We start from the raw sequence: 57671 nt of genomic DNA on the forward strand, positions 1-57671 counted from the left end.
GACTACCTGCCGAAGTTCCGCAAGACGACCAAGGACGCCACGCGGCACCCGGTCGACGTCGAGCAGCCGCTGCTGTACGCTCTGCGCTTCCTGCTGGTTCGGTACCAGCAGATCCGGCAGCGAAGTAACGCACCCGTGCTGCTGGCCCGAATGCGACTCTCGTGGCTGGTTCGGCGGATCAGCAACGACGCGGCGTTGGAATCGCTGATGACAGACCTCAGTTCGCGCGTGCAGCAGCACCACGGATATGCCGTGACGAACGGTCGCCATCTTCTGAAGATGCCGTCGGAGCGCTGATGGAGATCGCCGTGCTCAGCCGTGGGCGCGACCAGGGACATGACTACGCGTGGCGGTCGCCCCGGGGCGAGATCCAGCCCCCTCGCGCGTTCGGCACTCTGAGAGTGGCACGGTTCCTCAGCCTCGACATCGACCCCTTCGTTCTTCTCGGTCGCCAGGGGCTTGACGTGGCGCTGTGCGTTTCCGGTGTGAGCACGGTCGACAAGAGGCGCGACTTCGTCAACACACGGATTCGGGACACCGTTCTCATGTGCGGCAGGGCCGATCAGGTGCTCGCGGTCACAGCGGGGCTGCTCACCGAGTTCGACCGAGGCCGGGACAAGATGCATCGCGCCGTGTCGTTCCACCGGGGCACCGGATTCGAGTGCGGGCGGCTCAGCGACTGGGCTGGTCGAATGACTCGGCTCGCACCGGTCGCTGACCGATCCGCGGTTCCTGTCCCCGCTGCCGCGATGGCCTACGGCGATCTGGAACTCAAGGCGATTGCCCGTGATCTGATGGCGGGTCCGCCTCCTGGCGACGGGGTGCTCGTCGCCGCAATGGCGGCCGCACCGCCCGCCGACTGGCCGTCTCGTCGCGTATGGCGGCTCGCCACAACGGCTGAGAACACTGATCAGCCCTCTGGACAGCCGGCGAGGATCGTCCAGTGGATCCACCGCAATCTTCCCGGCTGGAGGGCCTCATGACAGGGTGGACTCTGCGAGTGGGCGCGGTGCCACGGCTGCTAACCAAGGACATTTACTGGCGGGAGAAGATTCGCGACGAGATGCACGCGGAGTTCCGCAGCCTACTGCGGGTGCTCCTGGAAAAGAGCACGACGACGCAGTTGCATGTGCATACGCATGAAGGCGACGGCAGGGTCACCTTCCAGTACGAGGTGACGGGAGCCGCTGAGAGCGTCCTCGCGAACGCCGAGGCCGCCCAGCACTACCTGCCCTGGCGTATCACCAGCGGCATCGAGCCGTGCCCACTCTCCGACGAGGACACCATAACCCTGGTGCGAACGGTGGCGCTGGTACCGGTGGGCCGCATCGCGGAGCGGCCGCTGCGCTCGGTCCCCCTGCTGCGACCCGGCGACCCACGGCACATCACGTTCTCGGAGACGGCCGGCACGCCGTATCGGATGGTGGATGCCCTCCTCACTCCCGTACTCGAGATCATCCGCGCGGAGATGGCCAACCTGCTCCCCAAGCAGGTGCATCGGGTCCCACTGCCTGTGCGTGGCGAGTTCCGCACCTTCGCGACCGGTTGGCGTGATCTGGCCCAGGCCCTGGCGGTGTGCGGCGGCTGCGTGACGATCGAATTGAAGCGCCACGAGTTGACGAGCGATGACATCGACTATGCGGGCCTTTGCTGGCAGTACTTCATGGCCACGGCGAACCAGCAATCAGCACGCGAAGCCCATGAGCAGAGCTCCGTACTTCGGGCCCTCTACTCCGCGGAGCGTGTCGTGCTCGGGGAGGTCCGCATCAGCGGCCCCGATCCAGTGGCCCTCCACGATGCGTTTCTGCGCGACGTGTCAACACAAGGCTTCGAGCCTGTTCTCACCAGTTCGCTCGAGGATGCACTCATCGACATGATCGTCGAGATGCGTGACAGGCGAGGCCGCGAAGAAGCCGACCAGGCCGTTGAGGTGGTCCGCCGTATCTGTCGCTACTTCACCGTGGCTGAGGCTGTGGAGTTGCTGTGTCCTCCGTTCTCGGTGGACCACTCGCTCGCCGGCGTATCCCATGTACACCCGCACCCATTCGCGCGGCCAGAGCGATCACCGTCCAAACCGGTTCCAGGAGTCGACATCGGCTGCATCGGTTCGAGGACCATCCACATCGCCTACGACGATTTGTGTCGACACGTCTTCGTTACGGGATCTCCTGGGTCTGGAAAGACATCGACCATGGCTGGCCTTGCTTATCGGCTGCGACACGAGCGTCCGGACCTGCCGATGCTGATCATCGACCCGGCGAAGCGGGACTTCGAGCCGCTCATGGATAAGCTGGCCCGTGAGGGGCTGGCCGACTCCCGTTCCGTGATTGACTTCCGTCGCCAGAGTCTGAGGTTCAACCCGTTCCTGCCGGCTGACCATGTTCGGATATATGACCACGCGGTGGTGCTGGCTCGCAGCCTGGCGATGCTGTCGCCCGCCAACGCGGTTGCCTATGACCTGCTGTTGTCGATCATCCGGCGGTTGTACTGGTTCAAGCTACAGGGCGAGATCCGTGAGCCGACTCTGGAGGAGGTGGCCGACTTCCAGAACGTCTTCGGCGTTACTCTGCGTCAGCACCCGTGGATGTGCCCCACCTTCGACGACTTTCTCGCGCACTGGCAACCGATTCTCGAGAGCCATTTGCACAGCCAGGACGGGTCACGCTTCGCCGCCGAGGCAGTGGAGCACTTCGCCCGCCGTGTGGACGCATTGAAGCAGAGCAGGCTGCGCGTGATGCTCACGCCGGCGCACGACGTCGTCGGACTCGATCCCGTCTTCGACGACATCTGTTTGCTCCAGTTCGGCGACTGGTACGACGAAGACGAGACCAACGCAGCCTTTGCTCTGGTGTTCGCGATGCTGTACGAGCGGCGCCAGAGCGATCATCGAACCGGACTTCGAAGTCCAGGCCTGCGCCACCTGGCCGTCATCGACGAGGCACACCGTCTCGTCCCCGCACAGGCCAAGGGGGGCAGCAGCGAGCTCCTGTCGTCCCGCGAGGAGGTGGCCCAGTTGTTCGGACACATGATCGCCGAGTGCCGCAGCCTCGGCCAGGGCCTGGTCCTGGGCGAGCAAAGCGCCAGCGCGATCCACCCCAGCGTGCTCGTCAACACGGCCACGAAGATCATCCACCGGGTCTCCTACGGGCGAGACAAGGCGGTGCTCGCCGAGGCACTCGACCTGTCTCCAGCCGAGGCACAGAGTATGTCCAACCTGGTTCGCCCCGAGGCCCTGGCGTATCTCGCCGACGGCAGCCACGCGATTCACATGAGTTCGCCGTATTTCGACGTGAACGGAGGTTGACCATGTCCGACCAGCACGGACACAAGGGCATCACACGGGCCGTCGCAGAGCGGCTCTTCGAGGGTCGGTCCGAGATCAACGGGCTGCACAAGGAAGCCTTCGCGCTCCTGCTGAACCGGGGTCAGGAACTGCAGGACGCCAGCCCCGCCACTGTCCTACCGTACTGGATGGTCCCGGGCGCCCAAGCTGCCCACGCACTGGCGGATCCCGATCTTAGCCCGCAGGCCAATGTGCAGCGCATCGCCGCGTTCGTCACCACCGAACTCCAGCAGGCAGCCGTTGAGCACGCCGCCAGCAACGCCAAGAACGAGATCTACCACCTGGGGTGCGCCCTGCACGCCCTGCAGGACAGCTACAGCCAGGGCCATGTGTGGCGCGGCCCCGAAGCCTCTGCAGGCAATCCGCACGCTCCGATCGAATCCATCAACGTGTATACACCGGTCACGCCCTTGGTCACGGGCCTGGCCACCGAAGCGCTGCTGAGCGCCGGCCTCCCGTCCGACCAGTTGCCGCCGGAGCTTGACGTCGCGAGGGTAGGCACGGTAATGGGCACCCACGACACCGCCTTCGACGCCCATCATCTGGACGAACACGGACACCCAGTGCTGAACAACAGCGACCTCGCTGCCGTAGAAGGCGGGGTCGAGCTCCTGAACAACTACCTGACCTTGCGTGAATCCGCCGACCACGGCGCCATCGGCGCATTCGACCGAATTGTCGAGCCATACTTCCGGACCGTGCCGGACGTGCAGGTCAATAAGAGCATCACCCCCGACTGGCTGGTCGACCACGACCAGCGCCTGTCAGGACCTGGGACGCAGGAGGTCAACATGACCCCGCCCCGGGCCGACCAGTCCGCAGACGGGCCGCTGCTGATCTCCACCAACCAACCCGAGCCCAACTCACCCGTCGTCTCCTCGGATTTCCACGATCCGAGTCAGGTTCCGGCGAGCTTCACCCCACCGCAGGTTGCGAGTCATGAGCCCGATGCACAAGCGGCACCTGCCGCGTACTCGCCGATGGTGAGCCTTGCGCCGACCGATCCGAGCACGCCCCCCGCCTGCTTCGTCGACCCGCCGACGAACCCCAACGTCTCCAGCGAATCGAGCGCTTCCGTGTCGCTGAGCACCACGGACAGCCCGCAGACGTCCGCGTCCAGCGGGATGGACACCAGGACGCAGGGTCAGCCCTCGGAGTCAGCCGAAAGTATGGTTCACACGCCCGCTCCTACGGCGCCTGCGACTTCTGCGGAGCCGGGAATTGCAGGTAGCGGCCTGAATCCGTGAGCAGCAGGGCGCCAATGCTTTCCGCTGGAACCCCCGGAGCCAGGGCTTCGGCGCAGTGGACTGACAGTTTGTGACGGTCTATTGGGGTGGTCGCCCGGGAGTCAGGAAGGGCGCGGCCTCCAAGATCATGGACTTCTTGTGCCCTGTGACCTACCTCGAAGACCGTGCCTGCCGAGCCTGCCGACGCCTCAACCCCGATCCCACGCTCCCTTGACCAGCTCCACAAGCAGCTCGCGCCCGTGCCCGGGAGGAGCCCTGCTGCTCCATCGTTATCTGAGATTGATACGGAAACGTTCACCCATGAGGGCATCGACGGCGGCGATCCACTCGCGCTGAGCAGGGCGAGCTCGGCGGTGAAGACGGGCATGCTGGTGCGTAGGAGGCGGCCACACCGCTGGACTGGGGCACGGACTGGCGGCCGTGGCCCAGCCAGCCGCCGGGCGCTGCGTAGGGCCTTGATGGCCTCGATCGGGCGGGTCTCCCTGAACCAGCCGCGGTCGTAGACCTCGTGCAGCATCCCGCCCTCGCCGAAGCCGAGAAGGCGAAACGGTTGTGGCGGGGGAAGAACCAGTAGGGGCCGATGTTGGAAATGTGCCCATCCAAATCGACCTTGTTCAGCATGAAGGTGGTGGCCTCGCGCGGCATCTTCTGGTCCGCGGCGGTCACGTTGGGCAACCCAAGCGACAGCAGGTGCTTTTCGCGGAAGAGTTGTCGGTGATCGAGAGGGCGTGACATCGCTCGATCAGCTGAACCGTGGCGTGCCGAGGTCGCCCGCGGTGCTCTCGACGGATCACGAGACGGCAAAATCCTGCGGCTCGGTTGAGACACCATCCACCGCTGCGGCCGGACGGTGGCGGCCCGGACAGCAGGTCGTTGACTGAGACAAGAGGTCCCTGAGACATGCGAACTGTTACTAAGGGCGGCGGGTGCGGGGTGGGCGAGGACCCGGCGGCGGCCGCGCTGCGCGAACTGCTGGAGGAGGCCGGCATCCTTGCTGCCCTCATCGAGCCGCTGACGACGATGTGGCGGATGCCCGCCGGCGCGCGAACCCGCGAACACCTCTACCTCGCCACGGGCCTGAGCGTCGGCGAGCATCAACGGGAGGCCAGCGAAGCCAACATGGAACTGCGCTGGGTCCCGCTGGAGGAAGCGGTGGCGATGTGCGCCGACGGTCGGATCACCGAGGCCGGAACCCTCGTGGCCGTCCTCCTCGCTGCGCAGCGCACCACCAGTCTGCTGCCACGCCAGACCACCGACCAGGCTCTGACGCCCCTCGCACTCGGGACGACCGACAACGCCCCAGAAACGGAGCCCCACTGACCGTCCGTCACCGAAGGCCCCTGTCCCCGTCGCGCCGCCCCGGCACGCCGGCAGCAGCACTGAGCCCGCGCCGACCGCACCGTGCACCGCCCGGCCGACCCGAGTGCCGCCTCAACTGCAGGGAAACACCACCACCGCCCCCAGGAGGACCGCCCCATGCCGCACCCTGACCTGCCCGATCCCACCGCCGACACGGCGGTGCGCACCGGCGGCTGCCTGTGCGGGGCGCTCCGGTTCATCGTGGCAGGCGAACCGGATGACCCCCACATCTGCGGATGCGCCCACTGTGCCCGCCGTTCCGGCAGCCCGTTCCAGTGGTGGACGTCGTTCCCGCTGACGGGCCTGTCCTGGACCGGCGAGCACGGCGAGCCCGCCTGGTACGACACCCACCCCGGCAAGACCCGGCGTGGCTCCTGCTCCATCTGTTACAGCCACGTCGCCGCCCTGGACTACGGCGACCCGGAGGCGATCGGCATCCTCGTCACCGCCCTCGACGACCACCGCAACGACCCGGCACTCCTCCCCCTCAACCCGAACCGCTTGAACGAGGCCGCGCCCTGGCTCGCGCCCGCGCCGACCCGCCACCAGGAGCCCGTTGACGTCCACCTGCTCCTGCGCCGCGACGGCGCCGACGGCCCCGACGTCCTGCTGTCGCGAAGGGCCGGAGCCGTCTACGCCACGGGCCTCCACCACCTCCCGTCCGGACATATCGACGGGCCCCACGAGGACGCCGTGCGGGCCCTGATCCGCGAGGGGTACGAGGAGACTGGCATCGTCATCGACCCGGACGACGTTCGGCACTCCGTCACCGTCCACCACCGAGCGCCCGGTGGCGCAGCGCGGATCGGCCTGGTGTTCGAGGTTCGGTGCTGGAGCGGCGAGCCCCGGATCATGGAGCCGGCCGTGTGCGACGCGATGGGCTGGTACCCGCTCAGCTCCCTGCCGTCACCGATGGTGGCGTACTGCCGGGCCGCATTGGACGCCTACCAGGCGGGCCTACCGTTCGCCGTCCACTTCCAGGAGCCCGGCGACCCGGTCTCCTACGCCCCCGAGGTGGGCCGTCTCCACCCGCTGCTCCCCGCCGGCGCAGGCGCAGGCGCCCCCGAGCAGCGGGTGCGGGAGTTCACCGAGCAGGCGGTCGGGCGCATCGGAGCCTGGACGGACACCTCCTGGCCGCGAGAGGGCAGCCGCGTCTGGCGGGCCAGCGGCACCGACGGCGGCCAGTGGTTCGTCAAGCTCCACCAAGGCGACAAGTTCCACGACCGCGAGGTGACCGCCTACCGGACCTGGGTACCGGCCCTGGGCGCGGCCGCGCCCCGCCTGGTGGCCACCGACCCGGCACTTCGGGCCGTCATCCTCACTGCGGTGCCAGGCCGATCGCTCCACGGCGCCGTCCACCCGCCCGAGGAGCAGCGGCTCATCTTCCACCGCATCGGCCAGCTCGCGGCCGCGATCCACCAGAGCGCTCCGGCGAGACCGGGCGGCGGGGCTCCGGCCGCGCTGGGGAAGCTGGAGCGGCACCTGGCCGGCGCCCGCGAGCTGCTGGCGCCCGGCGACGAGGACTACATCCGCGCCGTCGCCAAGAGCGCCGAACAGCTCCCCCCGTTCGATGCGGTGCCCACCCACGGCGACTTCCAGCTCCGCAACCTCCGCTGGGATACGGACAGCGGCTCACTGTATGTGATCGACTTCGAGCGCGCCGAATGGGGCCCGGCCATCCGGGACTTCGTGCGCCTGTCGGACGCCTGGACCGGCCGCCCGGACCTTCACGAGGCCGTGATGGCCGGCTACGGCAGGCCCCTCACGGCGGCCGAGGAGCAGCACCTGGCCGTCCACGCCGTGCTGGACGCCGTCTCCGGGATCCAGTACGGCACCACCCACGACGACCCCGAGCTGGTAGAACGCGGGCTGCGCACCCTGGCCCGGCTCCGCGCCGCCCACCGCCCCTGAGCCCCGAACCGAACCCACCCCCTGAGGAGCAGCACGTGCGAACCGTCCCGCCCGAGCAGTGGGAGCAGCACTACAGCAACGGAGTGACGTTCAGTTCGCTCGGCGACAACGAACGGGCGCTGCTCGCCGAACACGCCCCCGCGCCGGAAGGCGGTCGGGCCCTGGAGGTCGGCTGCGGCGCGGGCGAACTGGCCGCTCACCTCGCGGAGATCGGCTACCAGGTGGACGCCGTCGATCTCGCCGACGCCGGACTCCTGCGCGCCCGCGCCAGCCACCCCGGGGCCAAGGTGCGGTGGCTGCGCCTGGACATCGAGCACGACGACCCCGCCCCGCTCGGCGACGCCCCCTACGACCTCGTCGTCTTCCGCCTGTCCGTCGCGTTCGTCCACGACCGCACCCGCGTCCTGCACACCCTCGGCCGCCGGCTTGGCGTCCGCGGCACCCTGCTGGTCATCACCCCGGTGGCCGCCCACACGCCAGCCGAGCGGCGGCACATCGCCCTCGACGAGGAGGAGATCACCGCGCTCACCTGCGGCTGGCAGTCCGTGCAGCGCCTGGCGGCGGGTGATCTGGCCGTGCTGGTGCTGCGCGACCCGCGCGCGGATACCGTCGAGGTGGAGCGGCAGCTCCCGCCGACCGGGCCGGCGGCGATCGGTGCCGTCGCGGTCGTCACCGACCGGTCGGGCCGGGTCCTGCTCGGCTACTCCCGCGACGGCATGTGGGAACTCCCGGGCGGCAAGACGGCGGGCGGCGAGTCGTTCGAGGCAGCCGCGGTGCGGGAGCTGGACGAAGAAACAGGCCTGCACGCCGCGGAGGCAGACGCCACCGTCCTGACCGTGCTCACTGACGACTCCCACGGGGTCCCCCGCCTGACCGCCGTCGTGCGCATCGCCCGGTGGAGCGGCAAGCTCGCCAACCCCGAGGCGGACAAGTTCGTGCGATGGGAGTGGCACGACCTCAACGGGCTCAGCCGGCTCGGCCCGCTGTTCACTCCGGCCGCGCAGGCCCTTCACGCCGTCTGGCCCGGCATCGTCCCCCACCAGGCCGCGGTCTGCGTCTACCCGCACGACGCCGAACAGCCGGCCGTTCCCGGTGAGAGCGCCGAAGCCACACGTCGGCGCGAGGCGATGGCCCAGGCCGTCATCGACGCCGACTGGGCACCGTCCGCCGAGGTCCGCGCCGCGCTGCGCGTAGTACCCCGCCATCGCTTCGCTCCGGAGGCAAGCCTGGCCGACGCCTACCACCACGACCTGGCCCTCATCACCCGCCGCGACGGACTCTCCCGGGGCACGAGCTCAGTCTCCGCCGTCTGGCTTCAGGCCGACATGCTCGAGAACGCCCGGCTGCGCCCGGGCGCGGCGGTGTTGGAGGTCGGCTCGGGCGGGTACAACGCCGCACTGATCGCCCACGTCGTCGGCCCTACGGGCCGTGTCGTCACCGTCGACCTCGACCCCTTCGTGGTGGAACGCACCTGCCGTTTCACAGCCGAGGCCGGCAGCCGCAACGTCATTGCGGTCCAGGGCGACGGCGCGCTCGGAGCGCCCGCCACTGCGGTGCCGCGCGGCGGATTCGACGCGATCATCGTCACCTACAACGCCTGGGACATCGCTCCGGCCTGGCGCGAGCAGCTCGCCGAAGGCGGGCACCTGGTCGTGCCCCTCGAGGTGCACGGGTACACCCGCGCGATCACGCTCCAGCGGCGGGGAGAGGAACTCGTCGCCCGCGGCTGGACGTACTGCGGGTTCATCCGCGACTCCGGCGCCCTTGGCCGCACCACCCCGGAGACCGTGCTTGCCGGCGGCGAGCTCCGGCTGCGGTTCGAGGACGGCCCGGTCGGTGAGGCGGCCGGTCTCGAGGAGGCGCTGCGCGGAGAGCGGCACGAGGTGCGCACCGGCGTGACGGTCGCCCGCAGTGAGTCTTTCGAGACGCTCCAGCTCTACCTCGCCACCGTCCTGCATCAGCAGGGCTTCTGTCGCCTCGCCAAGGGCCGGAAGATGGATACCGGCATCGCCGACATCCCGCCCGGTGCCGATGCCGCGGCGCTCCTCGGCAAGGCCTCACTCGCGTACCTCACCTACACCCCCGCTGCGCCCGCTGCGCCGGACGGAACGGTCGAGTTCGCCGTCCACGCCTACGGCCAGGCCGGTCCTACCCTCGCCGAACGCCTGATGGATGCCGTACGAGACTGGGACGACCAGGCCCGCGCCCACGGCTACCCAGAGCTGACGATCCACCCCGCCAGCACTCCCGACACGGCTCTTCCGGGCGGCCACCGCATCGACAAGCCCGGATCCCGCCTCGCCTTCCACTGGCACCCACTGGCTCCAGACCCAGGCCCGGCAGCCTCGCCCCCCGGGACCTTCTCACTGCGGATCACAACGTGACCTTCATGGTCGGCGCACGCCGGCCAGCTAGCCGGGGCCGGTTGCCCGAATCGTGCCCTCAGCACGGCATTCGGGTCGCCGACAGCATCATGTCGACGAGAGGGCGGACCTGGGGCGGCACTGGCGGGTCGACACGGGCAATCCCCGACCCGGTCCAGCGGATCACGGTTCCAGGACGGAGGGTGACGCCACCGTCGTGGTCGTCAGGGTCGGTGACGATGGGCCGAACCCGTACGTGCCCCGGCCGGGCCTGCGCCGCGGAGAGCTCCACACACCAGCCGTGCGGCCACAGCCATGCCTCGAGAACGGCAACGTCGTCCGGGATGGCTGACAGCCTGAAGCTGTCTGAAGGCTCATCAGTCTGCGGCTGCGTCATGGCTTGAGCCTATGCGCCCCGCACCACCTCGGGAGCAGGCGTCGGGTACCGAGCTGATTACCGCTGTGCGACGACTGCTGCGCCCAGCCACCCGACGAAGGGCGGCTGGGCGCAGCTGGTTGCACGGCACGTGCTGGTCAGCGTTGGTCCCGGAACCAGGCGAGGAAGCTGATGGCCCGGGGCTGGTCCAGGACCGCCGTGAGGGTGCCGTCGTCGTCGAGCTCGCGGTGAAGGCCGTCGGAGGCGGGCCAGGTTGCCAGGAGCGTGAGCAGCTGCCCGGCGGCGGGGCCGGTGGCGGTAAGGGTCATGCGCAGCGCGAGTGCCTCGGAGTCGAGGTCGGTCTCGATCCGGCAGTCCGGGACGGTGGTGCGCAGACGGGCGGTGAGGTCGGACCAGTCGGGGATGGCTTCGGTGAACGCGTCGGCGGCCTTGTGGACCTCGGCGAGGCGCGTGAAGTAGTCGTCGATCATCGCCTGTGCTGTGGCGCGCAGATGGTTGTCGGTGATCTCGTCCAGGGAGTGGATGGTGTCTGGTACGGGGACCTGCCCCATGTGGTAGCCGTGCTGGCGCGCGGTGCCGGTGTCGTCGGTCAGGGTGAGCGTGAGCAGGTTCAGGACGGGCTTGATCCGGATTGTCCACTGGCCGGGCAGGGGGTGGGTGGCGGTCATCTGGTCCTCGGTTTCGGGTTGGGGGGTGGGTTAGAGGGCGGCGTGCAGGCTCAGGAGGAGGGCCTGGCGGAGTGCGGTGCGCTGGTCGTCGGTGATGTGGGAGGCGAAGGAGAGGTGGATGGACACGGCGGGCTGGTTGTTCTGCCGCCGGGTGAGCTGTTCGGGGTCGGGGGTGAGGTGGTCGGCGGCCATGTCGATCGCCCAGCGGGACAGGTCGGGGGCGGTGTCGATGAGTTCGTACATGGCGCGGTAGGCGACGCTGGCGTGCTCGCCGAGGGTGCTCCAGGTGCGCTCGGTGGCGGTGCCGGCGGTGCTGGGGATGGTGTGGTCGCCGATGCCTTCCCCAACTCCGCTGTCGGTGTCGAGGCTGTAGAGGACCATCTGGTAGGCCGTGGCTGCGCCATGGCGCAGATCGTCCTGCGTGTACGGGGTGCCGGCCGGGAGGGCAGCGGGGGTGGCGTCCTTGGCGGGGTCGACTGTCTCCTCTGTCGCGGAGGCTCGGTCGACGCAGTTTCCGCACCGGCCGTCCCATTCCTCGCCGTCGTTGGTCGACTCCTCACAGTTCTCCGTCGCGCAGAAGGTGTCCTTGTAGACCCTTTGCGGGATGAACCGGATGGAGGCGTTGCCGCTGGTCAGCGTGACGATGCCGTTCGGGGAGGGGGCGAGTTCGGCGTGGTAGGCGCGCATGCCGCGCCGCACGGCGTGGAGGACGTCGACCCCGGTGAGGTGCGCGTGCTCGGCGTCGGCGGGTCGGCTCCAGCCCGACCCGTCGTCCATCTGCACGATGTAGGTGTGCTCGGGGTCGATCGCGCTGCGAAGGTCGGCGAAGGCGGGGGCTGCGGCGGGCATGACGGCATGGCCTCTCTGCGGCGGAGTGTGAGTTCAGGGATGTTGCTGGTGCGGGCTGGCCGGGGATGGGCGGCGTGGCGGGGCCCGGACGGTCGTGGATTGCGGTCGGGGCGGGGTACGCGGTGCTGTGCCCGCGGGGCCGGGCTCGCCGGCTGGCCGGAGGGGTGGTTGGCTCCGACCGGAGCACGGCCGCCTGCGGCTTTCCGGTGGCTGGGTCAGAGTTTCTCGACGCGGTCGCCGTTGTCGGTCAGGTCGAGCATCTCGTGGTGCCGCTGGTGCGGGAAGTCCCAGGAGACGTCGAGCTGACGGACGAGGGGGTGAGGGTTCCAGTGCCTCACCGTACCGGTGGCTCCGGGGGTCAGGGTGCTGCGCGTGTTGGCGCGGCGGGCGAGGCAGACGCGGTCGCCGGGCTTGAACTCGGTTTCCACTGAGGCTCCTTCATGGGAGAGAACTGCGGTGGTCGGTGGCTGCCTGGCCGGGTCAGCGAAGCTTGAGGTGGGTGGTGTAGTAGCGGCCGACGTGGCCACGGGTGAAGCGGGCTCCGCAGCGCCAGGCGTCGGTGAGCAGGCTGTTGAGGGTGCGCTTGTCGTCGTCGGCGTGCGGGCCGAAGTGCGGTCGGGCGGCTCGCTTGGGCAGGCGCGTGAGGGGCCACCTGCCGATGCGGTGGGTCGGGTAGAGCAGGCGACCGGCGCGGTGCGGCCCGGGGTGCCGGTGGCCGTCGGCGGTGAAGGCCTCGCCGATGTTCGCCTCGCCCTGGTGGACGTGGACGGTGACGTACGTAGCCTCCGGGTATAGCGCCGCGAGTACGGCCGCGACGGCGTTCCTGAGCTGCTCCGCGCCGGGGATGAGTGCGGCGCGGGCGGCGTCGAGTGCGGTGACAGCGTCGGTGGGGGCGGTGGTCACGGAACTCCTTGGCTGCCGGGGACGGGCCGGGCAGTGGTGGCTGAACGGACGGTCGGTGGGACGTGAACCGCACCCCGGCGCATCCCGCACACTACATGTACACATAGAGGTAGGCAATGCCCAATTGATGGGGGAGGGCTAGCGGTATTCGGTCTCGCCCCGGTTGTCGACTTCGACGAGGAGCAGGCGGGGGCGGTCGGCCCGCTGCTCGATGTGGACGTATGGCACGAGTGGCTGGCCCTTCCAGTCCTCGCGCAGACGGATCAGGACGCTGACGCCGAGGGCGGTCAGCTCATAGGTCTCGCTCGGAAGACCCTCGACGGGGGCCGCCTTGGCGACGGTGACGCGGGCGCGGTGGGCGCCGGTTCGGCGGCGGGGCGACCGCCAGCCCGCAAGGACCGCGAGCGCTCCCGTGGCGGCGAGGAGGTCGGCCAGCATGGCGGGTGTGGGACCGAGAGGACTGTACAGAATGAAGATCGCAAGGATAGACGCGGCCGCGACGAGCCAGCGGACCTGCGGGCGCAGTGCGGGACCCGGCGAGTGGGCGGTAACGCGGGGCATGGATCTCTCCTGAGGGTGTTCAGCGGCCGGCGAGCTGCGCGATGACCTGGTCGGCGTGGGCGCGGAGGTGGAGGAAAGCGGCTTCGGGGTTCGAATGCTGCTCGGCCAGTCCGCGCAGCCGCGCGCCGTAGTGGGCCAGGAAGCCCACGTACTCGGCGAAGCCCAGCTCCACGGCCTTCTCCAGGTCCTGCTCGATGGTGGTGTGGTCGGTGGCGTAAGGGTCGGCGGGCATGGGGCGTCACCTCTCGGCTGGTCCGGCGGGAGTGCGGTCCGGCGACCGACAGCCGCGAACCGATGCCCTGACAATACATGAACTCATAGAGGTAGGCAATGTCGAGAGGGTTGGTCTAGCCAGCGCGCTCAAGGCCGAAGGACTGGCGGCGCCGACTCTGGCTGGCCTGCCACCGCCAACCCGTATCTGCCTGCTCGTCCCGTGGGCCGCAAGCTGCGCGGCAACGGTGGGCAGGGATGCGTCCTGGACGCCGAACGGCTCATGGCCAGGCACCAGGGGCTGTGCCAGATACGCGGAACGGCGCTGCCCGGGGTCGGACCGTCTGCCCTGCACGATGGCCGCCCCGAGGACGCGGCGTTCCGGGCCACCGCACGCAAGCTCCGCATGAGGCAGGAGCTGGCCGGTCCCCACGGGAGAGGCCCTGCTGAAGGTGGCCCTCCCAGATCCGGCCCCCATCCCTGGCCTTGGGTGATGCCGCGCGGCAACGCACACTGGAGCCCACGAGGGGGTCCCGGACGTGTCGGCTCTCGGTCAGTCGGCCGGGGTGGCCGTGAGGAACCGCAGGCCGCCGGAAGCGAGGTAGGCGCGCGACTCCCAGCCGCGCTCCGCCAGGCGGGCCGCGCACACCTCCAGCTGCTGCTCCGCCTCCTGGCGCGCCCTGGAGGACGCTGGCCCGCGCCACTCCACCCGAGCCTCGGCCTCTGTGGAGCCTGGCACCACGCGGTAGCCGGTGCGCACGCGCCGACCGCGGTGGTCCACGGCGCACGGCGGAAGCCCTGCGGCCTCGAGTGCGAGCGCGACCGCCCACGCCGCGCGGGTCCGCTCCCACGTGGCCGGCGCAGCGGGTGTGCCGGACAGCCGGCGGACCTCCAACAGCCCCTCCCAGGCGCGGGCCACCTCGGCGGCCCGCAGGTCCGCGTCGGCGGGCTCGAGCGGCGGGCCGTCGCCAGTCGCCGGCGAGAAACCCCCTGCGGTCGGGACCGCTGGCTCCGCCGGGGCCGGCTCGGCGAGGAGTTCGCTGCGCATCTGAAGCCCCGTCGGCGTGAGGTACGTCGCGCCGATCCGACCTCTGGCCACGGCCAGGCCCGACTTCACCAGCGCGGCCTTCACCGCCGGGCTTCCCTTCACCTCCCCGGTCACCGGATCGGCAGCCAGCAGCACCTTCCGCCGTTTCGCCTCGGGCAACTCCGCCCTGCCCCGCGCCGTTTGGGCCACGACTGCCTCCTTCACCCTGTCCGTGGTCTCGCTGGCAGTATGCCCCGACGTGTATCCCCAGGCTGCTGGCCGTTCGGACACGCCGCGGCCGCAGAACGAGACCCATCCGGTTTCGCCGACACTGCGGGTCTGACCGTGACGCTTCGGCACATCACTGCCCTGGCTGGCTGACGCGCCTGTCCGCAGGTTTGATCACCAGGTGCCCCGTGGCCCTGTCACTCGAACCGAGCCGACGCGTTCTCGTCTCCCGCAATGCGTTGCCGGCGCGCAGCGGGCTGGGGCTCATCCGGCCCGACGCACCGGCGCCCGGGGCCGGCGGGTTCTGTGCGGGAGAAGAGGGCTGTGGCGGCGTACGGGCCTGCCCGGTAACTAGGCTTGTCGCCTGTGGACGGTGCGCCCAGATGCCCCGCGGGGGTGAGCACTGTCCTGGCCGATGTCGCGGCAGGGTGCCGCTCAGGGAGGAAGCGTGCAGTTCACCGTCTTGCCCGTCCGGACGCGACCTCCGGTGCGCAGCCCGCGCCAGGCGTTCCTGGTCAAGGACGACTGGGACGACTACCACTTCAAGACGACCTTTCTCCTGTTCTACAGCGACGGCACGGAGATTCACACGGTCGGGCAGGTCAAGATCGGCCGGTTCGGGATGCGCGAGCATGAGCGCACGACGCTGGCCGAGAACTTCGAGTCGGTCGACGAGGGGTTCTTCTCTCTCGGGCAGGACGACACCTACTACGAGAAGCTCCGCGATCTGGGCGATGACGTCCGGCTCGCCGTCCTGGTGGCCCTGCGCGATGTCGCCTACGACAAGGAGCTGTTCGCCAGGGCCTACCCCGAGGAAGTGACGCGGACGTCGCTGCTTCGTTCGGTCTCCGAGGAGACGGTGGTTCATCAGTTCCATCGGATCGCCCGGGGCGGTGCCCGGCTGACGCCGTTCGACTTCTCCTACACGGCGCCGGCACCGGGGGACGGGGACGTGGAGCCCCTGACCCTGACGTTCACGGTGAAGCCGGGGGCGACACCGCCCACGAACGTGCACGCCCTGATCGGCAGCAACGGCGTCGGCAAGACGCGTCTGCTCAGCCACCTGGCCAGGGCAGTCGCAGACAGTTCCGCCACCGTGGAGGAGGTCGGTCAGGTCACCAACCTGAGCGGCACCGAGTCGGTCTTCACCAACATGGTCTCCATCGCCTCCAGCGCCTTCGATGTCCCCACCCCCGTGCAGGAGGCCAACGGAACCCGCCACGCCCATGTCACGCTCGCCCGCGGCAGCCTCCACGGCGACGTGGCGCCCGCCCAGCGCTTCGCCCAACTGCTAGAAGGACTCACGGGAGCCCGGCTGGATCGCTGGCGGAACGCATTGGCCACCCTGGCCGAGGCCGACCCGCTGTTCCGGGACGCGGACATCCTCGCAACCAGCTGGCTGGCACCCGAATGGTTCCCAGCCGACTCCGAGAACGCGTTCGACAGACTCAGCTCCGGGCACAAGATCGTGCTGCTCGCCATCACCAACCTCGCGGACCTCGTCACCGAGACCACCCTGGTCCTCATCGACGAGCCCGAGACCCACCTCCACCCGCCCCTGCTGGCCGCTTTCATCCGGGCCGTCTCCGACCTCTTGGCCGACCGCAACGGCGTCGCCGTCATCGCGACCCACTCGCCCGTGGTCCTGCAGGAAACGCCCCGCAAATGCGTGTGGGTTCTGCGGCGGTCCGGGCAGGTCATGCGCGCTATGCGCCCCGTCATCGAGACCTTCGGCGAGAACGTAGGGATCCTCACCCACGAGGCATTCGGGCTCGAAGTCACGCGATCGGGCTTCCACCGGGACCTGGAGCAGGCCGTGAACGAGGGCCTGACCTACCACGAGGTCGTCGAACGTTTCGGCGGAGAGCTCGGCAGCGAAGCCAAGAGCCTGGCGCGGGTGCTGATCTCCGTCCGTGACTGCCGGAAGCCCCTGTTCTGATGCGACCGCTCCCGATGCCCGTACACACCGCCCGCGACACCTACCGCCTGTGCATCAGCAGAATCCGCGACGACGTACTCCGCCAGCGCCTGGCAGGTTTCGAGGACGGCGTAGCCGCGGCGGCGGAGGCCTTCGACATCGCGGTGCGTGCCACGACCCTGCACACCCTCGACCCGGCAGCGTTCACGCCGGGCACCGTGGGGGACAACGTCGAGCTGCTGAAGAACTACACCCAGCGCATGGCCAAGGTAGCCGCCCCGGCCAGACCCGTTTACGACGAGCTGAAAATGACACCTCCGCGGTGCCCGCTGTGCGACCACCGCGCCGTCACCACCCTCGACCACCACCTTCCGAAGAGCAGTTTCGCCCTGCTCGCTGTCGCACCGACGAACCTGATCCCCGCCTGCAGCGACTGCAACAAGACCAAGGGGCACACCGCGCCCAGCCGCGCTGAAGAACAGACGCTTCACCCGTATTTCGACGACCTCGGAGACGTCCGGTGGCTCGGCGCCCAGGTCGTCGAGCAAACACCCGCCTTTGTGACGTTCTTCGTCAACACACCGCCCAGCTGGGAGAGTCTGTTGGCGGCGCGCGTCCGCTACCACTTCGATGCCTATGGGCTCGCCGCCCTGTACGGGGCACAGGCCTCCACCCTCATCTGCGGCCTTCAAGGATCCGCGCGGCGCCAGCACACGCTGGGCGGCGCCGCAGCGGTCCGTGACTTCCTGGAGGACCTCGCCTGCAGCTATGCAGAAGGGGAGATCACAGGCCCCAACCACTGGCAGTCGGCCGCGCTTCGGGCCCTGGCCTCCAGCGACTGGTTCTGCTCCATAGGCTGCCTCGCCCTCTGAACCGCCAGGGCGGCCGAGGGGCATCGCCCGCCAGCAGCTACCTCCCGCGGTGCCTACAGGACGCTGATCAGGACGGGTTGGCCGCCCGGCAGCCGGCCGCGGGCGTCGATCCCGTGTGGCGTGCCGCGGCGGGTGTGCAGGGAGGCGATGCCGGTGCACGCTGCGGTGCACGCCGCTGCGGGGTCGTCCGCGCCGTCGATAAACAGCTGGATGTCGAAACGCAGAGCGTCGTCACGGACCTGAAGCCCCGTGACGGCCACCGGGGTGCCGGCCAGGGTTCGGGCCCAGGGCGTCAGCGACCGCAGCAGCGCCGCATGCTCCGGGGTCGACGTGGTCCGGCGGCCGGGCGCCCGGTTCAGCGTCGGGTGGGTGCCGGCAAGCAGCACGATGTCGCCGGGCAGGTCCGCGGTGAGGGTGTAGGTGTAGGCACTGGCACCCAACTCGGACAGGACCGGCGCAGCGCCGGTGGCCGCCGCGAGCCGGTCCACGCTGGCGCGCTGGTCGGCCATGGTCACTGCCTCGCCGAACGTGACCTGGATGTCTCGATCAGAGAGCGCGAGCTGCAGGGGCTCCAGCGGACCGGCGCGGTCCAGCACGTCGGCAGTGGCGTGCAGCAGATCGGGGAGCGGGAGACACATGACCGCCATTGTCCCGGCGGTCGGGATCCGTCACCACACCATCCGGAGATCGCTGTGGACGGGGGCGGCCCGGCTGCGCCACGGTTCTGCGGGCAGCGGGGCCGCCCGGGTTACCGGGTGGTGCTCATCAGCTCGTGCGCGGCGTTGACGGCATCGACGCGCTGCCGTGCTGTGGCGCCCGGGTCGCCGGCCAGCAGGCGTAGCTCGCTGGCCATGGTGTGCAGGCGGCTTGCGTGCTGCCACAGCTCATCTCCGCGCTGGGCGTGGGTGGCCATGGCGGACGGGTCAAGGGCGAGCAGGTCTGCGCTTCCGTAAGCGCGGTCGGCGGCCTCGGCGGCGCGGCGGGCGGCGCCGCGCAGAAGGGCCAGCACCGGGGTGATCGCGACGTCCTTCGGCTGCGGGTCAGTGGGGTTTGGCATCTACGCTCTCCGATCGGCGGGCCTTGCGGACGGATGTGCCGGGCAGGACGTACGCAGGTCCCATGGCCGGGATGCCTTCGGTGTCCTCCAGGGTGATGTCGGTGTCCCGGGCGACGCGCGCGACGCCGTAGGTTCCGAGCGTGACGTAGGTGTGGCCGCCACGGGTTTCGGCGCCATGGATGAACGCGGGGTCGGCGTCGACGGCGGTGGGTGTGTTGCGCAGGGCCTCGGCAACGATCGGCTTGTTGGCGGGGACCTTGGCGAGTACGTCGCCGCGGGCGAAGGCGTGGGCGGGCTTGACCCTCATCGCTGGTCCCCGTTCGTTTCGGCCGGCTTGACGCTGGCGGGGCGGAGCGCGAAGGCGATGTCGGCGATGGTGTCGGGCAGGACCGAGCGGGGGAGCGTGGCGGCGAGTAGCTCCACCTCCTCGTCGGTCAGGGTGAACCCGGCCCAGGTGTCGAGCTGGTCGCGGGTCAGGGTGATGCCGGAGTCGGGCACCGGTTCACTCCTCAGGTCGGTGTGGTGAGCGTGGGGCGGCTTGTGCGGGGCGCGTCCGCAGCGGTGTTGTGCTGCGGACGCGCCCCGTGGATGCGGCGTCAGCTGCCCGTGCCGGCACCAGCGGGTGCCAGTCCGGACGGGGTCTGGCTGGTGATCAGGCCGTCGCTGACGTCGATGCCCTGCGCGGTGAACCAGTCGACGAGGATGGCCGTCGTCTTGGCCGAGTCCCAGGAGTCCCCCGGCTCGGACTGCACGTCGGTCTTGATCTTGTTGAACAGGGCGGCGATCGCGGAGCCCTCGCGGGTGGCGGGGTCGATGGTGAGGCTGTGCATGGTCGTCCTTCCGAAGGTTCGGGGCGACGCCGACGGCGCCGTCCGCCGTGGAATGGGGGCGCGGGGAGGGGTTCAGAATCCCAGCGCGCTGCTTGACTCTATGAGTCTATGTATTTGCATGTCAAGCGCTCTCGCGATGTTGCATGACTCTATGTGTCCATGTATGGTGATCGTGTCGCCAAGGGCATCGCCCGGGCCGCCAACTTCCGGGGGCAGGCCTCGGGTCTACGCCTACGACCCGAAGCTGCGCACGACCCGCGACCCGATCGGGACCGCCTCGACCGACCCCACCCTCGACCTCATCGTCCGCCGCCACGGCCTGACCGAGCGCTGAACCGTCCGGAGCCCCAACCGATGCCCACCCCCGCCATCCCGCCGACCACGGTCCGCGAGGCCTGTGCCGCCGACACCGCCGCATTCATGGCCGTGCTCGCGTTCGCCGACCCCCACCACCCCGACCCCTTCGGAGAGGCACGCCTGGTGCTGGCCTGTCCGCCCGAGCCGCCGCTCTCCCACCATCGGCAGCTCTTCCTGATCGCCGAAGCCCACGACGGCACCGTCGCGGGCGCGCTGCTCGCCGGTGTCCCGCGTTGGCTCCTCGAGCACCCCGGGATCGACACCGCGATCCTCCAGAACCGGCTCGTTGCTCGGCTCGCCATGATCCACGCCGTCGCGGTCCAACCCGATCACCGAGGGGCCGGAATCGCCCGGACGCTGATCCAGCACGCCGAGGCGCGGTTCGTGCACGCGGGCTACGGCCTGATGACGCTCAACCACGACCGCGACCTCGACGCCTTCTATCGGCACCTCGGCTACACCATCGGCGATCAACTCCTGGTCCACCTGCCCGGCGACCGGCTGATCGGCCAGGCCACCGACGACACGCGCATGTCTGCCAAGCCGCTTCGCCTGCCGGTGCGCCTCGCCGAGGTGCCCGGTGCCCCGGCCCGGATCGTCACTGGCCTGGTCCCCGGGGCCTCGCTGCCCGCCAGGGCGCGGTTCGACCCCGTCCGGCTGCGACTGCGCTACTGACTACCGACGACTGGAGTTGGTACGACTCAGAAAGCCCCCGCTGCCCAGGGCGCCGCGGTCCTCCACAGTCGGCGAAGCGTCAGCATCGCCCCGGGACGCCGTTGTGGCCAGCAACCGCTAGCCGTTTGGTGGGTCTCATGTCAGGACCGAGACGGCCAGAGCCCCACAGACCATGAAGGGGCCGAAGGCGAATTCATCGCCGCGCTTCGCTCTGCGCAGGATCCACTGGGCGAGAGCGTAGAGGAAGACGAGTACGAAGGCGGCGGCGAAGCCTTGGACAACGGCGGACCAGCCTGACCAGCCCAGGAGAGCGCCGATCGCGGGGGCGAGCTTCAGGTCTCCGCCACCGAGCGAGACGTAGGTCAGGAGCAGGTAGACGCCGGTGACCGCGACTGCGGCAAGGAGCGCCCGGATGAAGCTGCTCCATCCTCCGCTGAGCGCCCCACCTCCCAGGAGTGCGAGGGTCCCGATCACGGTGGGCCGGGTCAGGATGTCGGGCAGCCTGTGGACCGCGATGTCAACGAGGACCAGGGCCATCCCGCAGGCGGCGAACCAGTACTGCGCGGCCGCCAGCCATCCGGTCGATCCACTGGCCGCGATTGCCGCGAACGCTGCCGAGGACAGCACCTCCGGAAGGAGGCCGGCCGGAGGAAGCTGGTGGCCGCACGTGCCGCACCCGCCGCGGACCGCTGCCAACAGGGAGCCGGGGCGGGGAAGGAGCACCTTGCCGCAGGCGGGGCAGTGCCAGCGCGGAGCGTCGTTCTCGGCGACGGAGCAGGCGAACACCACAGGCCTGGCGAACGCGCCGACCGCGAGGCCGGCCAGCGACGCGATGGCGATGGTCAGGGCGTAGATCGGTCTGCTCTCCCCACGGGTCGGATGGCGGTCAGGGGCGTGTGGACGGTAGAGGGTGGCCCCGGGAGCTGGACGGCTCAGGCCGAGGCGATGCGGTCGGCGTCCATCAGCGCGTTGATCAGCGAAACCGTCTCAGGCGAGGAATCGCACCCGGACTCGACGGCGATGCGCGCCAGCTGCTGGGCGGTGCGTTCGAGCCCGGCCCGGTCGCCGGTCTCGCTGTACAGGGTGATCAGGTCCCGGTACAGCAGCTCGGACTGCGGATCGCACAGCAGGCCCTTGCTCGCGGCGGTCCCGGCGGCGCGGTAGTCGCGGACGGCGAGCCGGCGCGTCGCCAGCTCGTGGGCGACGTCGACGATCGCGGAGAGCATCTCCTGGATCGGGTACTCCGCCCATGCGTACTTGGACTGGTCGATGTCGGAGAAGGGACGGCCGCGGACCAGAGCGAGGGCGTGAGCCAGCGCGATGTCGGCCTCGGTTCCACTGCGGTGCATCCCGAACAGGTAGAGCTCCTGGAATTGCGTCCAGTCGCTGGTGACCTGGTCGTTGAATCCGTAGACGCCCCCGCTGATCGGCGGCAGATAGGCGCCCTGCGGGTCGTCGGGCGGAAGCAGCGGGTCGCGTCCGAGCCACGTCCGCAGCTTGCTGATGTTGGTGTTGCGTGTGTCGGCGAGGATGCGCTGGCCCGGCCAGATCGCCTCGTCGAGCTCGTGGCGATTGCTGCCGGGGTGCAGGACCAGCCAGGCGGCGATCTCGGTGAGGCCGTTGCGCCGGTTCGACTCGACCTTGCCGAGGGTTCCGATGACGTCGACCGACCCGAGCACGCGGATCTGCGGTGCGGCGGGCGGGTCCGGCGGCGTGTTGAGGGCGGCGAGCACGTTGGACGTGACCGCGGTGATCCGCGGAGTGAGGGCCGGCTCGGCGGGGAGAACGGGTCCGGCGACGGTCTCCTGCGCGAGCGCGGAGGCGCTGTCGTCGTAGCCGCCGGTCTGCTCACCCTCCTCGCTGCCGCCGTCCGGCCCGGCCTCGTAGAGCTCGGGCCCGGCCTGCTCCTGGAGAACCTCGTTGAGGGCTTCCTCGAACGGGTCGGCATCCGGATCGTTGCCGAAGTCGTCCTCCGGCTCGGGGGGCAGTTCCTCGTCCATGGACTCGTCCGCCGCCGGAAGGTGCGGGAAGGCGGCGCCGGTGACCGACGGTGCCAGCGCGCTGAATCCTGGTACTGAGGTGGCCAGCCCGGAGGACCCGGTGCTGACGGAGACCGTCACCGGCTCACTGCCGACCTCTTCGCTCTCGCCGTCCTGCTCGGCGACGGCCGCCGGAACCGCGTCCGGTGGAAGAGCGGCGCGGTCCGGGACACGGGAAGGGCCGTTGGGCTCCGGGGCACCGTGCGGCGGGTGGGTCCAGGCCGGCGCCGGAACGTCGTCGGTGCGGTTGGCGGTACCGAGCAGCTCGAGCAGCGGACCGTAGGCCTCGTCCTCCAGTCTCTGCAGGGTGATGGACAGGTCGAGCCCCGGAAGGACGATCGGGCCAGCGGGCGCGGCCGGCAGGGTCCAAGCACCGGGCAGGTCAAGGGCGTCGGCAGCGGACGTGACGACGGCGACCGCGGTGCGCGGCCGCGAGGAGAGCAGGTCGACCAGAGCCTCGGCTTCGGGTTCTTCGGGGGCCGTCGGCGAAAGGAGGATCTTCGGTGTCCAGGTGTCGCCGCCGTCGCCCAGGCGGGCCTCGAACAGACTGCTGTCTTCGCCGAGGACACCACGCTGCATCGCGTCGTGGGCGATGAGTTCGGGGATCGCCTCGGCCAGCGACGGCTTGTGGTCGATCCGGGCCGGGAAGGCACCCTCGAGCTCCTCGCCGAGACCGGACAGGATGACGGTGGCATCGTCCGCGAGCTGGGAGGAGCCGAGCTCGACCGCCAGGCCGAGCATGACGGCCCGCACCTCGGCCGGCGTGCCGTACAGGCGCAGCAGGCCGACGGCCTCGAGGTTCACCATGACCGCCTCGCCGTCCTCGGTCTCGCCGAGGCTCACGAGTGCGGGGTAGGGGGAGGTGGTGTCGCGTGCCTCGTCCTCGTCGAGGAGCGCGGCGCCGCGGGCCGGGCACCACCAGCGGTCGGGGTGCTCGTTCATCTCGGAGAACGGCTCGATCGGCGAGGTCGGTGCGGCCAGGTGCAGCTCGACGCCCCGGGCCAGGATGCGCGCGGCCTCGAGCTCCGGCAGCGCCTGCCCGGTGCGGGCGCAGGTGGCGGCGAGGGTGCGCAGGGCGTGGTCGATGAGGGAGAGGCTGCTGACATCGGCGGTGATCCGCAGCTGCTTCTCCAGGTCGGCGGAGGCACTATCCGCCACGGGCATGGGGATCCGGCGCTTGAACCGTCGACGTCGGCGCTGGATGGCACGGCGGCCTCCAACTGTTGCCAGGACGCTGGCGGCGAGCAGGCTCGTCGTACCGACGGCCATCTTGAGCATGGCGGTGTCTTCCCCGTCGTCGGTGGTCGAGTCGGCGTCCGCCGCGTCCGTATCGGAGGGGGCCGTGGGTGCGGAGGGCGTGGTGGCTTCCGCTGTTGGCGCGGTGGCCGGAGCCGCCTGCTGCGTAGGTGTGGCCGCCGGTGCGGGGGTGGCCGGCGCCGGGGATGGCGTGGCCTGAGAAGGGGCGGCCTGGGACGGCGCGGCCGGCGCCGGAGCAGGGTTGGTCGGCGGCGTGGGCGTGGCCTCGGCTGTGGTCGGGGTGGGACCGGCTTGCGTCGGCGCGGTGGTGGGCAGCTGCAGCGTCCAGCCGATGTTGATCTCGTCGGGGTCCTGGAGGGCCTGGCCGTCGGCCTGGACGTGACCCTTGTTCAGAGTGGCGATCTCCTCGAACCGCCCGGCATCGCCGAGTTCGTCCTGGGCGATGCCGGTCAGGGTCTCGCCGGCGGCGACGACGTGCTCGCGGTGGGCGGCCTCCAGGTGCGGGGCGGCGCCATTCTGGGCGGGCGCCTTCGCCTCGGCCGGCAGCCGCAAGGTCCAGCCCGGCTGCAGCTCACGGACGTTGCTGGTGGTTACGGCACCGTCGGGCTGGCGGACCCCATCGTTGAGCTGCGCGATCTCGCGCCAGCGAGTGCCGTCACCGAGGTAGTGCGCGGCGAGGTCCCACAGGGTGTCGCCGTGGACGACCTGGTGGACGGGACCCGACCAGGATCCCGCCGCTTCGGTGTGAGCGGTCGTCTGGGCGGTGCCGGAGGACTGGACTACAAGGGGAGCGGCAACCGTGGCGGCGCCGACCGAAGGCGCGGCGGCGAACGCCGCGCTGGTGGGCAGCAGCAGGACGACACCGGCGACGAGGCTCGCTGCCAGGCGCTGGGTGGCGCCCAGGACCCTGACGCGCGGCGCCTGCCGGTGGCGCAGCAGAGCGGTCGCCTCGACGGCGGTGGAGAAGACGAAGGACAGCCAGGCTCCCCAGCCCAGGAGCGTCAACGCGCCGAGGAACAGGCTTCCGTTGTCGGGGCTGGTCAGGGCACCGGTGACTTCGGCCCAGGTCGGCACGTGCGAGGGCAGGACCCCGGTGCGCCACAGAAGTAGGGGCACGCCGACGATCAGGGCGGGCAGGGCCACGAGCGAGGCCAGGCCGCGGACGGCGGCGGCCAGACGGGAGGCGGTTCTACGGGACACGGGCTCAGCCTCCCTGGACGATCAGCTTGGCCTGGCCGTGCCCGGTGACACTCCAGGAGCCGGGAAGGAACACCGGGGAGTAGTGCTCGGTGACGGACACGACGATGGTGCGGTCGTCTGCCCAGCCCACCGTGCCACTCACCCCCGCCTGGGACAGGTACTTGGAGGCGGCGGCCTGGGCGGCGTTCTTGTCGAGCCGGATGCCCCCGCCGGAGATCGCCATGCCGGCGTTGACGGCCTGCGCCCCGGTCCTCGCAGCCTCCTGCGCGGACGCCTCGGCATGGTTGAGGGCACGCAGCTTGCCGCCCCCGTCCACGACCAGTCCGACGATCAGGATGAGGCTGGCCGCGGCGACGGCGACGAACAGCGAGATGGCACCGCGCTCGTCTCCCCGGGGTGCGCGGTGCTTGAGGCGGGTGAGGGCGCCGGTCATCATCTTCCTCGGTACGAGTCGATCGCGCTGGTGAAGTGGGACGTGATCCGCTTGCTGCCGGGCAGGCCGGGCAGCGCCAGATCGGACAGGTCGACCTGGCAGGTGACCGTGACGGTCACACTCGCGGTCTGGCCGATGGCGGCGTTGAAGCCGCCGGTGGGCACACTCACGTCGACCGAGGAGCAGCGCAGTCCCTGGTCCTTCATGGTCTGCTGTGCGACGCGGCTGCCGGCCTGCTGGGCGGCGGACCCGCTGCGCTCAAGCGACGCGGCACGGGCGGCGTTGCGCGCGGCGGCGTCGACGGTGTTGTCGGCGATGTGCACCCGGCCGGCGGCGATGACCAGAACGAGGAAGCCGAACAGCAGCGGAGCCAGGATCGCTGTCTCCAGGCTCAGGCTGCCCCGGTCGCCGTGCGGTGAAAGGCTCTTCACGGCGCTCCCGTCAGACGTTCCCGGGCGGCGCTCGCGTGCTGGTTGACGGGAATGCTCAGTCCGGGGATCCATGTGTTGACCTGGCCTCTGACGGTGATGGTCACGGTGTTGCCGTCGCTGCCGGTCACGCTGCGCCCGCTGATGCTGGCGCCGGCCCGGTCCAGGAAGCTGTTGGTGACGGCTGTCCCGTCGCTCAGGCCCGCTCCCTGCACGCGGGCACGCTCGACGCCCCTCTGGGCGGCGGACAGGGCGACGTTGCGGGCGTGGTACCACAGGCCCGCCTGGATGATCGTGAAGATCATGAGCATCACGGCCGGGAACACGATCGCAAGCTCCAGGGACAGCGCACCGCTGTCCCTGGAGCAGGCGAGGGTCAGCCGACGGCGTGCCCAGGAGACCGGGCGAGGCATGGAGAACATCGCTCCCTCCTGGTTGAAGAAACGTTTCGGCTTGGGCTACTTGATCTGGCCGGTCTTCTCGGTCAGCTTCCCGGCGAGGAAGACGCCCAGGGCTATCGCGCCGACGACGAGACCGCCGACGAGGATGGCGGCCTCGATGGACAGGCCACCGCGCTCGCTCTTCTTCAGCTCGCGCAGGCGCTCCGCCTGGAGGCGGACCATGGCGACGAGAGACAGGACAATCGGGTCGGTGCTGAACATCTGCGGTGTACCTTCCAGTTCGGTTGAAACAGTGATGAGTAGTCAGCTCGCCACAATCCGCATGATTGCGGGGTACGCGACGAAGATGGACATGAGGATCACGAGGGCGCTGACGGGGACGATCATCTTTTCCGACACCGCGTTCGCCTCTGCCTGAGCGTCCGTCAGCAGAACCCCGCGCAGGCTCTTCGCCTGGGCGGCCAGCGTGGAGTACACGGCCGCACCCTGCTCACCGGCGAGCGCCATGATGTCGGCCGGTGCCCCGAGCTCGGGAACGCCGAGCTCCTCGGACAACTGCTTGAGGCCGTCCCACGGCGGGATGCCGGCGAGCTCCGCGCGGGTCAACGCGTCACGCACCCGGCCGAAGACCCAGCCGTCGCCGACGTCGGCCGCCTTGCGCAGGGCCTCGCTCGGCCCGGCGTCGGCCGCGCGTTCCAGACACACCAGCTCCAGGTAGGACGCGATGGCGTACCGGAATTCCTTGCGTGCCTTCTCCGCCTCGTCCTTGACGTTGATGTCCGGCAGGAGCCAGAGCAGCACGCCCATCACCAGGCCCGCGAGCGCGGGCACAGTGAACGGGAGGGACACGCCGACGAGCGAGAGCACGGCGATCGCCAGCGGCGGGAACATCAGGCCGATGATCGCGTAGCCGATCTTCTGCCCGACGTGCTGGGCCGGGCTGCGCCCGAGCAGATCGAGTTCCTGGCGCGGCAGGCGGACGAAGCCCTCGCCGACCTGCGCCAGCAGGCGGGCACCGAACACGTCCAGGAAGGAGTCCGCGGCCCGCGCGGCACGCGGCTCGAGGTTCTCCAGACGGCTGGCGTCGTTGCGGTGGAGGAGGTCGCCGAGATCAGCTCGGGAGCGGCTCAGCCCGGCGATGGCCACGGCCACACCGACGCCGAGGGTCACGCCGGCGATGATCGCGGGTGCGGAGGTGATCACGGCGCCTCCCCTGCGTCGGGACGGTCGGTGGCGGGTGCGAGGAACCTCGGCGCGGGCTCCGCGATCGCCATACGGCGCATCCACACCATGACGCCGATGAATCCTGCGGCCAGAAGGGTGAGTACGATCTGGCCCGTGAGGCTGCTGTACGGCTCCACGTACGCGCCGGAGAGCATCGCGAGGGCGAAGACAGCGAGGCAGAAGAGGCTGACCCAGCGCATGTTCGTCCGCGGCTTCTCGCGTTCCGCCTCGACCTTGCGCCGCATCAGGACCTCCTCGCCGACCTGGGCGGACAGGGCCTTGAGTGCGTTGCTGAGTCCTGCGCCGCGGTCCTTGACGTGCAGGATCAGTGGGGCGGCAACGCTGTCGGCGGCCGCGTCGTTCATCTCGTCCGCGAACGCCCGGTAGGCGATCTCGGCGCGCCATCCCGCCGCGAGACGGGACGCCAGCCGGGTGACCTCTGGTGTGATGAGCTTGGGAGCGCTGCGGACACTGCTGGCCACGGCCTGCTCGAGGGAGATGCCTGCGGTGTGGATGTCGCTCAGACGCCTCACCCACTCCTCCAGGGCCTCCAACCGCCGGATCTGTGCCTTGCTGCCCCGTCCGGGCTGAAGGATCCACGGCAGTCCGAACACGGCGAGGCCGGTCAGCAGACCGCCCATCAGCCAGGAGGTGAACAGCCACACGATCAGGGCGATGACGACCGCGGCGAGTGCCAGCGTCCGCTGGTTCGCCAGGCCGCTCGAGGGCCCCGCGCCGGAGAGGCCGCCGGCGCGGAACTTGCGCTCCAGACGGCCCGCAGGGCGCGCCGGGGCGGGGGCGCTCGTCCCGACGACGCCGGCGACGGTGAGGCAGAGGCCGCCGACGGCGACGGCGCCGGCCAGCGCGGCGACGATGGCAGTGGGGTTCAGGTTCACAGCTTGGTCACCGCCTTGAGCGGCTTCTCCCAGGCGCCCCAGGGCTGCTGAAGGAGCCGGCGGTCGAAGCCCGCACGCTCCAGGTCCGCCAGGCACTGCGGCGGCATGAGCGGCACGGCCCGCGGCTCGCGCCGGCCGGCCTCCTCTCGCGGGCCGAACACGGCCTGCCGGGACGGGCGGCCCTGCTCGCCGACACCGGTCAGCTCGACGATGTCGGAGACGAACCGGTGCTTCTTGCCGCCGATCGCCGTCTCGTCGACGAGCCTGACATAGACGATGAAGTCCACGGCGTTGGCGATCAGCCGGTACGCCAGCGCGTCGGTCATGCCGGTGCCCGCCTCCATGGCGAGCATCACCAGACGCTCGATGGCCATCTCGGCCGAGCGGGCGTGAAGCGTGCACATGCTCCCGCCTTCGCCTTCATTCATGGCGTGGAGCATCGGCAGGACCTCGCGCCCGCGGACCTCGCCGACGATGACCCGGCGAAGGCTCATACGCAGGGACTGGGCGAAGAGTTCGGACAGGGTGATCTCGCCGACCGCGCGGCCGTCCGGGCCGCGCTCGCCGTTGCCTTCACGCCCCTCGAGAGCCACGACGGTCGGGCCGTTCGGGTCCTCGTGCAGCCACAGCTCGTACTCGCTCTCCAGCGTGCCTACGCGCTCCGTCGACGGGATCTCCGCCGCCATGGCGCGCATAAGGGACGTCTTGCCGACGCCCTGCGAGCCGACGACGATGATGTTCTTCCGCGCCACGACCGTGGCCTTCAAGAACTCCACCAGGACGGCGTCGATCGTGCCCCAGTTCTTCAGATCCTCCAGGCCCTGCGAACGCGTGCGGTGCCGGCGGATCACGACCTCCGGCTGAGGGGTCACCCAGGCGGTGGCCGCCAGACGGGATCCGTCGCCCAGACGGGTGTTCAGCATCGGGGTCGCGGGCGTGAGCGACCTCTCGCCCTGCCCCTGGGTGCGCACGAGCTGGTTGATCAGCTCGATCAGCGCGGCATCGGACTCGGCGATCCGGGCGACACTCCGCGAGGGCCGGTCAACGTAGTCGACACGGACCCGGTCGAAGCCGCTGATGGTGATGTTCTCCACGCCCGCGTCGTCCAGCAGCGGCTGCAGCCGGCCAGCCTGGAAGAGCTCGTCGAACACCGCCCTCCGGATGGCGTGCTCGTCCTCACGGCTGAGCGCCCCCTGCGCAGCCGCATGACCGGTCGCCCACGTGCCGACGACCTGGTTCACCAGACTCTGCCCGCGCTGCATCCGGTCATCCGCGGAGAGACCGGGCGTGGTAGCGGTCTCCTGGGCAAGGAGATCCGCGACCTGCTGCCGCAGCTCGACGATCCGGGCGTAGTCCACGGGCAGGACACCGGACGCCGGATCGGAGGCGGACGGCACCGAGACGGCAGCCGGCGAAACCGAGCGAGCGGCCACTGCAGGCACCGGACCGGCGTCGCCCGGGGCCTGCAGTGGCCACACCGGACCCGACCCCTCCTGCAGGGCCAGCTTGAAGCGCGAGGTCCGCGAGGGCGTGCCACCGCCAGCCTGGCTCGGAGCGAGCGTGTCAGACATGCGAAACCTCCTCGGTGGGGACGAACGACGGCCGGGGGGCGAGCTGGGCACGGCGACCGGTCGCGGCCACGGTGATCGGCTCGTGGGCGCTGCGGGCCGCCCGCATCAGCGACGTCATCGCGAAACGGCCGCGCACCTTCCCGCCGACCGTGAGCGCATCGGCGGTGTCCAGGTCGAACGGCAGCGCGGCGACGACCGGCACACCCAGCTGCGCACTGATCTCGGAGGCCTTGTAGGGCCCGTCCTCGATGAGCAGCAGTCCCAGGGCACCCGAACCCGTTCCGTGACGGTCCAGGTCCTCCCGCAGCGTCTTCACTACAGGCGCGGCTGCCGTCAGCGACGGCGCCGTCCCGCGAACCACCAGCAGCACCATGTCGGCCCGGCGCACCAGCACCGCAGGCGAGTTGACGGCACTCAGACGCGACGACGACTCGACCACGACGCGGCCCGCGTCGACGATCACATCGAAGGCGTCCTCCTCCATCACCCGCATGAGCCGGTGCAGCGCATCCCAGGTGCCGGTCAGGGACGAGGCCTGCGCGGGATCGGTCAGGCCGGGCAGGAGAAGCCGGTGCCCCGCCTCGTCGAACGACACCAGGTGCTGCTCGAACACGTCCGGGAGCGTGCCGGTGCGGTCCGCGGCCGCCAGACGGTGCAGACCGATGGACGCGGTGGTGCCGCGGCCCTGCAAGTAGCCGGTGCGGATGCTGCCGCCGGCCGGGTCGCACTCGGCGAGCAGCGTCCGCTTGGGCGCGGCCAGCGCGAGGGCAAGCGCCGAGCAGGTCACCCCGGAGCTCTTCGCTGACACGAGGGTGATGAACGCCATCAGTTCTTGGCCTTCAGCACGATCGCGACCCGCCCAGTCGAGGCCCAGGACGCCAGAGCGGGGCTGTCGACGGGGGAGACGGCCAGGTCCACGACGCGGGCACCGTTGGTGTCCGCGTCGCCGATCCGCACGACCACGGCCGCGATCGTCGCCGGCTGGGTCGCGGGCTTGTCGTCGTCCTGGCGCGGGGTCGCCACCACCGTCACCGCGTCACCCGACTGCAGGTTCCCGGCCGGGAGCTGACCCGCCTTCGCGAGAACACCGACCGTGTCCTTACCCTTCGTGATCGGCTGCCCCCCGCGCACCGACTTGTCCGTCACCAGCGTGCCGGCCGGCAGATCGGCTGCCGCGACCTTGCCCAGAATGTCGTGGCTGCGGGTCACAGGAACGGGGTGCAGCGCCGGGTCGGCGACGACCTCGGCCGCGACCAGGTCCGCCGAGGTGATCACCTTCCCCTCGGGAATGTCCTCCTTCACCGCAATGACGGACACCCGCTCGCCGGCCTGGTTCACCGCGTACGCCGCGCCCAGACCGCCTACCGCCGCCAGCGCCACACCGATCGCGACGAACGCGGGGCGCCGACTGCGCCGGGGCGCGCTCTCCGTGATCGGCAGGGCCGCCACCGGCCGCTGCTTGGTGTCCTCGGCCGCGCTGGTGCGCGACCGCGTACTGCTGCGTGCCATCAGGTCATTCCTTCAGGGAGTGGAACTGGCTTGCGACAGTGAGGGTCTGAGCCCGCTCACTGGGTGTTGAGGACCTGAGCCTCGGCGATCGCGGTCGAAGTCGTCGACGTGCGATCGGTCAGGATCTGGCCGCGCTGCCCGTCGGTGGACGTCCAGTCGACCGTCCAGGTGCTCGTCGCGGTGATCGTGTAGCTGCCCGACCTGGTGTAGGTGTGGCCGCATTCCGGCGCCTGCGTCCCATACGAAGGGTCGTACGCCTTGCCGGGGCCGGTGCAGGTGACGGACGAGCCGTCGCCGAACTTCCACACGATCTTGGAGACGTGGGCGGTCGCCTTGACCGAGATGCCGGGGGCCGACGCCTCAGCGCTCTTCGGGCCCCAGGTGGTGTCCGAGACGTTGTTCCACACCCAGACCGGCAGCCCCACCAGCGACTTGGCGCCCGGCTTCGGGGCGATCCCGATGTCCGCGCCCTTCAGCAGCATGCTGTCTACGGCGCGCTGCGCAAGGACCGCCGGCGCGACCATCCCCCCGTAGCCGGGCGGAGGCGTGCTGAGGACAGTCACCCCGTTGCGGTTGGTCCCCGGCGAGGTCGAGTACGGACAGGTCACCTGGTATGCCTTCCCGTAGACCGGCCTTGGGCCCTGCCAGACGGGATCGTCGGCCGGCGGCTGGGGGTCCATCAGCGTGTAGTAGCAGCTGTCGAACGAGTTGAACCAGCCCAGCCCATCGCGGTAGCAGGGAACTTCCTTGGAGCCAGCGAAGCACTTGGCGGCAGCTCCGCCTCCGCTGTTGCTGCCCCCACCGTTGTTGGTTCCTCCGTCCTTGCTGCCGCCACCGCCTGCGTCGACGACACAGTGAGGGGACAAGGGAGGACACTCCACCCCTCCCTCCGCCAGTGCCGGAGCGGCAGCGGCGCCGAGCATGACGGCCAAAGCCAGCAGCAGGGAAGCCATCACCCCGCGATGCGTCAGCACGTCTTATCCCGATTGATCGTCGACTCCATGACGACCCAGCGTCCGGCGTAGATGCGCAGGCTGGAGGTCTGGACATAGGGCTGGCTGGTACCGGTGAGCTTGGCCGGTGCCCCTGTCGTCTTGTCGACGGGCAGGAAGTTCGAGGCGTCGACGCAGTCCTCGACGGTTGCACGGTTCGGGGTGCCGGACAGGTCAATCGCCGTAACCTTGGGTGTGAGCTTCGGCTCGCCCTTGAGGATCAGATTGTTGTCCTGGTAGTAGACGGCGCTGGCCTTGATGTCCGCGAGCGCCTTGTCGCCGGCGTACTGCTCGAGGTCCACGTCCTTGAGGGACCCCGAGGCGAACGCCTTCACCTCCGCTGCCCACATCCCCCGATAGGCCGCGAGCACCGCAGCCTCGGGCGAGGCTGTCTGGTTCCCAGAGGGCGAGGCCGAGACGGATGATGAAGGGGAGGAGGAGGATGATGAAGGGGAGGAGGGCGTGGCAGCCTTGGCACCGCCCCCGGACTGGCAGCCCGCCAGCAGAGAGACTGCGGTGGCCGTTGCCATGAGGGCCGGGCCGACGTCCCGTATTCGCATCTTCCTGGTGAATGTCACTGGGATACCCCTGGTTGAGTCACGGTCAGTCGATGGATGGTGTGGACACCGCCTCAGCGTCGAGGTGGAGGCCGGCCCGGATCGAAACGAGACAGTTGGATGGGGTTTGGCAGGCTACGTAGCGGCCCTGCCGGGCGTCACCTGATTTTCTGCAGGCGAGACAGCCGAAGCAGCCGCCAGGAAGCGCGGGCACCTGTGCACCGCAGCGCATCAACGGGCGATGCGCGCATGGCTGATCACATACGCCAAATCGCCTACCAATCCCCAACGTGAGCACCCCCCTTGCACACGCGGCGCCGTCCCAAGGGCGGACACCAGCGCCACAGTTCCGGCCAGTTGGCCGAAGCGTGACCTTTCGATCATCCACAGTAGTCGCGCCTACTGTCAACTAAAGTGATCGGTGAAATGCACGTGGCCGATCCGTCAGGGACGACGTTGGTACAAAATTCATCACGGTGGTTCCCCGGGCAGCGGCCGCGTCGTGCGGGGCACCGACGATGGCTTCTCTGAGCCTTGCCGCGAAGCTCACCTACCTCTTGCGCCGGCGGCGCGGCCCCGACGGTGAGCTTCCCTCGAACCACCTCCTGTCCCGCGAGTTCCGGGCGCTGCCCGGCTTCAAGCGAGGCGGATCGGTCGGGCAGCTGTCCAACCTACGATCAGGTACTGACGACAACCCGACGGTCGCCACCGTTCAAGCGCTCGCCACGATCCTCGACACCCCAAGCCCCTTCCTCCTCCACGGATGGGACGACATCGACGTGCTGTCCCTCGTGGAGCAGGACCCCGGGGTCCGGGAGGTGGTCAGACATCTCGAAGGGCTGCCACCATCAGAGATGGTCGCGGTCCTGGACTACGTCCGGAAGCGTCGTGTCATGTCCGGCCTCGCACCGAAGGTTGCCCCCGTCCGCATCGCCGAGGAAGTCGACTCCGGTGACACCGGCCGCCACCGGCGACGCCGCACGGCATCGAGTTCACGACGGCCTTCGCCGCCCACGCACCCATCCGCATCTACCTGCTCGTGTACCTCGGCTACGTCTTCGTGACCAGCTGCGAGCTGGCCTTCATGTGCGGCAAGAGCGCGACCCTCAACTGGCCGGACCGCCCATGGTCCTCGATCGGCTACGGATCCTCCGCTGCGGCGGCCATCGCCGGCATCGGCTACGCGATCTCCAAAGGCGGATACCTCATCGCCTACACCGCCGCTGCGCCGTGGTCTCTCGGCCCCGAACATGGCCATCCCCTCCTCGCCGAGACGGCCTCTCCGCCCCTGACCGGGATCATGCCAAAACGCCGCGGTGCTCTCCGGCGAAACCGGCCGGAGAGCACCGCGAGGGGGAGCTCAGATGGTGAGCTTGGACGGGACGAGTCTGCCGAACGGGCCGGGCGCGCCAGCGGGAGCAGCGTGGGCCACGCAGCAGCAGACGACCGCGCCGTTGTTGAAGGTCGCCCGCAGCCCGAACGGGAGGGCCCCGGTGGTGCTGCTCAGCGGCTTGACGAAGCGCCGTCGCTCTTCGTGCTGCTGCGTCAGCGCCCGGACCAGGTGGCGCTCGACGGCGGTCAGTCTCGTCGGTCCTCGCCCGGGAAGCGCCGGTGCGCGCTGAGGCGGGGCGGGGTTCCGGGCGGGCTTCGGCGCTCATCCGGAGGGTTATGTGGACGGGCGGCTGCTGCCGCGCGCAGGGTAGGGCGGGGGCCGGATCGCACCGGCCCCCGCCGCGAGCGCAGTCAGGCGCGCTGGCGGTCCATGCGGCGGCTCGTCAGGCCGCGCCTTCGCAGCGGGTCGTGCCGCTGCTCCTCCACGGGGACCACCGTGGTGATGGGGTCGGTGCCCTCGGCGAGCTGATCGAGGCGGACCCAGTAGGGCATCACCCAGCGGGTCGTCTGGCCGCTGCGGCCCTTGCCGATCCGGAAGCGGCGGAAATGCCCGCAGCGCTGGTGGGGGGCCTGCTCAATGCCTGAGGGGATGCCGTTCCCGTCCTGGACCCGCCCGGCGGCGCGCCGGGCGGCGTGCAGTTGGGGGCCGATGCGCCAGCCGACCTCGACGAAGAACGGGTCGCGGTTCCTGCCGACCCGGCGGCGCTGTTTGCGGGTGGGGGCGATGACCGGCGGTTCGGCCAGCTCGCGGTTGTCGCAGCACAGGTAGATCAGGATCGACAGGGCGGGGCGCAGCATGTCCTCGAACAGCGCCATGACGGCGCGCGGGCTCTGCTGCCGGGCCCACACCGCCTCGGCGCGGGAGGCGGCGAACGAGACGGCCTCGCTGACGGTGAAGCGGTCCCGGCCGGTGGGGATGTTCATGCGGACGTAGGTCTGGTCGGAGACCTCCCAGGTCTCCGGGTCGAGGAGGTCGATGACGAACAGCAGGCCCAGGCCCTCGGTGTCCTCGTCGGTGTAGGTCACCTGCTCGGGCTCCTGGTTGAAGCCGAAGACGTAGAAGCCGCGCACCAGCCCCTCGACGCTCCCGTACCGCACGGGCCACGGCTCCGGCAGGACCACCAGAGGGTTGATGTGGGGCAGCTGGTCGAAGAGGTTGCCCGGAAGCTCCTCCGATGTGGAGCGGTAGAGCTCGGCGGCCAGGTGCTGGTTCAGGTCGTAGGTGACGCGTCCGCGCCGCGCCCACAGTCGGTAGATGCCGATGTGGCTGGCGACGTCGATCACATCGGCCTGCTGGAGGGGCGTCAAATCACGCGGGGGCGTGTACTGCAAGGTGATCGGCCGCCCGGCGGACATCTGGTCGAGCTTGGGCAGCACCCAGTGGTGGTTGCTCCGCAACTGGTTCTCGCGCTGGTCCAGCTGAGCGACGAAGACCTCGCTGATGTCGCGGCTCCTGAGCGCGCGGGCATGCCGTCCGTTCATCGAATTCCCCCATGAGGTAGCCGCCGACTGCCGACAGGGCCGGTGGGCGGCCTGGTGGGCGGAACTCCGCCCACCAGGCGCGGCAGTGGGTGTGTGGCGGTGCGGGGCCATAGCCCGGCCGCAACCAAAAACTAACTCATAGAGTTAGACAATTTCAAGTGGCTGCGGCGATGGGCACGAGGAAGAACTCCGGGCGTCCGGTGCCGCGATCCGCAGGGGCGGTCCGGCAGCGCCGCGAACAGGGCCAGCGCCACGGCGCTCAGCGGGGTGCCCCGCGCGATCGGCGGTGCCAGCGCCGATCAGATCGCGGCGAAGGTCTCCGGCGACGACGGATTCCCGGAGGGGCCGCCCCTGGCCTCGTCCACGCAGTTGGCGAGCTCTGCATCTGTGGCCCGGTCGTTCAGGCCGCGGCCGCGAGCAAGGGCCGCGGCGGTGGTGGCCAGAGCCGCGCGGTTGTGCCAGCGGCACAGCAGCCCCGACGTTCCCGGCCGGTGCAGGTGGCGGGCGGTTCCGATCGACCCCTTCACCATCATCCTTCTCTCTGGTGATCGCTGCGGCCGTGTCGCAGCCGGTCGGCGCCGGATCGCGGTCGCGGTCGGGTGCGGTCAACGATCGCCGCCCGTTGGTGCGGCGGATGGGAGACCGCCGGCTGTTCATCCTCCGTCGGCGGGTCGGCGTGCGGGCAGCGCCGGGTGCGGGCCGGCGGTGACGGACGGTCGGCCGACGCTGGGGGTGTTCTCCAGCCACAGCGAGCCGAGCGCGGCAAGCGCGGTAGCCGCTGCAGCGTCCTCCCGGCCGTGCAAGAAGTCGCCGGGCAGGGCCGGGGCGACCGGCAGCGCCCTCTGCCCGGTGGCCCGGGCGAAAGAGTGGGCGAAGCCCCTGCGCCAGTGGCGCACAGCGGCAGGCCTCTCCTTCGGGCCCATCAGGTACTCGGCCTCGTCGCGGGAGGCGAGCTGGCTGGAGTAGACCCGGGCCCAGCGTGCTGACAGGGCGTCGACCAGGTCCAGGGCGTCGGGCAGCAAGGCGGCGAAGCGGGCAAGCTGCTGGATATCGCCACGCAGCTCCAAGTCGGTGCGCCCGTACCCGGCGCGCATTTCCACCTGCTCGGTGGTCTCGCTGGTCGCGCGCAGCCGGCCGTCCACCAGCTCGTGGCCGGTGTCGACGGTGTGCTCGGTCCACTGCGGCCGCCTCACTGGGGTGAGTTCGAAGTAGACGCCGAGCTGGATGGCGAGTTCGCGTCGCTCCGGGCCGCGGCGGGACGTGTCCAGGAACTCGAAGTCGACGGTTCCGTCGCCAAGCGGGCCGGTGCGGATGAGGCCGACCTGCCGGACCTGGCGGGGTCGCACGTCCCGGAACGGGGCGGTAGGGGTGGGGTTGGCGCCGGTCTGGTCGTGCGGGACCAGCTCGGCGTCGAAGACCTCCAGCTCGTCGGCGATCACCGGTTCCTCCAGATCTGGGGGGCTGCCAGGTATAGCCGCTTGATGGCGGCCTCCTGCTTCACGGGGACGTCGGGCATGGCTGATCCAGCTCTTCAGGTGTGGTGGCGGACAGGGGCGGTGGCCGGAGGCCCGGTGCACCGCCCCCGCTGGCTCAGGCTGCGATCGTCGTCGTGACGACCTCGTGGACGGTGCGCGCGGCGAACACGCGCACCGGCACCGCACCGGCGGGCCAGGTGGCCACGTGCCGATCCTGGGCCGCCATCGCGGCGAGCATGGCCACCAGAAGCTCGGCTGTTGCTGCCCGCTCCGGCTCCGACGAGCCAGGGCGCCCGTGGGCGATGGCGTGCGTCAGCTGCGCTCGCAAGCCCTCCAGGAAGCGGTTACGCACGGCCACGAAGCGCTTGTCGCCCTCAGCGGCCTTGGCATCGACGGCGAGCAGAACGGGCCGGTGGTCGGCGTACAGGCAGAAGAACGCCTCAACGAGGTCGGTGGCCGGGGACAGGTCCAAGCCGCCCCAGGCTGGAGCGGTCCCGGTGAGCGCGGGGTGCGCGGCGGCGGTCTCGGCAACCTCCTCGGCCAGGACGTGCAGTGCGTCCTCGACGCCGCTGAAGTACTGGTAGAAGCTCGCCGGAGACGTCTTCGCCGACCGGGCAACGTTGATGACGCTCAGGTCTCGGAAGCCGGAGGCATCGAGCTGGGCGGCGAAACTGTCGAGGAGGGCGCGCCGGGTGCGCTGGCCGCACTTGCCGACAGCGCGCCCGTCTGCGGCCATAAGGGTGTTCGTCATCATCTCTCCGAAGTCACAAGGCAGTCCACGTGTGAGCTGCGCATCCGATGGGGAAGGTGTGGCGGATCAACGCCTTCAACCTACATGAACACATAGAAGTAAGCAATATTGATTGCTGGTTGCCCGCACACTCAGAAGGGCCACAGGGGCGGCCGGGTGCGGGTCGGGTACAGCAGGGGGTGCTGCTGCTGCTCCGCGATCGCCCGTTCGGCTCGCTCCCGGGCGGTCTTCGCGAGCTGCTTCGGATCGCCCAGCGAGTTGCCGCAGGACACCACCACCGCCCGCCCCAGGCGCCACAGCTGCGCATTGACCGCGCAGCAGGCCGAGTTGAGGGGATCCAGGTCGTTCAGCCACCAGCGGTAGTCGGCCGGGCTGCGCCCGTGCAGGCGCAGGGTCGCGGCGGCGGCCCGGGCCATCGTGCCCGTCCCCGCGCACGGTTCGAGGAATTGCGCCCCGAGCTCCAGGTCATCCGGCAGTGCGACCTCGGCGGTGGTGTCGGCGGCTCCGGCCGGGGTGAAGAACTCCCCGGTCTTCTGCCGCTCGCCGTAGCCGCGCATCTGCTGGACGAGCCGACCGAGCAGGTCATCGGACTCGCAGCGGGCCACGTCGCTGCAGAACTCCAGCATGCCGGCGCGCACCAGGACGCGGGTGTAGTCGCCCAGGCCGCGCAGGTCCTCGCCACTGGGTTGGGCGAGCCACGCGTGCAGCGGTGTGGCGGCGTCCGCCAGGGCGGGGTTGTAGGCCCACAGCGAGTTCCAGACGGCGCGCAGGGCATCGACCAGTTCCTCGTCGTTCAGGGGGATCGGCAACTGGCCGTAGTCCGGGCCCCCGGCCCGGCTCGGCGCGGCCAGTGCGAGGCCGGCCAGCGCGCCCAGGGCGATGGGTAGATCGCCGGCGCCGCCGCGGTTCTCCAGCCACCAGGCGCGAGCCGTTGCGGCGATGTCGCGGGCGTGGTCGCGGCCGTCTTCGGGCGCGAGGGTGCGGCGCATGCTGGCGGGAGGGATGCCGTACAGGGTCACAGAAGGCTCCGAGGCAGGAGTGGAGAGCACATGGCAGCGGCCCGACGGACACGTCGAACGCGCCATGAAAATACAGTTACACATAGAGTTGTGCAATGTTCTTTGGGTGGGGAAGGGCCGCGAGGGCGATCGTCGTCCTGGAACGCTCAGCCCGTGAACGGCCCACCGGCAGGAGGTACCGAAAGTTGCCCGGGTGCCGAACCTTGCGGGCTCCGAGGTGGTCCAGCGCCTCGTTCACCCACTGCCGGGCGTCTTGTCCGGGCGAACGCGGCGGTGCACCGAGGCGCAGGAGGCGACGGGCGACTCCCTCTGCCCCCCGGCTCCCCGCCGGTCAGCTTGGCCCGGGACCTCGCGGTAGCGCGCAGGTTTGCAGATTCCCGGTGGCGGTAGGGCAGGAACCCGCACGCCCCGCCACCGCTGTGGCGGCCTGGCATGCAGGTTCCTCAAAGTGGCTGACGGTCGCTCGGGGCTGGTACAGGGCTCGCCAGTGGTGCTGCCTGAGGTGGTAAGCGTCGCGGTCGTGCGTGGTCAAGGTGGTGACTGCGAGGAGCGTGGCGAGACCAGGGGCGGTCAGCCGGATCAATGGGAAGGGTCCCCTTCCTGCTGTCGCTTGCGCCTTTCCTTCGCCCACCGGGTTCTGCCCTGTGGGCTTTGCCCGCAAGCGCAGCCGCAGGATCGCCGTCCTGGCCAGGGCGAGAATCGCGCAGGTCACGTGCCAGTGCCAGGAGGTCCAGCGACGGACCTGGTACTGGCCGAGCCCGGTGATCTGATTGGTGATTTCTCGTCGATCTTCCAGCAGGACTCCGGCCCTCACGGCCGCCTCGGTGACGGGGCCGGTCGCATGGGCGTGGACGGGGAGGTACGCGTACTCGTCGTCGGTGCGGCCCTCAGTCTCGGGTGGAGTGGACCAGCAGCTTGGAGGCGTCCATAGGTTCCCCGGTCGGCCACCATCCGCGTTCTTTTGTATCTGGCCCTCAGGTGTCCGCACTACGAAAACTCACGCACGCAACATCACAAGGATGAATTTCTGTAGCTCTTCACTTGCTTCGCATTGGCGCTTCGAACGGCTTCCGGCATCCTGATCCGAAATCTCTCCCAAGAGGCAGCAGAACGTGAACCCTGATTCATTCTCGGCAGACTTCCTGAACAACATTGTTACCATCTGCGTCGTCGTTCTCTTTGCGAAGTTCGCGACTCACCGTTCCCGTGACTACGCATCGGGTGGAACCCGGTGGCACAGTTCCCCCGTGTTGTGGCACGTCGCCTGCATTGTCTGCGCATCGACCAGCCTCGTCTGTGCGCTGGTCGCGATCGACCAAAGGAGTGGATCGGGCGGGGTTCGGTACACGGCAGCGGGGTTCCTGGCCGTTGGGTGCGCGATCATGATCTCGGATAGTTTCATCCAAGATCGAAAGCGCAGGCAGGTGGCCAGCTGCCTGCAAGGCGAAGAAAAGTCAGGTGAAGTCGAAAGTAACCGCCGATAGGGAGAGCCTGACCACTGATTCTTGTGAGCTACTGTTCGGTTTTCCGCTGCCATTAAGGACTACGTCATGGAACGCAGGATGGGTGTGCGGAGTCAGCAGACCGCCGAGCACGTTCTCGCCTTACAGTTGTTCCCTGAGCAGGAGAGACACGGTGGCCAATCCGCACAATCACGGGGAACGTTCAACGTGAACGAGTCGTCTACCTCTTCCACGCCCTTGCGGACTCATTTCTGGCGGGCCGCCGCTCGATCGCTGTCTGGCGTCAGGTCCGGGCCGTGAGGGCGCAGGGCGGGTATGCGGGGCTTGGCCAGCAAGGCACGCCTCCTCGGGGCGATGTTGGCGTGCGGGGTGCTGGTTCCGGTCGTGAGGGTGGCGGGGGTCTGGCCAGTCCCTCGGTTCCGCCAGTGGTGACACTGCCCAAGGGCGGCGGTGCGGTGCGCAGCATCGGCGAGAAGTTCGCCGCCAACCCGGTCAACGGCACCGGGTCGATGTCGCTGCCGATCGCCACCAGCCCGGGCAGGGCCGGCTTCGGCCCGCAGCTCGCACTGTCCTACGACTCCGGCGCCGGTAACGGCCCCTTCGGGCTGGGCTGGACGCTCTCGCTCCCGGCGATCACCCGCCGCACCGACAAGGGCGTGCCCCGTTACCGAGATGGGGCCGGCGGCGACGGCGGTGGTGCCGACGTCTTCATCTTCTCCGGCGGTGAGGACCTCGTGCCCGAGCTCGTCGAATCGCCACCGGGCACGTGGGCCCCGCTGTCACTGCCGAACCGCACGGTCGCCGGTACCAGCTACCGCGTCCAGCGCTACCGACCGCGCATCGAGGGCGCCTTCGCCCGCATCGAGCGCTGGTCGAATACGTCCGACGCCACCGACGTCTTCTGGCGCGCGATCTCGGCCGACAATGTCGTGAGCTGGTATGGCCGGACGGCGGAGAGTCGTATCGCCGACCCGGCCGACCCGACACGCATCTTCAGCTGGTTGATCTGCGAGAGCCACGACGACAAGGGCAACGCCCTCGTCTTTCGGTACAAGGCCGAAGACTCGGCGCGGATCTTCGAGGACGCGACGGGCAGCGACCGACCCCTGGCGCACGAGCGCAACCGCACCGATCTGGCACGTTCGGCGCAGCGCTACATCAAGTCGATCCGCTACGGCAACCGGGCGTCGTACTTCCCTGTGCTTGCCGACAACGCGCCGTGGCCGGAGCCCGCCGACGCCGGAACCCCCGACGCCAGCGACGCGTGGCTCTTCGAGGTGGTGTTCGACTACGGCGAGCACGACGCCGCCGCCCCGACTCCGACCGACACCGGCGTCTGGCCGGCGCGCCCGGATCCGTTCTCCAACTCGCGGGCTGGCTTCGACATCCGCACCTATCGGATCTGCCGGCGGATCCTCATGTTCCACCACTTCCCCGACGAGCCCGACGTCGGCCGAGCCTGCCTCGTGCGCTCGACCGACCTCACCCACTCGGACCGGGTGGACCCGACCGACGTCGCCAACGCTGTCTACACCTTCCTCCTCGCAGCCGCGCAGACGGGGTATCGCCGGGACAACAGCGGGTACCGCAGCGCCTCGATGCCCCCCGTCGAGTTCACCTACAGCACCGCGGTCGTCGGCAGTGCCGTGACCGACCTCGACCCCGCCAGCCTCGACAATGCGCCCATCGGCCTCGACGGCGCGACGACGCTGTGGGCCGACCTCCACGGAGAGGGCCTGGCCGGCCTGCTCACCCAGCACGCCGACGCCTCGTTCTACAAGCGCAACCTCAGCCCGCTGTCGACGGCGCCGACCCGCGCCCGCCTCGGCCCGATGGAGACCGTCGCCGTCCAGCCTCACGCCGATCTGCGCCGCAGCTCGACCCAAATCGTCGACCTCGCCGGTGACGGCCTCCCCGACATCGTGGTGTTGAGCGGGCCGGCGCACGGCTTCTACGAGCACGACGAGGCCGAGGGCTGGCAGAACTTCCGTACGTTCCCGACGTCGCCGAGCGGTGACCTCGACGATCCCGACCTGCGGCTCGTCGATCTCACCGGTGACGGCCTCGTCGATCTGCTCGCCCGCAGCGGCGACGGATTCGTCTGGCACGAGGGCCTCGGCGAAGCTGGCTTCGCCGCAGGGCGCCGGCTAACGCCTCCCCTCGACGAGGAGCGCTGGCCACGGCCGGTCTTCACCGACGCCTCGGGCGCGATCCACCTCGCCGACATGTCCGGCGACGGCCTGGCCGACATCGTGCGCATCCGCAACGGCGACGTCGCCTACTGGCCGAACCTCGGCTACGGCCGCTTCGGAGCCAAGGTCACGATGGACGGCGGGCCGTGGTTCGACCATCCCGACCAGTTCGACGTCACCCGCATCCGCGTGGCCGACATCGACGCCAGCGGCACCGGCGATCTGATCTACGTCCACGACGAGGGCGTGCGGCTCTACTTCAACCAGTTGGGCAACGCCTGGAGCCAACCCCACGAGCTCACCGGCTTCCCGCGGGCCGACGACCTCACCACCATCGTCCCCGTCGACCTGCTGGGCAACGGCACCGCCTGTCTGGTGTGGTCGTCGCCGCTGCCGGCGGCCGCCGGGCGCCCGATGCGCTACATCGAGCTGATGGCCGGTGGCAAGCCGCACCTGCTGACGGGCATCGACAACAATCTCGGCCTCCAGACCCGGATCGAGTACGCCCCGTCGACTGCGTTCTACCTCCGCGACAAGGCGGCGGGCACCCCGTGGCTGTCCCGCCTGCCCTTCCCCGTGCACGTGGTGGAGCGGGTCACGACTTTCGACCAGGTGAGCCGGAACCAGTTCGTCTCCCGGTACGCCTACCACCACGGCGCCTACGACGGCGTCGAGCGCGAGTTCCGCGGCTTCGGCATGGTCGAGCAATTCGACACCGAGCAGTTCGCCGCCTTCGGCGACGCCCTTCCCGAGAACCTCGCCGCGGCCTCGCACGTTCCCCCAGTGCACATCAAGACGTGGTTCCACACCGGCCTGTACGTCGGCCGCGACCGGGTCAGCAACCACTTCGCGGGGATCGGCGGCGGCCGGGGCGGGTACTTCCGCGAACCCGGCCTCACCGACGGCGAGGCCGACGCGCTCCTCCTTGCCGACACCGTGCTGCCTGCCGGCCTGTCGCTCGACGAGGAACGCGAGGCGTGCCGGGCGCTCAGGGGGTCGATGCTGCGCCAGGAGGTCTACGCCGACGATGCCGGACAGGGCGCCGGCACGGAGCAGGCCCGGCGGGCGGCCACACCCTACACGGTCACTGAGCAGAACTTCTCGATCAGCCGACTCCAGCCCAAGGGCGCCAACGCCCACGCCGTGTTCCTCACCCATGAGCTGGAGACGATCAGCTACCACTACGAGCGCGACCCCGCCGACCCGCGCATCCAGCACCGTCTCACGCTTGAGACAGACCAGTTCGGCAACGTCCGCAAGCAGGCCGCCGCCGCCTACGGCCGGCGGACCCAGACCCGCGACGTCGACGACGCCGGGAACGTGCAGCTCGTCGCCAATCCCGGCCTGGACAGCCTCGATCCGGCCGACCAGGCCAAGCAGACCACGACGCTGATCACCTACTCGGAGAACCGCTTCACCAACGGCGTCGACGGCGACGACACCCACCGCACGCCGCTGATCTGCGAGGCCGTCACCTTCGCCCTCACCGGCTACGCAGCCAGCGGTCCCGCGGGCCGGTTCCGGCCCGCCGATCTGGTCGAGGCCGATCCCGCAGGCGGCCTGCACCACCGCTTCGACGCGCCCGAGGTGGCGTTCGAGGCCACCGCCACCGGCGACCGGCGGCGCCGACCGATCGAGCGGACGCGCACCGTCTACCGCGCCGACGCCCTCGACGCACTGCTGCCCCTCGGCACGCTGGAGTCACGGGCGATCCCCGGCGAGTCCTACCGCCTGGTGTTCACCCCCGGCCTCCTGGCCGACGTCTTCCGACGCCCGCGCCCTGGCGGCCCTACCGAGGATCTGTTGCCCGATCCGGCGGCCGTGCTCGGCGGTCAGGGGGGCGACCAGGGCGGCTACCGGTCGAGCCAAGCGCTCAAGGCGGCCGGCGTGTTCCCGGGCTCCGACCCCGACGACCACTGGTGGTCGCCGTCGGGCCAGACCTTCTTCTCCCCCAACCCCACCGACACCGCCGCCACTGAGCTGGCAGCCGCCCGCCAGCACTTCTTCCTCATCCGCCGCTACCGCGACCCGTTCGGCAGCGACACCGTGGTCACCTTCGACGCCGCCGATCTGCTGATGGTCGAGGCCGAGCAGGCCCTCGGCAACAAGGTGACGGTGGAGGCGAACGACTATCGCGTTCTCCAGCCCCGCCTGGTCCGCGACGTCAATCGCAATCGCACCGCCGTCGCCTTCGACGCCCTCGGTCTCGTGGTCGGCTCGGCTGTGATGGGCAAGGACGCGCCCGCCCCTGCAGAGGGCGACCGGCTGACGGGCTTCGTCGCCGACGTCGACCAGCCGACGCTCGACGCCTTCTTCGACGCCGCAGACCCCCGGCCGCTGGCGCCCGGGCTCCTCCACGACGCCACGACACGGACCCTCTACGACTACGACCGGTTCCGCCGGACCCGTGCCGCCCATCCCGACGACCCCCAGCGCTGGCAGCCGGCCACCATGGCCACCATCGCCCGCGAGACACACGTCAACGCTCCTTTGCCGCCAGGGGGCGCCCGGTTCCAGGTCGGATTCGTCTACTCCGACGGCTTCAGCCGCGAGATCCAGCGCAAGGCGCAGGCCGAGCCCGGGCCGCTCACGGAGGGCGGCCCGAGCGTGTCGCCGCGCTGGGTCGGCAACGGCTGGACGATCCTCAACAACAAGGGTCGGCCGGTCCGCGAGTACGACCCCTTCTTCTCGGCTACCCACCAGTTTGAGTTCGCCGTCGTCCGAGGCGTCAGCGCCGTCCAGTTCTACGACCCCGCCGGGCGAGCGATCGCCACCGTATTGGCCGACCACAACTTCCAAAAGATGGTGGTCGGCCCGTGGGAGCAGACGACCTACGACGCCAACGACTGCTGTGCGGCGCGCAACGACCAGACCGGCGATCCGCGCACCGATCCCGACATCGCCGGCTACGTCGCGGCGTACTTCGCCGAGCAGCCGCCCGGCTGGCAGACCTGGCACGCCCAGCGCATCGCGGGGGCGCTCGGCATCGACGAGCAGCACGCCGCCGAGCGAGCCGCGGCCCACGCCGACACCTCCACCACCGTCCACCTCGACGTGCTCGGACGGCCCTTCCTCACCGTCGCCCGCAACCGTGTCGTCGACCCCGGCCACCCGCGCGACGGCTCGGAGGACACGATCACCAGCCGTGTCGACAACGACATCGAAGACAACCTGCGCGCCGTCCGTGACGGGGTTGAGCAGGCCGGCGACCCGCTCGGGCGCATCGTCGCCCGCCACGACTACGACATGACCGGCAACCGCCTGCACCAGGTGAGCATGGACGCCGGCGAGCGCTGGACGCTGAGCGATGTACTTGGTCAGACGATCCGGGCATGGGACAGTCGGGGTCACGACTTCACGTTCCGCCACGATGCGCTGCGCCGGGTGACCGAGCAGACAGTGGCCGGGACGACGGCCGCGTCCGACCCCCGCACCCTCGGCGGTCCGAAACTGGTCGACAAGCTCGAGTATGGCGAGAGCGTCCCCAACGCCGAAGCGCTCAACCTGCGAATGGCTATCTGGCGCCACCACGACTCGGCCGGCATCGTCACGTACGCCCGACTCGACGACCAGGGCAACCCGACGGCGGCCTACGACTTCAAGGGCAATTTGCTCGCCAGTCGGCGCCAGCTCGTCAGCGACCCGCGCGCCCTGCCCGACTGGTCGCAGGCCCCCGCGCTCGACGACGAGTTCTTCGAGAGCACTGCCCGTTACGACGCGCTCAACCGGCCGGTGCAGTCGGTCGAGCCCCACAGCAGCCTGACCCGCCCCGACCACCCAAACGCGATCAACGTGATCCAGCTCGGCTTCAACGAGGCCAACCTCCTGGAGCGGATCGACGTCTGGCTGGAGCGCCCGAGCGAACCGGCTGCGCTGCTGGATGCGGTGGCCGAGCCGCCGTCGCCTGTCGGCATCACCAACATCGACTACGACGCCAAGGCGCAACGCCAGCGGATCGAGTATCGCAATGGGGCCACCACCACGTTCGGGTATGACCCCTGGACCTCACGCCTGGTCGACGTCGTCACCCGGCGGGCCCCCGCTGACTTCCCCGCCGACGACCCCGCCATGCCCGACCCCGACTGGCCGGGGCGCTTCGTGCAGAACCTGCACTACGTCTTCGACCCTGTCGGCAACGTCACGCACGTCCACGACGACGCCCAGCAGACCGTGTTCTTCGCCAACCAGCGCGTCGAGCCGAGCGCCGAGTATGTGTACGACGCGCTCTACCGCCTCGTCGAGGCCACCGGCCGCGAGCATCTCGGCCAGGCTGGCGCGCCGATCGTGCACTCCTTCGACGACGCCGGGCGCACGCGGTTGCCGGCCCCGGGCGACGGCAACGCGATGGGCACCTACGTCGAGCGCTACGTGCTCGACGCCGTCGGTAACCTCCTGCAGATGCGCCACCGCCGCAGCGCGGCGGCCGATCCGGGCTGGTCGCGCACCTACGACTACCTCGAAGCCAGCCTTATCGAAGATGGCACGAACGGCACCACGGCCAAGACGTCCAACCGTCTGACCCGTACGACGATCGGTGGGAGCGCGCCGGCGCCAGCCGTCGAGGCGTACACGTACGACTCCCACGGGAGTACCACGCGGATGCCTCACCTCGGCGGCGGACAACCCGGCCCGAACATGACGTGGGACTACCGCGACCAGCTCACGACGGTCGATCTCGACGGCGGCGGCCGCGTCGCCTACGTCTACGACGGTGCCGGCCAGCGGGTCCGCAAGGTGCGCGAGCGCAACGGCGGCGCCCTCGTCGAAGAGCGGATCTACCTCGGCGGGTTCGAGATCTACCGCGAACGCCCGGGCGCGGCGGCAGCAGCCGACGCCACGCTGGAGCGCGAGACGCTGCACGTGATGGAGGGCCGCCACCGGCTGGCGGTCGTGGAGACGCGCACGCACAACCCGGCTGGCGGCGACACGGCACCCCGGCTCGCCATCCGCTACCAGCACGGCAATCACCTCGGCTCGGTGTCACTGGAGCTGGACGACTCCGCGGCCGTCGTCTCGTACGAGGAATATTCCCCTTACGGCAGCACCACGTACAGCGCGGTGCGGAGCCAGACCGAGACCCCCAAGCGCTACCGCTACACCGCGGTCGAGCGCGACGAGGAGACCGGGTTCGGGTACCACGGCGCCCGGTACTACGTGCCGTGGCTGGGGCGCTGGACCCGCTGCGACCCAATCGGCATCCAGGGCGGGCTGAGCCTCTACGTCTACGCCGGCGGAGCGCCCACGCGCCTCGTCGACCCCGACGGCTACGAACCCAAGCTGCATCCCAACTTCGACAACGGCTGGACCTACAAGTCGATGCCGGGCCTGACCTTCTACCAGTCCGACGAGGGCTACGTCTTCACCGACGACGGCCAGAACCTGCAGGCCCTCGACAACACCCACTTCGCGATCATCGCCACCAGCGGCGTTCCGGTGATGTCGCATCAGGACCAGGGCGCCTACGAGATCCCCGCCTTGCTGGTCGCCGACAACCCCGGCGAGGATTCCTCGGCCGGTCCCCGGTGGCACGCCAATGGGCCCCGCCAGTTCTACCGCAACCCGGTGGCGATGCAACGGGCGATGCGCGGCTACCTGCAGACCGGGCGGCTCGACTACACGAACGACGCCGACATCTGGGAGGCCGGCCATGGCTGTGCGGCTTGCCACGTCGAGCACCTCACCAACGGCGCACCCACCAACAGCCAGCTCGACCTCGACCGCTACAACCGGGTGGCGCTCCTGACCAAGGTGGCACGCGACGTCGTCTCATTCGGCACCGGGGGCTACGACCCGCTGGACCCGTTCACCCTGCTGCGGATGGGCCTCAAGGCCCCCTCGCCCCAGGGCCGCCAGCAGCCCAAGGGCGAAGAGCCCACACCCGGCAAGCCAGGAGCCAACGAGCCGACGCCGATGGCGCCGACGTTCGGCACCCGCAAGGCCGACCCCACGCTGACGGACGCGGCAGCGAACGTGACGCCCAAGGCCGGCCGCTTCGACATCGCCGTGCACGCAGACCAGCAGAGCTTCTGGGTCCGCACCGGACCCGGCAAGAAAGACTGGGCCAAGGTCCCGGCCGAGCGGGTCGCGGACTTCATGAAGTCCAAAGGCTACACCGGTGGGCCCGTCCGGCTCATCGCCTGCGAGTCCGGTGCCCTGCCCAACGGGCCGGCACAGAAGCTGGCCAACGAACTCGGCACGGGCGTGCTGGCACCGACGGGCAAAGTGTGGATCCATCCCGACGGCCGGTTGACCATCGGTACCACTCCCTCTGCCAAGACCGGGCAATGGGTCTGGTTCGCCCCGCAGAAGCGCTAGTAGAGGACGACGACATGGGCACGAAAAAGGAACTCACGCTGGTCGGCTTCCCCGCCGAGCAGACACGCAACGACGAATGGAGCATCGAGCGCCTCCTGGAACGGTCCTCGTCGCCCCCGCGCCCCGACGAGGCCCGGATCGTCGGCTACCTGCGCAACGCCCAGGCCTACATCGTCTCGCCGGGCGTGACCGTCGACCTGCTTGACGGTGACGGGCCGATCGGCACCGGGACGATCCTCACCGACGGTGAGTTCGCGTGGCCCGACGACCTCGCCCACTACCTCGAGACATACCACATCGAGCTGCCGCAGCTCTTTGTCGATGCCATCGTCGCCGCCAAGTTCGAACCGCCGACCCTCACCATCCACCAGCTGCGCGGTATCACGCTGCCAGACATGGCCTGAGTTTGCGTCCCCGCCACGCTCCAAGGAGTTCGCCATGCCTATCGAGGTCACCACCGGTGCCGCTCCCGACGCACCAGCCCTCAACGCCGCGCTGCGCAAGCTGCGAGTGCCCGCCGGCCCCGAGGCGATCCGCACGTTCCAGGAGCGGGCCGGGCTGGCGGCCACTGGCCATGTCGACGACGCGACGGCGACGGCGATGAACCAGGAGCTGGCCCACCGCTTCTTCGCCGACAGCAAGACCCGCCTGGCCAAGGTGCAACAGCTGCTCGTGCGCACCGGCGCGCAGATCGACCCGGCCGAGCTGAAGGCCCGCACGCTGGGACCGACCACCAAGGCCGCCTTGGGCGGTCGGCTGCTGTCGGCCGAGGTCGTCGGCGAACTGGAGGCCGAGGCGCTGCGCGCCCGCCTCGCCTCGAAAAACCAGGTCGGCAAGATCCAGCGGTCTCTGCGGCGGGCCGCCGGCATCGCAAAGCTGGGGGTGACGATCGACCCCGCCGAGCTGGCCAGCAAGACCCTCGGGCCGACCTCCGTCGCGGCGATCACGGCGTTCCAGACCCGCTACCAGCTGCCGGTCACCGGCGAGCTCGACCCGTTGACGATGCGACGCATCGAGACGGTCGCCACCAGCCGGAACAGCAACGACGTCAAGGCCTTGGCAGCGACCGACGAGACGGCGCTCACCCCGGTGGTGCGCAACCTGCGGCTCAACGCCACCAACAAGCACGTGGCCTCCGTGCAGCAGGCGCTCGCCTACCTCGGCCAGACGATCGACGTCAAGGAGTTCAAGGCATCGAAGTTCGGTGCGTCGACGCGCCAGGCCGTGATCGCTTTCCAGCGGGCCGAAGGGCTCACCCCCACCGGGCACGTCGACGGCCAGACGCGCAAGCTGCTCAACGCCAAGATCCTTGCGGCCAATCCGTCGGAGGCGGCGAGCTACGGCTACCGCATCCGTGGCTCGGTGCGCGATGCCACCACGGCGGGAAAGGTCGGCGTGCGCGTCCAGGTGTGGGAGAAGGTGCTGCGCGGCGGCGGCACGCTGCTCGCCGAGCGCCCGACGCAGGCCGGCGGATTCTTCGACATCCCCTACCTGCCGCCCAAGGACGCGAGCAGCGGCCAGATCAAGACGCCGTACCACCTTGCCGTGAAGGTGCTTGACGGCGGCGGCGCGCCGGTGTCAACGAAAGTGGTGTTCAACCCGACGTCGATCGCGTGGGTGAACTTCATCGACGGCGACCAGCCCTACCGCGGCACCAGCGAGCTCGATCAGCGGATGCGCCAGGTGGCGCCGTCGCTGGCCGGCGTTGCCCTCACCGATCTCGCCGAGACCGCCGAACAGCAGGACGTCACCCACGTCTCGGTGAACTCAGGGTTGCCCAAGGACGACGTGATGCGCCTCGCCCTGGCCGCCCGGGTGACCGCCGAACTCGCCGAACCGGCGCTGCCGCTGGGAGTGGCCTACGCGTTCATCCGCCAAAACCTGCCGGCGTCGCTGCCCGGCGACCTCCTCGCGTCGTCGGCGGAGTGGACCCTGATCGACCAGCTCGTCGAGCAGACGACCGCCGGCATCGTGTTCCTCGACCCCGACCTCGCCGCCGCCGCGTTCGACAACGCGACGGCCGGCAACCTCATCCCGGCCAGCCTGTCGGCCCAGGGCGCCGCGGTCCTCGCCGCCCTGGCTACCAAGCGGGAGACGTTCACGCTGACCAAGCCGATCCTCGTCGGCAACGGCACCATCCAAGCCCTGCTCGACGCCTCGACGATCGGCGCTGCCCACTACCCGGCAGTCGCCGCCGCCTTCCTCACTCACCACAGCTTCGGTGCCGACTTCTGGGCCGACGCCCGCAGCCGGCCCAACGACTTCGGTGGCCCGGCCGCGCTCGACGACTTGGAAGAGACCGTCCGGATCGGAGAGATCACCAAGAACTTCGCCCCGACGGCGACACGGCTCAAGGCGCTGATCGGCAATCCGGCGCGCCCCGACCTGACCAACGCTCGCGACTTCGCCAAGCTCGACCACGACGGCTGGGTCGCGCTGCTGACGACCAATGGCAACCGGGTGCCGCCCGGCACCGACGGCGTCGACGCCGAGGCGCAGAAGGCCACGTATGCGGCGACCCTGAAGTCCCAGGCCGAGCGGCTGTACCCGACAGTCGCCTTCGTAGCCGAGGCGGCGCGCGGCACCAACCACCAGCTCACCCACCTCGATGCCGTCGCCACGCTGGCTGACGACAGCCCCGACCTCGACCTGCGATACACCAACATCGACGCTCTCGTCACCCGGTCCAACGCCACGGTCGCCCCCGAGGCGCTGGCCGAGGCCAAGGTGCTGCAGCGGATCAGCCGCATCAGTGCCGACGCTGAGCAGGGCCGGTTGCTGCTCGACCAGGGCATCCACAGTGCCCACCAGGTGATCGGGCTCGGGCGAGACCAGCTCGTCGCCCGCCTCGGCGCGGCCGGCGTCAGCGAGCAGGCGGCGCTCACCGTGTGGGGCACGGCTCAGTTCCGCTATGCCCAGGCGATCGCCCGCCTCGTCGACTACCGCAGCGAGCTGAATCAGGCCAACCCGAAGGCGATCGTGTCGTATACCTACACCGCCGACGAGCTGGACACGCTGTCGGGTGGCGTGCCCAACCTCGAGACCCTGTTCGGGCCGGCCGACGTATGCGCCTGCTCGGAGTGGGAGTCAGTGCTCGGCGCCCCCGCCTATCTCGCCGACCTGCTGCGGTTCCTCGACGCGATGCCGTCGGAGACCACGGGCGTGAGCGTGAAGGACGTGCTGTTCCAGCGCCGCCCCGATCTCGGTGACCTCCTCCTCGGCTGCGCCAACACCAACACCAGAATGCCCTACGTCGACATCGTCAACGAGCTGCTCGAAGCGCTGGTCGCGCCGACCGATCCCCCAGTGACGTTCCAGACCACGCGCCCGGCCGCCGAGCTGCGGGCCCAACCCGAGAACGTCCGCACGACGGCCTACGACACGCTACGCACCGCCGACTTCCCGATCCGCTCGTCGTTCGACCTGTGGCAGGTGGAGGCGCGCACGTTCCTCGATCATCTCGGCGTCAGCCGCGAGTACCTGATGGAGCTGCTGCAGAGCAGGGCGCCCGTGCCGACGGCAGTGAGCATCGCCGGCGAGCACTTCGGCCTGTCGAGCCACGAGACCACGTTGGTGGTCACCGCCGCCGCCAACGACGCCCGCCAGGCGACGCTGTGGGGGTTCGACGGCGCCACGGTTCCGTCGTCGCTGACCGTCACCGAGTTCCTGGCGCGCAGCGGGCTGACGTACAACGAGCTGCTGGAGCTGGCCTTCGTCGAATGGGTCAGCCCGTCGGGCGACCCCCAGCGCCTCGTGGTGCAGCGCCCGGTCGACACGGCCGCGCTGAGCGCCCAACACGTCGTCAACCTGACGGCAGCCAACGCCGACCGCGCCCACCGTTTCCTCCGACTCTGGCGGCACACGCCGTGGAAGATGTGGGAGCTCGACCGGCTAATCCGCTCGCCCCAGGTCGGCAACGGCGTGCTCGATGTCGCCGCGCTGACCCGCCTGCGCCGCGCCCACGAGCTGCAGATCACGCTGGGCATCGGTACCGAAGCCCTGCTGACCATGCTGGGCGACATCGCCACGACCCAGCGGCGAGTCCCGACCGACCCGTCGGCGACCGTGCCGTCGACCTACGACACCCTGTTCCAGAACCGCCTCGTGACCAACCCGGTCGACGCGGCCTTCGCCCTCCCGCTGGCTGGCGGCGGACACCTTGCCGACCACCGGCCGGCGCTGGCCGCCGCCGTCGCGGTCACCGACGCCGAACTGCAGCTGTTGCTGGCCCGCACCGACGGCGATCTCACGGTGGCTAACCTCGCCCGCCTCGTCGGCCTGGCGACGCTGGCTCGTGGGCTGCACCTGCGCGTTGCCGACCTGCTCACGCTGATCGACCTGGCCGGTATCGCCGACCCGGTGGCCTCGCTCGACTCGATCGCCGCGACTGCGGCGGCCGCCGCCGACGTCTCGGCCGGCCGGCTGTCGATCGGCGAACTCGACTACGCGCTCACGCTCGACCCCGATTCGCCCTACGGCCTGCGCAACGACGTCATCGTGCAGGGACTGGAGGTGATCCGCCAGAGCCAGCGCAGCAACCCATCGGCCACCCCAGACGGCCAGGCCATCGCCTCGATCTCGTCCACGTTCGGGCTCACCGACGAGCAGTCGGCGACGCTGGCGAACACGCTGAAGGTGGGCGGCGCGACGCTGCTGGCGCTGCTGACGGCGGCGCCGTTGACGGCGCAGGCTTCCGACGGCACATTCGCCAACGCGCTCGACGAAACCACGTTCCCCGACCAGTTCACCGCCTACCGGCTGCTGCACAAGGTGGCCATGGTGGTCAGCCGCCACCGCCTGACCGACGCCGACGAGCTGGCCTGGCTGCTCGCCCACGCCGGCGACGTGGGCGCCCTCGCTCTCGGCGACCTCCCGGTGACGGCCGCCCCCGGCGCGCCGCTGTTCGCCCAGTGGGTCGCCCTGCGTCAGCTCACCGACTTCCGCGACGCCCACCCGGCACCCGACGGCGCCAGCCTGCTGGCCGTGCTCGACGGGGCGCGCGCCAACGGCGCCACGGCGCCAGATATCCACGCCGCGCTGTCGGCCCTGACCGGCTGGACCACCGTCGACCTCGGTGCTGTGCACACCGGGCTCGGGTTGCAGCCAACCGACTACCTGGCGCCGGCCACCCTCGGGCGGCTGGGCGACGTGTTCGCGATGCTCCACCGCCTCGGCGTCGACGCCAGCCAGGCGATCGACTGGGCCGACCGCGACCACGACGCGAGCCAGTTTGCCACGGCGCAGCAGTGCCGCCAGGCAGCCAAGGCCCGCTACGACGACGGCGCCTGGACGACGATCGTCACCCCACTGTCGGACTCGCTGCGCGAGGCCAAGCGCGACGCGTTGCTCGCCCACCTCGTCGAGCAGTCGCAGCGCACCGAGCCGGCGACGATCACGGTCCACGCCAAGGAGTGGCCCAACCCCCAGCGCTGGGCCGACGCCGACGGCCCGCTGGCGTGGCTGCTGATCGACGTTGAGATGGGCGCCTGCCAGCTGACCTCGCGGATCAAGCAGGCGATCAGCGCCGTGCAGTTGTTCGTCCAGCGCTGCTTCCTCAACTTGGAGCAGGCGTTCGTTCAGGTGTCGCGAGAGTCGCTCACTGACACGCACTCGTCGGACAACTGGCGGCAGTGGAAGTGGATGAAGAGCTACCGGGTGTGGGAGGTCAACCGCAAGGTGTTCCTCTACCCGGAGAACTGGCTGGAGCCCGACCGGCGCGACGACCGCTCGCCGTTCTACGACGACCTCGTCAGCGAGCTGATGCAGAGCGACCTCACCGACGACCTCGCCGAGACGGCGTTCGTCCACTACCTCGAGAAGGTCCATGAGGTCTCCCGGCTCGACATCACCGGGATCTACTACGAGGTCGACGACGACGACCCGACCGACAACCTCGGTCCGAACATCAACCGGCTGCACGTCGTCGGGCGCACGCGCACCCACCCCGCCGTGTACTTCTACCGCTGCCACGACCTCAACACGGGCGAGTGGACGCCGTGGAAGCAGATCGACGTCGACATCAACGGCGACCAAGTCGTGCCGGTGGTCTATAACCGCCAGCTCCACCTGTTCTGGCTGGTCATCAACGAGAAGCCCCAGAAGGTACGCAAGCAGCCGGCGGCCACGACCTCGGACAAGCCGACCACCACGCCGGATCCGGCCAATCAGTTGGAGCTCCAGCTGGCGTGGAGCCTGCAGACCCACGACGGCGGCTGGACGGCCAAGCGGATGTCGCGCCAGAAGATCATCCACCCGTGGCAGCGGCCGCACTCGGCCTACAACCTCAAGCCCCGCTACAAGCCGCGTGAGAACCTGTTGTGGATCGACCTGTACCTGTCGACCACCGCCGAGTTCAACAACACTACGTTCTACGACCACTACGCGGCCGCGCCGACATACGTCACGGCGACCCGCTTCAACGAGGCGATTCGCCCGTGGCACTCGTCGTCGTTCGTGTTCGACGGGGGCGTCGTCGACATCAAGATGAAGGGCCTCGCCGGTCAGTACCGCTTGAAGAACGCGTGGGGGGTGCTGTCGGACACGCCGTCGGCGACCGACTCCTACACCTACGTCAACAACGCCTTCGACGCCGACGGGGCGGCGATCAAGCGGCTCAGCGGCCCCTACGAGATCGCCCCCCGCTTGGCGCTGCCGACGGGCATGCACTTCGAGAACGCCAAGTTGCACAGCAACCGCTCGAACGGCTCCAGCCTGCAGGTGCTGGAGGGCGCGCAGAGCACGGCGCTGCTCAACGGGGCCCGGGCGCCGTTCGAGCTGGTCGTGTCGCAGCACGCCATCCAGTTCGACGAGGCGGTGTCGTTCCCGGCGCCGATGATCTACCAGGACACGCAGCGGTCGTTCTTCATCAAACCCGAGTGGCAGCAGGTGATCGCCGGCTACAACCAAGCGCTGCAGCTGCTGCGCTACACGTTCTCGCCGATGCACCACCCGTACACCGCGCTGTTCCTGCGGGAGCTAAAGCGCGACGGGTTGGAGGGGCTGCTCAACCGCAAGGTACAGCTCAACCCGCAAACGTTCTACCCGGGCAACAGCTTCAGCTTCGCCCAATACGGCCCGACCGCCTCGTCTGCCGCCGCAGACAGTGCGGCCCACGACATCGTCGACTTCGACCGCCAGGGCGCGTACAGCGTCTACAACTGGGAGACGTTCTTCCACGCCCCGCTTGCGATCGCCACGAAGCTGAGCCAGAACCAGCGCTTCGAGGAGGCGATGCGCTGGTTCCACTTCATCTTCGACCCGACCAACACCGACGCGCTGCCGTCGCCGCAGCGGTTCTGGGTGACCAAGCCGTTCTACAAGCAGAACGCCGACGGCTACCGCAAGCAGCGCATCGAGCAGCTGCTCGACCACATCGTCGACAACACTGACCAGCTCAACGCGTGGAAGAACAACCCGTTCAACCCGCACCTCATCGCCCGCTTCCGGCCCGTCGCGTACCAGAAGAACGTCGTGATGCGCTACATCGACAACCTGATCGCCTGGGGTGACAGCTTGTTCCGCCGGGACACGATCGAGTCGATCAACGAGGCGACGACGCTCTACCTGCTGGCCAGCGAGCTGCTCGGGCCGCGCCCGGTGCAGGTGCCCAACATCGCCCGCGCCGACAAGTCCTACAACGACCTCACCGCCGACGCCGCCCTCGACCCCTTTGGCAACGCCAAGGTTGAGGTGCTGGCCGAGAACCTCGCCGATTCGCCGGTGCAGGTGGTGGCCACCAGGGATGGCGCCGAGCCGCTGCCGGTGCTGGAGATTAGCTACTTCGGCATCCCGGCCAACGACCAGCTCCTCGGCTACTGGGACACCGTCGCCGACCGCCTGTACAAGGTGCGCCACTGCAGGAACCTGGCCGGCGTGGTGCGGCAGCTGCCGCCGTTCGAGCCGCCGATCGACCCCGCGCTGCTGGTGAAGGCGGCCGCCGCCGGCATCGACATCGGCAGCGTGCTGTCGGGGGGCGGCCCCGGCGCCAGCCAGTACCGGTGCATGACGCTGCTGCAGAAGGCGCTCGACTTCACGGCCGACGTGCGCGCCTTCGGCGACAAGATCCTCGCCGCGCTGCAGAACCTCGACACTGAGCAGCTGTCGTTGCTGCGCTCGACGCAGGAGGTGGCGATGCTCGACGCGGTGACGGCGCTGAAGCAGGATGCCGTCGACCTCGCGGCCGCCGACACGGCGGCGCTGGAGCAGAGCCAGGCGATCGCCCAGGGCAAGCTCGACTACTACGCGTCGCGCGAGTTCATGAACGGCTTCGAGATCGCGGCCCTGTCGCTCAACGGCGTGTC

At 69.9% G+C, this 57671-nt stretch carries 46 protein-coding genes (2 of these 46 cut by a window edge); 15 read left to right on the forward strand and 31 right to left on the reverse strand.

What is annotated here, in order from left to right; all coding sequences use genetic code 11:
• The 7 genes from ACWEQL_RS00265 to fxlM form a co-directional block, all read left to right on the forward strand.
• Positions 1 to 297, forward strand: the end of a protein-coding gene (locus ACWEQL_RS00265; RefSeq protein WP_452147849.1) for a TRAFAC clade GTPase domain-containing protein. 831 nt of this gene lie to the left of the window's left edge; only the last 297 of its 1128 coding nucleotides appear in the window; the start codon falls outside the window, past its left edge; it ends in the stop codon at positions 295 to 297.
• Positions 297 to 983, forward strand: a complete 687-nt coding sequence (locus tag ACWEQL_RS00270) for a hypothetical protein (protein ID WP_452147850.1) — start codon at positions 297 to 299, stop codon at positions 981 to 983. The genes ACWEQL_RS00265 and ACWEQL_RS00270 overlap by 1 nt, the downstream gene beginning before the upstream one ends.
• Before the next feature lie 17 nt (positions 984 to 1000).
• A complete protein-coding gene (locus ACWEQL_RS00275) occupies positions 1001 to 3304 on the forward strand; it encodes an ATP-binding protein (protein ID WP_452147851.1) in 2304 nt (767 codons plus the stop codon).
• A 2-nt stretch (positions 3305 to 3306) separates the two neighbouring features.
• Positions 3307 to 4590, forward strand: coding sequence for a hypothetical protein (locus ACWEQL_RS00280; RefSeq protein ID WP_452147852.1), 1284 nt, complete (start codon positions 3307 to 3309; stop codon positions 4588 to 4590).
• A gap of 900 nt (positions 4591 to 5490) precedes the next feature.
• Positions 5491 to 5910, forward strand: a complete 420-nt coding sequence (locus ACWEQL_RS00285) for an NUDIX domain-containing protein (RefSeq protein ID WP_452147853.1) — start codon at positions 5491 to 5493, stop codon at positions 5908 to 5910.
• A 156-nt stretch (positions 5911 to 6066) separates the two neighbouring features.
• Entirely contained in the window at positions 6067 to 7860 is a 1794-nt protein-coding gene (locus ACWEQL_RS00290; RefSeq protein WP_452147854.1) for a phosphotransferase, read from the forward strand.
• A 35-nt stretch (positions 7861 to 7895) separates the two neighbouring features.
• A complete protein-coding gene (gene fxlM, locus ACWEQL_RS00295; RefSeq protein ID WP_452147855.1) occupies positions 7896 to 10244 on the forward strand; it encodes a methyltransferase, FxLD system in 2349 nt (782 codons plus the stop codon).
• Between the two features lie 58 nt (positions 10245 to 10302).
• On the opposite strand, the gene ACWEQL_RS00300 is transcribed toward fxlM, so the two are convergent.
• From ACWEQL_RS00300 to ACWEQL_RS00335, 8 genes are all read right to left on the reverse strand, one after another.
• Positions 10303 to 10620: a hypothetical protein gene (locus tag ACWEQL_RS00300; RefSeq protein WP_452147856.1), complete on the reverse strand. Its 318-nt coding sequence runs from the start codon at positions 10618 to 10620 to the stop codon at positions 10303 to 10305.
• 137 nt (positions 10621 to 10757) lie between these two features.
• Positions 10758 to 11288, reverse strand: coding sequence for a hypothetical protein (locus ACWEQL_RS00305; RefSeq protein WP_452147857.1), 531 nt, complete (start codon positions 11286 to 11288; stop codon positions 10758 to 10760).
• Between the two features lie 30 nt (positions 11289 to 11318).
• Positions 11319 to 12137, reverse strand: coding sequence for a hypothetical protein (locus ACWEQL_RS00310; protein ID WP_452147858.1), 819 nt, complete (start codon positions 12135 to 12137; stop codon positions 11319 to 11321).
• A 215-nt stretch (positions 12138 to 12352) separates the two neighbouring features.
• On the reverse strand, positions 12353 to 12565 hold the full coding sequence (locus tag ACWEQL_RS00315) for a hypothetical protein (protein WP_452147859.1): 213 nt from the start codon (positions 12563 to 12565) through the stop codon (positions 12353 to 12355).
• Positions 12566 to 12617: 52 nt separating this feature from the next.
• On the reverse strand, positions 12618 to 13040 hold the full coding sequence (locus ACWEQL_RS00320; RefSeq protein WP_452147860.1) for a hypothetical protein: 423 nt from the start codon (positions 13038 to 13040) through the stop codon (positions 12618 to 12620).
• 138 nt (positions 13041 to 13178) lie between these two features.
• Entirely contained in the window at positions 13179 to 13601 is a 423-nt protein-coding gene (locus tag ACWEQL_RS00325; protein ID WP_452147861.1) for a hypothetical protein, read from the reverse strand.
• 19 nt (positions 13602 to 13620) lie between these two features.
• Positions 13621 to 13833 carry a hypothetical protein gene (locus ACWEQL_RS00330; RefSeq protein ID WP_452147862.1) on the reverse strand — a complete coding sequence of 71 codons (213 nt, stop codon included), beginning with the start codon at positions 13831 to 13833 and terminating at the stop codon, positions 13621 to 13623.
• 531 nt (positions 13834 to 14364) lie between these two features.
• Positions 14365 to 15048, reverse strand: coding sequence for a hypothetical protein (locus ACWEQL_RS00335; RefSeq protein ID WP_452147863.1), 684 nt, complete (start codon positions 15046 to 15048; stop codon positions 14365 to 14367).
• A gap of 466 nt (positions 15049 to 15514) precedes the next feature.
• Between ACWEQL_RS00335 and ACWEQL_RS00340 the strand changes: the two genes are divergently transcribed.
• The gene (locus tag ACWEQL_RS00340) at positions 15515 to 17005 is read left to right on the forward strand and encodes an AAA family ATPase (RefSeq protein WP_452147864.1); all 1491 of its coding nucleotides are present in this window, start codon (positions 15515 to 15517) and stop codon (positions 17003 to 17005) included.
• Positions 17006 to 17019: 14 nt separating this feature from the next.
• A complete protein-coding gene (locus ACWEQL_RS00345) occupies positions 17020 to 17856 on the forward strand; it encodes a hypothetical protein (RefSeq protein WP_452147865.1) in 837 nt (278 codons plus the stop codon).
• A gap of 53 nt (positions 17857 to 17909) precedes the next feature.
• Here ACWEQL_RS00345 and ACWEQL_RS00350 read toward each other — a convergent pair whose 3' ends face one another.
• The 5 genes from ACWEQL_RS00350 to ACWEQL_RS00370 all read right to left on the reverse strand — a co-directional run bounded on the left by ACWEQL_RS00350 (position 17910) and on the right by ACWEQL_RS00370 (position 19743).
• On the reverse strand, positions 17910 to 18494 hold the full coding sequence (locus ACWEQL_RS00350; protein ID WP_452147866.1) for a hypothetical protein: 585 nt from the start codon (positions 18492 to 18494) through the stop codon (positions 17910 to 17912).
• A 110-nt stretch (positions 18495 to 18604) separates the two neighbouring features.
• Positions 18605 to 18913: a hypothetical protein gene (locus ACWEQL_RS00355; RefSeq protein WP_452147867.1), complete on the reverse strand. Its 309-nt coding sequence runs from the start codon at positions 18911 to 18913 to the stop codon at positions 18605 to 18607.
• A complete protein-coding gene (locus tag ACWEQL_RS00360) occupies positions 18897 to 19220 on the reverse strand; it encodes a hypothetical protein (RefSeq protein WP_452147868.1) in 324 nt (107 codons plus the stop codon). The genes ACWEQL_RS00355 and ACWEQL_RS00360 overlap by 17 nt, the downstream gene beginning before the upstream one ends.
• On the reverse strand, positions 19217 to 19411 hold the full coding sequence (locus ACWEQL_RS00365) for a hypothetical protein (RefSeq protein ID WP_452147869.1): 195 nt from the start codon (positions 19409 to 19411) through the stop codon (positions 19217 to 19219). The genes ACWEQL_RS00360 and ACWEQL_RS00365 overlap by 4 nt, the downstream gene beginning before the upstream one ends.
• A gap of 98 nt (positions 19412 to 19509) precedes the next feature.
• A complete protein-coding gene (locus ACWEQL_RS00370; protein ID WP_452147870.1) occupies positions 19510 to 19743 on the reverse strand; it encodes a hypothetical protein in 234 nt (77 codons plus the stop codon).
• Between the two features lie 163 nt (positions 19744 to 19906).
• On the opposite strand from ACWEQL_RS00370, the gene ACWEQL_RS00375 reads away from it, so the two are divergent.
• A complete protein-coding gene (locus ACWEQL_RS00375; protein WP_452147871.1) occupies positions 19907 to 20077 on the forward strand; it encodes a hypothetical protein in 171 nt (56 codons plus the stop codon).
• Positions 20078 to 20097: 20 nt separating this feature from the next.
• Complete coding sequence (locus ACWEQL_RS00380) at positions 20098 to 20775, forward strand: GNAT family N-acetyltransferase (protein WP_452147872.1); 678 nt, start codon at positions 20098 to 20100, stop codon at positions 20773 to 20775.
• A 135-nt stretch (positions 20776 to 20910) separates the two neighbouring features.
• On the opposite strand, the gene ACWEQL_RS00385 is transcribed toward ACWEQL_RS00380, so the two are convergent.
• The 13 genes from ACWEQL_RS00385 to ACWEQL_RS00445 form a co-directional block, all read right to left on the reverse strand.
• Positions 20911 to 21402, reverse strand: coding sequence for a prepilin peptidase (locus ACWEQL_RS00385; protein ID WP_452147873.1), 492 nt, complete (start codon positions 21400 to 21402; stop codon positions 20911 to 20913).
• Between the two features lie 305 nt (positions 21403 to 21707).
• Complete coding sequence (locus ACWEQL_RS00390) at positions 21708 to 25271, reverse strand: LysM peptidoglycan-binding domain-containing protein (protein ID WP_452147874.1); 3564 nt, start codon at positions 25269 to 25271, stop codon at positions 21708 to 21710.
• Between the two features lie 4 nt (positions 25272 to 25275).
• Positions 25276 to 25707 carry a TadE/TadG family type IV pilus assembly protein gene (locus ACWEQL_RS00395; RefSeq protein WP_452147875.1) on the reverse strand — a complete coding sequence of 144 codons (432 nt, stop codon included), beginning with the start codon at positions 25705 to 25707 and terminating at the stop codon, positions 25276 to 25278.
• Positions 25704 to 26135 (reverse strand): TadE/TadG family type IV pilus assembly protein, encoded by a 432-nt coding sequence (locus tag ACWEQL_RS00400; protein ID WP_452147876.1) that lies wholly within the window; start codon positions 26133 to 26135, stop codon positions 25704 to 25706. Before ACWEQL_RS00400 ends, ACWEQL_RS00395 begins: the two co-directional genes overlap by 4 nt.
• On the reverse strand, positions 26132 to 26554 hold the full coding sequence (locus ACWEQL_RS00405) for a TadE family protein (protein WP_452147877.1): 423 nt from the start codon (positions 26552 to 26554) through the stop codon (positions 26132 to 26134). The genes ACWEQL_RS00400 and ACWEQL_RS00405 overlap by 4 nt, the downstream gene beginning before the upstream one ends.
• 36 nt (positions 26555 to 26590) lie before the next feature.
• Positions 26591 to 26794 (reverse strand): hypothetical protein, encoded by a 204-nt coding sequence (locus ACWEQL_RS00410; RefSeq protein ID WP_452147878.1) that lies wholly within the window; start codon positions 26792 to 26794, stop codon positions 26591 to 26593.
• Positions 26795 to 26836: 42 nt separating this feature from the next.
• Positions 26837 to 27736, reverse strand: coding sequence for a type II secretion system F family protein (locus ACWEQL_RS00415; RefSeq protein ID WP_452147879.1), 900 nt, complete (start codon positions 27734 to 27736; stop codon positions 26837 to 26839).
• Complete coding sequence (locus ACWEQL_RS00420; protein ID WP_452147880.1) at positions 27733 to 28653, reverse strand: type II secretion system F family protein; 921 nt, start codon at positions 28651 to 28653, stop codon at positions 27733 to 27735. The genes ACWEQL_RS00415 and ACWEQL_RS00420 overlap by 4 nt, the downstream gene beginning before the upstream one ends.
• Entirely contained in the window at positions 28650 to 30224 is a 1575-nt protein-coding gene (locus tag ACWEQL_RS00425) for a CpaF family protein (RefSeq protein ID WP_452147881.1), read from the reverse strand. The genes ACWEQL_RS00420 and ACWEQL_RS00425 overlap by 4 nt, the downstream gene beginning before the upstream one ends.
• A complete protein-coding gene (locus ACWEQL_RS00430) occupies positions 30217 to 31050 on the reverse strand; it encodes a hypothetical protein (protein WP_452147882.1) in 834 nt (277 codons plus the stop codon). The genes ACWEQL_RS00425 and ACWEQL_RS00430 overlap by 8 nt, the downstream gene beginning before the upstream one ends.
• Positions 31050 to 31733: an SAF domain-containing protein gene (locus ACWEQL_RS00435; protein ID WP_452147883.1), complete on the reverse strand. Its 684-nt coding sequence runs from the start codon at positions 31731 to 31733 to the stop codon at positions 31050 to 31052. The genes ACWEQL_RS00430 and ACWEQL_RS00435 overlap by 1 nt, the downstream gene beginning before the upstream one ends.
• Before the next feature lie 56 nt (positions 31734 to 31789).
• The gene (locus tag ACWEQL_RS00440) at positions 31790 to 32686 is read right to left on the reverse strand and encodes an ATP/GTP-binding protein (protein WP_452147884.1); all 897 of its coding nucleotides are present in this window, start codon (positions 32684 to 32686) and stop codon (positions 31790 to 31792) included.
• A gap of 14 nt (positions 32687 to 32700) precedes the next feature.
• Positions 32701 to 33027 (reverse strand): hypothetical protein, encoded by a 327-nt coding sequence (locus ACWEQL_RS00445; RefSeq protein WP_452147885.1) that lies wholly within the window; start codon positions 33025 to 33027, stop codon positions 32701 to 32703.
• Positions 33028 to 33800: 773 nt separating this feature from the next.
• On the opposite strand from ACWEQL_RS00445, the gene ACWEQL_RS00450 reads away from it, so the two are divergent.
• Entirely contained in the window at positions 33801 to 34346 is a 546-nt protein-coding gene (locus tag ACWEQL_RS00450; protein WP_452147886.1) for a hypothetical protein, read from the forward strand.
• A 679-nt stretch (positions 34347 to 35025) separates the two neighbouring features.
• On the opposite strand, the gene ACWEQL_RS00455 is transcribed toward ACWEQL_RS00450, so the two are convergent.
• The 5 genes from ACWEQL_RS00455 to ACWEQL_RS00475 all read right to left on the reverse strand — a co-directional run bounded on the left by ACWEQL_RS00455 (position 35026) and on the right by ACWEQL_RS00475 (position 39401).
• Positions 35026 to 36156: a hypothetical protein gene (locus ACWEQL_RS00455; protein ID WP_452147887.1), complete on the reverse strand. Its 1131-nt coding sequence runs from the start codon at positions 36154 to 36156 to the stop codon at positions 35026 to 35028.
• A gap of 299 nt (positions 36157 to 36455) precedes the next feature.
• Positions 36456 to 36689 (reverse strand): hypothetical protein, encoded by a 234-nt coding sequence (locus tag ACWEQL_RS00460; RefSeq protein WP_452147888.1) that lies wholly within the window; start codon positions 36687 to 36689, stop codon positions 36456 to 36458.
• Between the two features lie 120 nt (positions 36690 to 36809).
• Entirely contained in the window at positions 36810 to 37595 is a 786-nt protein-coding gene (locus tag ACWEQL_RS00465) for a hypothetical protein (RefSeq protein ID WP_452147889.1), read from the reverse strand.
• 151 nt (positions 37596 to 37746) lie between these two features.
• On the reverse strand, positions 37747 to 38385 hold the full coding sequence (locus ACWEQL_RS00470; protein ID WP_452147890.1) for a TetR/AcrR family transcriptional regulator: 639 nt from the start codon (positions 38383 to 38385) through the stop codon (positions 37747 to 37749).
• A 128-nt stretch (positions 38386 to 38513) separates the two neighbouring features.
• Positions 38514 to 39401 carry a hypothetical protein gene (locus ACWEQL_RS00475; protein ID WP_452147891.1) on the reverse strand — a complete coding sequence of 296 codons (888 nt, stop codon included), beginning with the start codon at positions 39399 to 39401 and terminating at the stop codon, positions 38514 to 38516.
• A 1891-nt stretch (positions 39402 to 41292) separates the two neighbouring features.
• Between ACWEQL_RS00475 and ACWEQL_RS00480 the strand changes: the two genes are divergently transcribed.
• The 3 genes in view from ACWEQL_RS00480 to ACWEQL_RS00490 are tightly spaced (at most 34 nt apart) and all read left to right on the forward strand, a layout consistent with a single transcriptional unit that may run on beyond the window.
• A complete protein-coding gene (locus ACWEQL_RS00480; RefSeq protein ID WP_452147892.1) occupies positions 41293 to 49371 on the forward strand; it encodes a SpvB/TcaC N-terminal domain-containing protein in 8079 nt (2692 codons plus the stop codon).
• A 14-nt stretch (positions 49372 to 49385) separates the two neighbouring features.
• Positions 49386 to 49775 carry a hypothetical protein gene (locus tag ACWEQL_RS00485; protein WP_452147893.1) on the forward strand — a complete coding sequence of 130 codons (390 nt, stop codon included), beginning with the start codon at positions 49386 to 49388 and terminating at the stop codon, positions 49773 to 49775.
• Positions 49776 to 49809: 34 nt separating this feature from the next.
• Positions 49810 to 57671 carry the 5' portion of a Tc toxin subunit A-related protein gene (locus ACWEQL_RS00490; protein WP_452147894.1) on the forward strand. 1660 nt of this gene lie beyond the right edge of the window, so the window shows 7862 of its 9522 coding nt (coding positions 1–7862); the start codon lies at positions 49810 to 49812; its stop codon lies off the right edge, out of view.

The organism is Kitasatospora sp. NPDC004240, assembly GCF_053603215.1.

What these genes read in the sequence shown, in the direction of transcription:
- ACWEQL_RS00350 (WP_452147866.1), bottom strand. Translation starts at nt 18,494, where the DNA reads ATGTGTCTCCCGCTCCCCGATCTGCTGCACGCCACTGCCGACGTGCTG.
- ACWEQL_RS00305 (WP_452147857.1), bottom strand. Translation starts at nt 11,288, where the DNA reads ATGACCGCCACCCACCCCCTGCCCGGCCAGTGGACAATCCGGATCAAG.
- ACWEQL_RS00410 (WP_452147878.1), bottom strand. Translation starts at nt 26,794, where the DNA reads ATGTTCAGCACCGACCCGATTGTCCTGTCTCTCGTCGCCATGGTCCGC.
- ACWEQL_RS00300 (WP_452147856.1), bottom strand. Translation starts at nt 10,620, where the DNA reads ATGACGCAGCCGCAGACTGATGAGCCTTCAGACAGCTTCAGGCTGTCA.
- ACWEQL_RS00285 (WP_452147853.1), top strand. Translation starts at nt 5,491, where the DNA reads ATGCGAACTGTTACTAAGGGCGGCGGGTGCGGGGTGGGCGAGGACCCG.
- ACWEQL_RS00280 (WP_452147852.1), top strand. Translation starts at nt 3,307, where the DNA reads ATGTCCGACCAGCACGGACACAAGGGCATCACACGGGCCGTCGCAGAG.
- ACWEQL_RS00430 (WP_452147882.1), bottom strand. Translation starts at nt 31,050, where the DNA reads ATGGCGTTCATCACCCTCGTGTCAGCGAAGAGCTCCGGGGTGACCTGC.
- ACWEQL_RS00460 (WP_452147888.1), bottom strand. Translation starts at nt 36,689, where the DNA reads ATGATGGTGAAGGGGTCGATCGGAACCGCCCGCCACCTGCACCGGCCG.
- ACWEQL_RS00435 (WP_452147883.1), bottom strand. Translation starts at nt 31,733, where the DNA reads ATGGCACGCAGCAGTACGCGGTCGCGCACCAGCGCGGCCGAGGACACC.
- ACWEQL_RS00380 (WP_452147872.1), top strand. Translation starts at nt 20,098, where the DNA reads ATGCCCACCCCCGCCATCCCGCCGACCACGGTCCGCGAGGCCTGTGCC.
- ACWEQL_RS00345 (WP_452147865.1), top strand. Translation starts at nt 17,020, where the DNA reads ATGCCCGTACACACCGCCCGCGACACCTACCGCCTGTGCATCAGCAGA.
- ACWEQL_RS00375 (WP_452147871.1), top strand. Translation starts at nt 19,907, where the DNA reads ATGGTGATCGTGTCGCCAAGGGCATCGCCCGGGCCGCCAACTTCCGGG.
- ACWEQL_RS00485 (WP_452147893.1), top strand. Translation starts at nt 49,386, where the DNA reads ATGGGCACGAAAAAGGAACTCACGCTGGTCGGCTTCCCCGCCGAGCAG.
- ACWEQL_RS00290 (WP_452147854.1), top strand. Translation starts at nt 6,067, where the DNA reads ATGCCGCACCCTGACCTGCCCGATCCCACCGCCGACACGGCGGTGCGC.
- ACWEQL_RS00470 (WP_452147890.1), bottom strand. Translation starts at nt 38,385, where the DNA reads ATGATGACGAACACCCTTATGGCCGCAGACGGGCGCGCTGTCGGCAAG.
- ACWEQL_RS00450 (WP_452147886.1), top strand. Translation starts at nt 33,801, where the DNA reads ATGGCTTCTCTGAGCCTTGCCGCGAAGCTCACCTACCTCTTGCGCCGG.
- ACWEQL_RS00355 (WP_452147867.1), bottom strand. Translation starts at nt 18,913, where the DNA reads ATGCCAAACCCCACTGACCCGCAGCCGAAGGACGTCGCGATCACCCCG.
- ACWEQL_RS00455 (WP_452147887.1), bottom strand. Translation starts at nt 36,156, where the DNA reads ATGAACGGACGGCATGCCCGCGCGCTCAGGAGCCGCGACATCAGCGAG.
- ACWEQL_RS00440 (WP_452147884.1), bottom strand. Translation starts at nt 32,686, where the DNA reads ATGGCTTCCCTGCTGCTGGCTTTGGCCGTCATGCTCGGCGCCGCTGCC.
- ACWEQL_RS00325 (WP_452147861.1), bottom strand. Translation starts at nt 13,601, where the DNA reads ATGCCCCGCGTTACCGCCCACTCGCCGGGTCCCGCACTGCGCCCGCAG.
- ACWEQL_RS00330 (WP_452147862.1), bottom strand. Translation starts at nt 13,833, where the DNA reads ATGCCCGCCGACCCTTACGCCACCGACCACACCACCATCGAGCAGGAC.
- ACWEQL_RS00395 (WP_452147875.1), bottom strand. Translation starts at nt 25,707, where the DNA reads ATGATGACCGGCGCCCTCACCCGCCTCAAGCACCGCGCACCCCGGGGA.
- ACWEQL_RS00310 (WP_452147858.1), bottom strand. Translation starts at nt 12,137, where the DNA reads ATGCCCGCCGCAGCCCCCGCCTTCGCCGACCTTCGCAGCGCGATCGAC.
- ACWEQL_RS00405 (WP_452147877.1), bottom strand. Translation starts at nt 26,554, where the DNA reads ATGTTCTCCATGCCTCGCCCGGTCTCCTGGGCACGCCGTCGGCTGACC.
- ACWEQL_RS00360 (WP_452147868.1), bottom strand. Translation starts at nt 19,220, where the DNA reads ATGAGGGTCAAGCCCGCCCACGCCTTCGCCCGCGGCGACGTACTCGCC.
- ACWEQL_RS00425 (WP_452147881.1), bottom strand. Translation starts at nt 30,224, where the DNA reads ATGTCTGACACGCTCGCTCCGAGCCAGGCTGGCGGTGGCACGCCCTCG.
- ACWEQL_RS00370 (WP_452147870.1), bottom strand. Translation starts at nt 19,743, where the DNA reads ATGCACAGCCTCACCATCGACCCCGCCACCCGCGAGGGCTCCGCGATC.
- ACWEQL_RS00270 (WP_452147850.1), top strand. Translation starts at nt 297, where the DNA reads ATGGAGATCGCCGTGCTCAGCCGTGGGCGCGACCAGGGACATGACTAC.